The organism is Granulicatella balaenopterae (assembly GCF_900111135.1).
GTDB classification, from domain to species: Bacteria; Bacillota; Bacilli; order Lactobacillales; family Aerococcaceae; genus Granulicatella; species Granulicatella balaenopterae.
The window spans coordinates 1-57,671 of the sequence record NZ_FOGF01000005.1 but is presented as its reverse complement, the minus strand read 5'-3'; the positions used below and the strand labels follow the sequence as shown (position 1 = coordinate 57,671).

Sequence of the window (57,671 nt, the reverse complement as noted above, 5' to 3'; positions counted from 1 at the left end):
TGTTCATGTCTTTGCTCCAGGCGAACGTGAATTTTACAATTTAGAAAAATTATGGCGCGATGCACCAATCGTAAATGTAGCAACAGAAGCGTAGGGTAAAATCTTATGACTTTCAAAAAATTTGCGGAAGTATATGATGAAGTTATGGACCAGTCTGTGTATGCGGACTGGTTATCTTTTACTAAAAAGAATATTGATTCATATGCAAAACGTCCAATTAATAACTGTTTAGAGCTAGCGTGCGGTACTGGTGCCATCGCAAGAATGTTAGCCAAGGATGGTTTTAATGTTGTGGGATTAGATTTATCTGAGGATATGTTAGCAGTTGCTCGTGAAAAAGCAATGATTGATTCTTTAGAGGAATTAGAAGACTGGGAATTATTAGAGATTTTAAAAGGGGAAGATGGTGTAGATTTAGCGGAAGGATTTAAAGCGTTAGATGATTGGAACTTAGCTAGTTCAGCAAGTGAAGCACAAGGCTCTTCTAAGAAAAAATCTAAAAATAAATCAACTTCTGGTACATTAGAATGGCTACAAGGCGATATGTGTGATTTATCTAGCTTGAATAAGTGTGATATGGTGACATTATATTCGGATTCTTTATGTTATTTAACAGATTTTAATCAAACGAAACAAGTTTTTAAGACGGTATATGATTGCTTGGAAGAGGGCGGCTTATTCTTATTCGATGTACATTCATGGCATCAAATGACGGAAGTGTTCCCTGGTTATCAATATAATTATACAGTCGATGATTTAGCGTTTTTATGGCAAAGTTACGAATATGAATGGCCTGGTTCGGTTGAGCATGTGGTACAAATGTTTATAGAAGATGAAGATGGTAAGTTTAATCGTTTTGAAGAAGTTCACGTTGAGCGTACATTCCCAATGGATGATTATTTACGTGAATTAAAAGCGGTTGGATTTGATTTTATTGATGTACAAGAAAACTTTGGTGAAGGACCTGTTACGGCTGATGCGTCACGTTGGTTCTTTGTTTGTCGTAAATAATTGAGGTGATTGATGATGAGAGCTTGTGGTATTATTGCTGAATATAATCCTTTTCATCAAGGGCATCAGTATCAACTTGAATGTGCTAAGCGTGAGAGTGGTGCGGACGTCATTATTGTTGCGATGAGTGGTAATTTTGTTCAAAGAGGTGAACCGGCGATTTTTGATAAGTGGACAAGAGCGAAGATGGCTTTGAAGCAGGGAGCGGATATTATTTTAGAAGTTCCAACCATTGCTTGTGTTCAGTCGAGTGATTATTTTGCCAAAGCGGGTGTTTGTTTATTGGCGGATGCTGGATGTTTTGCGTTGTCATTTGGTAGTGAGGAAGCTGGTCGTAAAGAGTTTACTAGAGCTTTTGAGCAGTGGTGTTCAATTGAAGATAAACTGCATCAAAGTTTAAAAGAAGCAAAAGACTTAAAGCATCTATCTTATCCTAGACAAATAGCAGAACTGGTAGCTAGGCAATATCCAAAAGCTTGTGCATTGCAAGAAATTCTAAAAAATCCCAATCAGCAATTAGGTTTTTCTTATTTAAAAGCGATTCATAAGGAGAAACCTAAGATGGAGATTTTTCCAATTAAGCGTGTGGGAGCTAATCATAATGATGAAGAGGCTTATCTACAGCAATTTGCTAGTGGTACGGCGATTCGGCAAGTGTTGTGTCAATCTAGTAGTCAATTGCATGTAGATGATAGTTTTTTAGCTAAACAATTAGCTTTATCTAAGGAAGAATTAACTGAATTTTTGGATAAACAGGCTATTGTGTCGTGGGAATCCTATTGGTCTTTATTACAATACCGCTTGGTGACTTGGAGTGAAGAAGAATTGCGTCAGATTTATCAAATGAATGAAGGAATTGAAGTTCGTTTGAAAAAGTTTGCTAGTAGCGCTACTTCATTTGCTGACTTTTTGGCAGTGGTTAAGAATAAGCGTTGGACGCAGACTCGTTTACAAAGATTATTGATATATTGTTTATTAGGTATTACAAAAGAAGAAGTGGAGCGCTATTTTTCGGAAGGTAATCAAGCGATTCAAGTGTTAGGCTTTTCATCAAATGGTCGTGAATACTTAAAAGCATTAAAGAAATCAAGCGCTGTGCCATTTATTACGAATTATGCTAGTACAAAAGATATCTTTAAAAAGCAATATCAAATAGATCAAGTCTATCGTTTGGCGGATTCGGCTAAAATTTTAGAACAAAATATTAAAAGAATTCCGATTATCATCACATAAATTCACAAAACTTATACCAATTTAAGTTAGCGTGCGAATTGGTATAGGTTTTTTGTCTAAAGTAAGGTATACTGTGTAATGGAGATAACTCAAGTATAGGTAAAAGGTGGGAAGGTTTGATGATTAGTATTTTTTATGAGCTTAGTTTAATCTTGGCGTTAATTGGTTGTTATATAGCATTGAAGTTAGTAGTCGGTAAGCGATTATATTATTCCGAAGATAGTTATATTACAAGGCGTGAATTATTATTACCTTTAACATTAGTATGGGTCTTAACGACTAGTCGAATAGTATTGAATGTATCAGTTTTTCCCTATATATTATTCGTTGTTTCCTTAACTAGTTTATTAGTATTATTATTACGTCAGAAAGATTTTAATCCATGGGTGTTTGTTCATCGTTTCTTTTCACTGAGCTATTTATTATTAGTTTTGGTGGGAGTAGGATTGGAAGTGGCACGCATTTTTATTTAATTTTATCGTTTTAAAAACGAATTTTCGGCGGTTACTGTGTTGTACAGTGGCCGTCTTTTTTATAACGAAAAAACGTTTGGAAGCTATCTATCGAGTTAGAATAAGATTTTTTTTTACAAAAACAGCTGATTGTCTGATGGATAGTTTAGTTATAAGAAAACATGCCCCACCTTTCAATATAGGATATAGTACAATATCATGTATTTTATAAAAATGAACTGTCTATATATTGTGTATTAGTAGTGTGTTTATGAAAAAATATTAAATTTTCAATAAAAAGTGGTGAAAAGTGGGGGGATGTGGTAGAATATGGTTAAGTAGTGAAGATTGGGGGGACTGTATATGTTGATTGGTGAATATTCACACGCGATTGATGCCAAGGGACGTATGATTGTTCCTGCTAAATTTCGTGAGGATTTAGGTTTTTCCTTTATTATTACACGTGGTTTAGATGGCTGTCTTTATGGATATCCACAAGATCAATGGCGACAACTGCAAGATAAGTTGAAGCAGTTACCACAATCTAAGAAAGAATCGCGTGCATTTACAAGATTTTTCTATTCTGCTGCAACAGAAGTGGAATTTGATAAACAAGGTAGAATTAATATTCCGCAAACATTACGAACTCATGCCGACTTAGAGAAGAATTGCCGTATTATTGGTGTTTCTGACCGCATTGAGATATGGAGCGAAGAGCGTTGGCTAAGTTTCGCTGAAGAAGTAGAAGAGAATTTTGAAGATTTAGCTGAGAACATGATTGATTTCGGTTTTTAGATCAATAGGAGAAGAGAATGTTTAAACATATAACAGTATTATTAAATGAAACAGTAGATTATTTAGATATTAAACCAGACGGTATTTACGTTGATTGTACTTTAGGTGGTGCAGGTCATAGTAAGTATTTATTAAGTCAATTATCAGATAAAGGGCATTTATATTGCTTTGACCAAGATCAACAAGCAATTGACCATGCTAGTGAGTTTTTAAAAGAGGAATTAGAAGCGGGTAAGGTTACTTTTATCCATTCGAATTTCCGTCATATAAAAGAAGAATTAAATAAATTAGGTATCTATGAAGTGGATGGTATCCTATATGACTTAGGCGTATCATCACCACAATTGGATCAGATTGAGCGTGGCTTTAGTTACCACAAAGCAGCTAAGCTAGATATGCGTATGGATCAAACGGCTGAATTAACAGCTGAAACAATTATTAATGAATGGTCATATGAAGACTTGGTTCGTATTTTCTTCCGTTATGGTGAAGAAAAGTTCTCAAAACAAATTGCACGTCGAATTGAACGTATTCGTCAAGAGAAAAGAATCGAGACTACAGATGAATTAGTTGAGATTATTAAAGACTCAATTCCAGCGCCAGCTCGTCGAAAAGGTGGACATCCTGCTAAGCGTGTCTTCCAAGCGGTACGTATTGCTGTTAACGATGAATTAGCTGCTGTAGAAGATTCATTAGAGCAAGCCTTAGCATTAACAAAAGTCGGTGGACGTGTGAGTGTGATTTCATTCCATTCATTAGAAGACCGTATTGTTAAGACCATGTTCAAGCAAGCTTCGACAGTCGAAGCGCCATTATTAAATTTACCGATTTTACCATCGGAAGAAGAAAAAGCGCCATTTAAGTTAGTGAATAGAAAGCCAATTTTACCTTCGAAAGAAGAGTTAGAGCAAAATTCTCGTGCTCAAAGCGCAAAATTAAGAGTCATCGAACGTATTACAAAATAAAACCAAGTTAAGTAGTTGATAAGAGAGGGGGGATTGTATGGCTTTAGCAGAAGAATATTTTGATCATTTAACTACGAATACTAAAGCAAATACCACAACTCATCCGAATGTTGAAATTATCAGTCCTCCAAATGATGCAGTTATTCCGCAAGTTAAGGTGAAGACGAATTATGGCACATTTGCGATTGCGTCTATTATGTTTTTAGCTTTTCTAGCGGCGATTACAATTTTATCGACAATGGTTGTATCTAATAAAAATCATCAATTACAAGATATTAAAACCAATACAACAATTATCCAACAAGATAATGATGTATTACTTCAATCAGTCCAAGAATTATCACAGTATGACCGAGTAATGGAGATTGCTAAAGAAAAAGGATTTCAAATGAATGAAGAAAATGTAAGGAATGTTGAAAAATGATGAAAAATTCAAGTAAGCAACCTATAGAACGAGTGAGGAATAGAAAGATTGCGAGCCTAAGCTTGTTTGGTATCGCGGTCTTTCTATTTCTTATTTTTTCAATAAGATTTTATGTTGTAATGATTAATGGCGAAAGTAACGGCCATAATCTAAATACAGAAGTAGCACAACAGACAAAGAAAACAAAATTATTAACTGCCAATCGTGGTAATATTTTTGATATGGATGGTAAGCCAATTGCAGTCGATGCAACAAGTTATTCCTTATATGCTGTTTTAACAGATAAATGGTCACAAGAGCATAAGGAACAAGATCATGTAACCGATATTAATATGACAGCTGAAAAGTTAGCCAAACATATTAACTTATCTGCAGAAGATATTAAAAAGATTTTAATGCAAAAAGATGTAGATCAAGTTGAGTTTGGAAATGCGGGTTCGAATTTATCTGTTCAGACAAAGCAAGCTATTGATGCTGAAAAGTTACCGGGAATTAAGTTTAATCAATCACCGAGTCGTTTTTATCCAAATGGCATTTTTGCATCGCATTTAATTGGTTATACGGATGTGGATACTAAAGTTGATGAAGGAATAGAAACAAAAGTATTAGTAGGTCGTATGGGGATTGAAGCGATGTATGATAAAGAACTTTCTGGTGAAGATGGTCTAATGGAATATTTAGCAGATGGTAAAGGTTATCCCATCTATGGTAGTGAACGTGTTGTGAAAGAACCTGTTAGTGGTAATAATATCTACTTAACTTTAGATAAGCGTCTACAAACGTATCTAGAAACATTGGTAACAGAAGTCAATCAAGAATTTGACCCTGTATCAATGGGAGCGATGTTAGTTGAAGCAAAGACTGGCAATATTATTGCAGCTACACAACGGCCAACCTTCAATGCAACCACTAAAGAAGGAATTGACAATATGTGGAACAATCTATTATTAGATGAAGCCTATGAGCCCGGTTCGACATTAAAAGTTCTAACCTTAGCAGCGGCCATTAATGAAGGTGTCTTTGATCCTAATGAAAAGTTCAAATCTGGTAGTATTAAGATTTACGATGATGTTGTTAGTGACTATAATAAGGTTGGTTGGGGAGATATTACTTATTTAGAAGGGATTGCTCATTCAAGTAATGTGGCATTTGTTAATTTGGTTCAAAAGATAGGTATTCAAAAATGGAAAGAATATTTAGAAGATTTTGGCTTTGCGAAGTCAACGGATTCTGGCTTTAAAAATGAAGTGGCAGGGATTAATCCATATGAATCATATCTACAACAATTATCAACTGGCTTTGGTCAAGGGATTACTGTTACAGCTTTTCAAATGATGCAAGCTTTTACTGCGGTAGCGAATCAAGGAGAAATGATGAAGTTACGCTTTGTCGATCGTATTGAAAAGCCTGATGGTGAAGTAGTAAAAGAAATTAAAGAGACAAAATTAGCACACCCAATCTCACCAGAAACTGCTAAGAAAACATTAGAGTATCTAACTGCAGCAACTGAAATGGCGGGAAGTACAGGTCATAATTTAATGATTAAGGGTGAAAAGATTGCTACAAAAACTGGTACAGCAGAATTGATTAATCCTGAGACAGGTAAGTATTATGCATTTGGTAATAACTACATTTATTCTGTAGTTGGATTTACACCAGATAGTGATTCTGAGTATATTTTCTATATTTTCATTAAGCAACCACAAAATAATCCACGCGGTTTACCTGGTTCAAAAATTTTAGAGCATGTTTTTAATCCGTTTATGAAACGTGTATTAGATTCAGAAAAATTAAACAATAAAGAGTAAGAAGGGGATATTATGAACGGTTTAGAATTAGCAAATCAAATTGCTATCAAAAAAATAGTTGGTGATATTACGTCGGTTGAAGTCGTAAACCTACAACAAGACTCACGTAAAGTAACACCAGGAACAGCATTTTTCTGTGTAGATGGAGAATATGTTGATGGACATCATTATGCGGATAAAGCAGCTGAAAGTGGTGCGGTATTATTTATTGCCTCAAAAGATATTTCAAGTAAAGTCGGTGATATCCCTGTTATTTATGTAAATGATGTGAAGCATATTATGGCAAAATTAGCTAACCATTTTTATGATTATCCAAGTTCAAAATTAAATATGATCGGTGTAACAGGAACGAATGGTAAAACTACAGTAACGCATTTGATTGAATGGATTTATCGTAAAAATAATCAAGATACAGGAATTATTGGAACAATCTATCGTAAAGTAAAAGATCAAATCTATCCAACGATTAATACAACACCTGATCCATTAATTATGCACGAAACTTTAAATGAAATGGTAAAAGAACAAGTATCGATGTGTGCTTGCGAAGTCTCTTCTCATGCGCTATTCCAAGGTCGTATTTGGGGGGTGGACTTTAACACTGCAGTCTTTACTAATCTTACACCCGATCATTTAGAAACGCATAAAACAATGGAAGAATACGGTACGGTTAAGAGTTTATTATTTGCACAATTAGGCAATACTTTGAAGAATGGTAAAGCGCGTTTTGGTGTCATTAATCTAGATGATCCATTTGCTGAAAAGTTAATCTATCGTACTTCTGCAGAATTAATTACCTATAGTTTAGTTGACGAGTCAGCCCACTTTTTTGCTAAAAACATGAAATTCTTCACTGATAAGACTACTTTTGATTTAGTGGCGAATGGCGAAGTGTTTGCTGTTGAGTTACCTTTAGTGGGGGACTTCAATGTGGCGAATACTTTAGCGGCGATTGCAGCAAGTTTTGTGAATGGTATTCAGATTCAAGATGCGGTGACGGCTTTAGCAAGCTTTGAAGGTGTATCAGGACGTATGCAAGGGATTGAAAATGATTTAGGTATTCAAGCGATTGTTGACTATGCGCATACTCCAGATGGCTTAGAGAAATTAATTGGCACTTTGAAAAAATTAGACTACAAAAAATTAATGATTATGATTGGACATGATGGTGGTAATCGTGATAATTCAATCCGACCAGCTCTAGGTAAATTATCACTAGATAATGCAGATTATGTGGTCTTTACATCGGTTAATCCGCGTAATGAAGATCCAACTAAGATTATGACGGAGATGGTAGCTGATCATAAAGGTGAAAATTACGAATTCGTGATTGATCGCAAAGAAGCTATCTATCGTATGGTTGAATTAGCAGAAGCAGGTGATTTAATTGTCTTTTGTGGTAAAGGTCATGAATCATTGCAACATTTAGATGGTGTATCAATACCATTTAATGAAGCAGAATATGTACGTCAAGCATTAGCAGAAAAAAGTGAAACATTAAAGGGGATTAATCATGAATAGTTTATCAATGGGTATGATTGTCGTAGCTGTATTTTTAGCAACAGTAATCGCAATGCCTTACTTTATTAAATTTATGCGCAAGAAGCAATTAGGACAAGTCACACGTGAAGAAGGACCATTATGGCATGAAGCTAAAACGGGTACACCAACGATGGGAGGAGTCGTTTTCTTAGTGATGATCTTATTAAGTATGATTATTTTTGGTGCTATAACTGGTCATTTCACGATTAAATTAATTAACGGCATTTTTATTTTCCTATTCTTTGGCTTAATTGGTTTTATTGATGACTTTATTAAAGTGTTCAAAAAGCAAAATGAAGGTCTAACAAGCAAGCAAAAATTCTTAGCTCAATTATTTGGTTCAGCAGTTTTTGTGTGTTTATTTGTACAAAGTGGTCAATCTCCAATGATTATGGTACCATTTGTTGGTTCAGTAACAAGTATTGTATTATTTACTGCTTTTACCATGTTTTGGATTACAGGATTTTCAAATGCAGTTAACTTAACGGATGGCTTAGATGGATTAGCAGCGACAACCTCAGCAATTGCCTATGCCTTTTATGCGTATCTTGCTTTTAAAGAAGGTCAAATGGAAGTTTTAATCATGTGTTTATCAGTTATTGGCGCTTTATTAGGTTTCCTAGTTTATAATAAAAAACCAGCACAAATCTTTATGGGTGACGTTGGTTCATTAGCATTGGGTGCTGGCTTAGCGATTGTATCATTATTATTGCACCATGAATGGTCATTATTAGGTATTGGTATTGTCTTCGTCTGTGAAACAGCTAGTGTAATGTTACAAGTTGCTTCATTTAAAACAACAGGGAAACGTATCTTTAAAATGAGCCCAATTCATCATCATTTTGAAATGTGTGGTTGGAGTGAGAAAAAGGTAGTAACTGTCTTTAGCTTAGTAGGATTGCTAGGCGCAATAATGACAACAATTTTAATGTAAAAAATAAGTGAGGGATTTGAAACGATGAATGAACAAAATGAATATAATAATAAAAAAGTCTTAGTTTTAGGATTAGCAAAAAGTGGTTTAAGCGTGGCTCGATTATTAGTAAAAAAAGGCGCAAAGGTAATTGTTAATGACCAACAGCCACTAGAAACAAATCTACCAGCTCAAGAATTACTTGCAGAGGGTATTGATGTTATTACAGGTCACCATCCAGTTGATGTATTGGATGATTCATTTGATTTTGTCGTTAAAAATCCCGGTATTCCTTATTCAAATAGTATGCTTATAAAAGCAAAAGAATTAGGTTTACCAATCTATACAGAGGTAGAAGTGGCAACACGAATGTTAAAAGGATCAATTGCAGCTATTACAGGTTCAAATGGAAAAACTACTACAACAACTTTAGTTACAGAGATGTTGAAAGAAGAGTTTTCTAACCGTAAAGTGGCAGCAGTTGGTAACATTGGTGTACCATTATCTAGCTTGGTAGAAACTTCAGAAGATTCGGATATTTATGTCACTGAACTATCAAGTTTCCAATTAATGGGAATCGAACAATTTCATCCTAAAGTTGCATGTATCGTTAATATTTTTAGTGCTCATTTAGATTATCATGGCACAAGAGAAGAATACGTTAATGCAAAATTAGCGATTACTAAAAATCAAACGGCAGAAGATTATTTAATTTATAATGCTGATCATGAAGAATTAACGAACTTGGTGTACCAACATTCAAAAGCACAGTTAATTCCATTTAGTCGCATGAAAGAAGTTGAAGACGGTAGTTATGCTGATGAGAGCTATTTATATTACAATAAAGAAGTTGTCATGAGCAAAAAGTTAATCAAAGTTCCCGGTGAACAAAATGTAGAAAATATTCTAGCAGCGATTGCCATTGCTAAGTTATACAATGTAAGTAATCAATCAATCGAAAATGCTGTTAGTAAATTTTATGGTGTCAAACACCGCACCCAATATGTTACAGAAAAAAATGAGCGCAAGTTCTACAATGATTCAAAAGCAACAAATATTGTCGCAACGCAAACAGCTTTACGTAGCTTTAAAGACCAATCGCTCGTCTTAATTGCAGGTGGTCTGGATCGTGGGAATGGCTTTGATGAATTAATTCCAGACTTAACAAATGTGAAAGCAATGGTAACATACGGTGAAACAAAGGATAAACTAATGGTAAGTGCTCAAAAAGCAGCATTACCAACTATTGAAACGGTTGAGAACTTAAAAGAAGCTGTTCAAAAAGCATACCAAATTAGTCAACCGGGAGATATAATTTTATTTTCACCGGCTTGTGCTAGTTGGGATCAATACAAAAATTTTGAAATTCGTGGCGATGAATTTATTGAATCAGTCAATGAATTAAACTAAAAGGGAGGACCATTTAATGAAAATAATGGTATCTGGCGGAGGAACGGGTGGACATATCTATCCTGCTCTATCGTTAATGAAATATATTAAAGAAATTGAACCAACTGCAGAATTTTTATATGTTGGAACCAAAAAAGGACTAGAAAGTAAAATCGTACCTGAAGAGGGTTATGATTTTGCCTCAGTAAGAATCCAAGGACTGAAAAGATCACTATCATTTGAAAACTTTAAAACAGCATTCTTTATGTTGAAAAGTGTTCATGATTCAAAAAAAATAATGAAAGAATTCAAACCAGATGTCGTGATTGGTACAGGGGGATATGTTTGTGCACCAGTCTTATATGCAGCAGCAAAACAAGGCATTCCTACTATGATTCACGAACAAAATAGTGTGGCAGGTCTAACCAATAAATTCCTAGCAAGATACGTTACAAAAATTGCGATTTGCTTTGAAGACGTTAAAAAAGATTTTGCAAAATATAGCGATAAAGTAATTATGACAGGTAATCCTCGTGGACAAGAAGTAGTTAAAACAACCAAAAACCCACAACAACTGCAAGAATTAGGTCTAAATCCTGAAAAACCAATTCTCGTTATTTTTGGTGGAAGTCGTGGTGCCGAAAAAATTAACCAAACAATCGTGGATATCTATCAAGATTTCGCAGATAAACCTTACCAAGTTGTAGCAGTAACTGGTGCAGGACATTATGACAAAATCAACAAATTGATTACAGAACAAGAAAAGTTATTGCCACAAGTACATTTGTTTCCTTATATTAAAGATATGCCTAATTTATTCCAATTTTCAGATGTGGTGGTTTGTCGTAGTGGCGCAACAACTTTAACGGAATTAACAGCACTAGGTTTACCAAGTGTTTTAATTCCAAGTCCATATGTTACCAATAATCATCAACAGCGTAATGCGGAAAGCTTGGTAAATGGGGATGCAGCTTTAATGGTCTTAGAAAAAGATCTAACAAAAGAAAGCTTAATGACAGCAATTAACGAGGTAATGGATCATCCAGCCAAACGTCAAGAAATGACTGACAATGCAAAGAAACTTGGAATCATTGATGCAAATGATCGCTTATTTGGAATTATTCAATCAATTGTAAAAAAATAAACTAAGGAGGAAATGAGGATGTACAAAAATAATAACCAAGATAATCGCAAAAAAAATCCTCATATTGAAAAAACTCCTTGGCAGTTAGCACAAGAAAAAAATCATAAAAATCAACAAGAGACTGCCACAGAACAAATAAAATCACAAAAAACAAATAAAAATAATATCTTTTTCAAATATAATTCATTAAAAAAAGATAAACTAACTAACAATCAAAAAGAAAAACCAATTGAACAGACGAATAATGATCTAGCAAAATTAAAGAGACGCTTTATCCTATTGTTTATCATCTTATTCTTATGGGCAACTTATTTTATTTCGCCACTTGCAAAGGTAAAGGAATATCAATTTGTCGGGACTTGGCAAGTTGATCCAGTGGAGATTTTAAGTAAGGGTGGCTTAGATAATCGTCAAAGTATTTGGTCAGTATTAGCAAAAGAAGAGAAAATCAATCAATCAGTAACTGAGCGTATGCCAAAAGTAAAAGCATTAGAAGTTAGCTTAAAGCTGCCCAATACAATTGTTGTAACTGTTTTAGAGAATCCAGCGATTGCACATTATTTGGAAGATGATTTGCATTTTGAACTATTAGCAGATGGCACAAAGGTTGAGATTCCAGTTGATAATATGGATTTACAGTATCCATTATTAGAAGGCTTTACGGATAAAGACTTAGCAAAAATCGCTAGCCAATTTAGTACGCTATCAGCTGCATTAATCGCTGATATGAAAAAGATTGAACTTGTTAATGAGCCAGGCATTAAGGATCGTCTATTAATTCAAATGAAAGACGGCACACCGGTAATTGGCAATTTAAATACAATTGGTTCAAAAATAATTTATTATCCAAGAATTAAACAAGAAATTGGTCAACAAAAAGGAACCATCGATATGGAAGTGGGGGTATTCTTCACTCCTGAAGTCACAAAAATAAATTAGAAAAATATTTAGTTTTTCATATCTTTTTTACTTATAAACCACAAAATATGGTAATATAAAGAAGTATGGATTATAGTAGATAATCCTTTGAAACTGAATTTTAGCAGATAGTCAAAATAAGGAGGTTGCAATAAAAAAGATGAAAAATCAAGGTATATATGTAAGTTTAGATATTGGAACCACTTCAATTAAAGTAACAGTTGCAGAATATGTAAGAGGACAGTTAAATATTATTGGAGTTGGTAATGAAAAATCAGAAGGTCTAAGTCGAGGAGTGATCGTTGACATAGATGAAACCGTTGAGTCAATTAAAAAAGCGGTCAAACAAGCTGAACAAAAATCAAATATAGCAATTACTGATGTAGTAGTTGGTATTCCTAGTAATCAAATTGCTATCGAACCTTGCCATGGGATGATTGCAGTCTCTAGTGAAAATAATGAAATTACCGATGTAGATGTATATAATGTTATATCAGCAGCAAAAGTTCGTTCAGTAGCTCCTGAAAGAGAAATTATTTCAGTTATTCCTGAAGAGTTTATCGTCGATGGCTTTGATGGGATTAAGGACCCACGTGGAATGATTGGCGTTCGCCTAGAATTATATGCTAGTATGATTACAGGTCCGAAAACAATCGTACATAATATCAAACGTTGTGTCAGCCGTGCAGGTCTAAACATTGAAGAAATGGTGATTCAACCGCTTGCGATTTCGCAAGTTGCCATGACAAAAGGTGAACGTGAATTTGGTACGATTTTAATTGATATGGGAGGTGGCCAAACAAGCGCCTCAGTCATTCACGATGATCAACTAAAATTTTCATATGTTGACCAAGAAGGTGGCGATTTAGTTTCAAAAGATATTTCAGTAGTATTAAATACAAGTTTTGATAATGCTGAACGTATCAAACGTGAATACGGCTATGCTATCAGTGAGCATACTTCATCAGAAGAATTTTTCCCAGTTGAAACAATTGGCAAAAAAGATCCTGTTAAAGTAGATGAACATTACTTATCAGAAATAATTGAAGCTCGTTTAGTCCAAACTTTTGAAAATATTAAACGTGCTTTAGACCGAGTAGAAGCGTTACAATTACCTGGTGGGATAGTAATGACTGGTGGAGCCTCATCAATGGAAGGTGTCGTTGAGTTAGCTGAAGAAATCTTTGGGGTAAATATTAGAACGTATATTCCAGAACAAATTGGTATGCGCAATCCAGTATTTGCAACAAGCATGGGCTTAATCGAATACTCTGCTTCTTTAGATGATGTGGACCGTATCGCCTTACAAGGAAAATTAGCAATGGGACGCTCAAAAGAAGCCCAACAAGTAGTACGTCCAGCTAGTCAACCAACTTATCACTCATCAATCAAACATGTTGAAAAGGAAGTTAGTGAAGTAGCAGAAGCTGTTGAAGAACATATCGAGGAAGGCGCAGAAACGTTATGGGACAAGATTAAGAATTTTATTAAAATGTTTATTGACTAAGAAAAGAATAGAGAATACAAAATAGGAGGAAGTATCATGGATTTTGAATTAGATACAAATTTACAAGGAGCAGTAATTAAAGTAATTGGTGTTGGTGGTGCAGGTAATAATGCCGTAAACCGCATGATTGATGAAGGAGTACAAGGTGTAGAATTTATTGTAGCGAACACAGATACACAAGCATTACGTAGCTCACAAGCAGAAACAAAAATTCAATTAGGACCAAAATTAACAAAAGGTTTAGGAGCTGGCTCATTACCAGATATCGGCTTAAAAGCAGCTGAAGAAAGTGAAGAACAAATCGCAGAAGTATTACGTGGAGCTGATTTAATCTTTGTAACTGCTGGTATGGGTGGCGGAACAGGTACTGGTGCAGCGCCTGTAGTAGCACGTATCGCTAAAGATTTAGGAGCTTTAACAGTAGGTGTTGTAACTCGTCCATTTAGTTTTGAAGGACCAAAACGTGGCCGTTTCGCAGCTGAAGGAGTTGCGAATATGAAAGCTAATGTTGACACATTAGTAACCATCTCTAATAACCGTTTATTAGAAATCGTTGATAAGAAAACTCCAATGTTAGAAGCTTTCCGTGAAGCTGATAATGTATTACGTCAAGGGGTACAAGGTATTTCTGACTTAATTACAGCTCCAGGATATGTTAACTTAGACTTTGCTGACGTTCAAACAGTTATGAAAGATCAAGGTTCAGCATTAATGGGTATTGGTGTAGCTAGCGGTGAAAACCGTACAGTTGAAGCAACTAAGAAAGCTATTTCTTCTCCATTATTAGAAGTATCTATCGATGGCGCAGAACAAATCCTATTAAATATCACAGGTGGATCAGACTTAACATTATTTGAAGCACAAGATGCATCAGATATCGTAGCAGCAGCTTCAACTTCAGAAGTGAATATTATCTTTGGTACATCAATTAATGAAAACTTAGGCGATGAAGTAGTAGTAACAGTTATCGCTACAGGAATTGATGAAGAGAACAAAACCGAAAAAAAGCAAGTAACTAGAGCACCACGCCAAGCGTTCGCTGCTCCAGCTCAAAACCAACAAACAGTAACAACTCCAAGACAAGATTTTACTAACAATCCAACTGTCTTCCAAGAAAAACAACCGGTTAGTCAACCACAACCAGTTGAAGAAAAACGTGGAGAAAGAGATATCTTTGGCGATTGGGATATTAGACGTGATACATCAGTTCGTGAATCTGTAATGAATGAAGAAAGAACTTCTCCATTTGCTACAAAAGAATTCGTTGAAGCTCCAGTAGATTTCAATCAAGATGATGCTTCACTAGAAACACCTCCATTCTTCAGAAAAAGACAACGCTAAAGCGAATCATAATGATAATAACAAATGTGACAACTATCGAACAAACAATTGCCCAAGCTTGCCATGACGCAGCTCGTAGAAGAGAAGATGTTCAAGAAATAGTAGTTACTAAAAAAAGAACGCAAGGTGAAATCCAAGAGATGTATGATCTTGGATTTCGTCATTTTGCCGAAAATAGAGTAGATAAATTATTAATGCGCCAACAAGAATTCCCTCAAGAAGATATTGTATGGCATTTAATAGGACCGCTTCAAAGTCGTAAAGTGAAAGATATTATCAATAAGGTAGAATATTTTCATGCCTTAGATCGACTATCGATTGCAAAAGAAATCAATAAGCGTGCAGAACATTGTGTAAAGTGTTTTCTTGAGGTGAATATCTCAGGAGAAGTGACAAAACATGGCTTTAGCGCTGATGAAGTAGGAGATGTTTTAACGCAATTGCAACAATATGAACATATTGAAGTGATTGGTTTGATGACAATGGCACCATTTGAAGCAACCAAAGAAGAAATTGATTCATATTTTTCGCAATTAAAAGCATTGCGTGATAATATAATGAAAAGTCAAGCCAATTCAAGCTGTAAGTATCTAAGTATGGGGATGAGCAATGATTATCCACTAGCGATTAAAGCCGGCGCTACCCATATTAGAATTGGTACAGCATGGTTCAAATAAGCTGACAAAAGAAAGGGAAATATGATGACACAAGTATTAATGACAATTTATCGATTATGTAATTTAGGAATAGAAATCTATTCAATTATGTTAATGGCCTATGCTTTATTAAGCTGGTTCCCAGGAGCGTATTCATCTGCTCTAGGACAATGGCTAATTAAAATGTGCCAACCATATGTTGACTACTTTGAACGCTTAATTCCATCTTTTGGGGGAGTTAGTTTTTCAGTAGTATTTGCATTATTATTTTTACAATTAGTAGGTAGAGGAATTTATGTAATATTTAGCCTATTGATGTAATTTGAAAAGGTGTGTGAAAGTGTGTCAGAAGAAATATATCAGCATTTCAGAAAAGAAGAACGAGTATTTATTGATTTAGTAGAAAAATGGATGACGGATTGTTTTGAGCAATACTCACCGATTTTAACTAATTTTTTAGATCCAAGGCAACAATTTATTGCTGAATCCGTTCTAGGACAAAATGATGAAATAGCATTTCAATTTGAAGGTGGCTATTTAGCGGCCGAACGTAAAAGATGTCTTATCTATCCTAGTTATTACACTCCAAATTTTGACGATTTTGAGTGTCAGGTAGTAGAGATTTTATATCCGAAAAAGTTTGCGGAATTAGGTCATGGGCGTATTCTAGGAAGTTTAATGGGTCTAGGGCTAGAGCGTGATGTCTTTGGAGATATTATCTCAGATGGTGAACGTTGGCAAATTTTCTATGTAAAAGAGATAAATGATTACTTAAAACAACAATTTGATAAAGTTGGCAATATTAAAGTTCGTTTGGATGAAGCTGATTATACGGATATTATCACACCAAAAGATCAATGGACATTAACAGCTACTACAGTTAGTTCATTGCGCTTAGATACAGTCATTGCATCGATTTTTAATATATCTCGTCAACGTACCAAACAATTAATTGAAGCCAATAAAGTCAAAGTTAATTGGACACTGCAAGAGCGGAGTGATTTCACTTTGGATGTATTGGATATTATTTCCATTAGAGGATTTGGTCGTATTCAAATTAGAAATATTATCGGTAAGACAAAAAAAGATAAAATTAGGCTAGAAATTGGTCTATTAGATAAGAATAAACAATAGAAGGGTTGATGAATAATATGTTAACATCAGTAGACGTTCATAATAAAGATTTTCCAACAAAATTCAAAGGGTATGATCCTGAAGAAGTGAATGATTTCTTGGATGAAGTCATTATTGCAATGGAAGAATTAACAAGACAAAATAAAGACCTAGAAAAACGTGCTAAATTCAATGAAGAAAAGATTGAATATTTTAATTCAATTCAAGAAACATTAAACAAATCAATTATCGTTGCTCAAGAAGCGGCTGATCGTTTAAAAGAAAATGCTCGTAAAGATGCTGAAATTATTATTTTTGAAGCTGAGAAAGCGGCTGATCAAATGTTAAAAAATGCAGCAGATACAGCAACAGATATCAATCGTGAAACAGATAGCTTGAAGAAAGCTACTCGTGTATTCCGTCAAAGATTACAAATCATGGTTCAATCTCAATTAGAAATGATTAAAAATGAAGAATGGGATGAATTATTAAGCCCACAAAGCATTGAAGTTCAAGCTCCAACATTGGATGCTATCTTATCAAAACGTGCTAAAAAAACAGATGCTATTATCTCTGAAGCTGTATCGCCAGTTGTGGCATCAGAAGAATTTGTTGAAGAAATTGCCGATGAAGTAGCTGAAGCGATGGAAGATATTGAAAATGTTGAAGCAACAAGAGAATTGCCAGTAATTGAATTTGAACAAGAAGAAATTACTGAAGAATAAGCACAAATTTAGCTAAAGAAGGTGAAAGTTTTTGAATCCTTCTTGCAATTTTACAAAAAATGTCGTATGATTTTGATAATCGACGAAGAGAACAAGTGGAATTTACTATACATTAAGCGAGCTAACGAATGGTGAAAGGTTAGTATGTCCCTATAAATTCTATATCATCTCGGAGATACTTTTCTGAACAAATAATTAATTAAGATAAGTCGCTTAAATGGCGTTAACAATTTACTTAAGGTATCACCTTTTTTGTGATACGAATTTGGGTGGTACCACGATAACTCGTCCCTTTACCAGGGGAGGAGTTTTTTTATTTGTCAAAAAGTGAAGCAATGTTGTAGTTTATATATTTGAATGGAGGAAATAGTTAATGAAGATGAAAGAAACACTTCAACTAGGTAAAACAGCTTTCCCAATGCGAGGAAATTTACCAGTTAAAGAAATCGACTATCAAAAAGAATGGAATGAAGCTGATGTATATGGAAAACGTCAAGCGTTAAATAATGATAAACCGTCATTTATTTTACACGATGGCCCTCCATATGCGAATGGTGATGTTCACATGGGGCATGCCTTAAACAAAATTTCTAAAGACTTCATTATTCGTAGTAAATCAATGTCAGGATTCCGTGCGCCATATGTTCCTGGTTGGGATACTCATGGATTACCAATTGAACAAGCTTTAGCAAATTCAGAAGGTGTTGACCGCAAACAAATGTCAATTGCCGAGTTCCGTAAATTATGTGAAGAATACGCTTGGAAACAAGTTAAAAACCAACGTGAAGTATTTAAACGTTTAGGTGTAGGAGGAGATTGGGAACACCCATATGTAACATTAGACCCAACTTTTGAAGCAGAACAAATCCGTGTATTTGGTAAAATGGCTGAAAAAGGATTTATCTATAAAGGCTTAAAACCAATTTACTGGTCACCATCAAGTGAATCTTCATTAGCAGAAGCAGAAATCGAATATAAAGATGTTGAATCTCCATCTATTTATGTAGCATTTACTGTTCGTGATGGTAAAGGAATCTTAGATACAGATACAGAATTTGTTATTTGGACAACAACTCCTTGGACTTTACCTTCAAACTTAGGTATCTTCACTCACCCTGATTTTGAATATGTACAAGTACAAGTAGCCGACCGCAAATTTATTATCGCTAAAGAATTAGTAGCAAAAGTAGCAGCCGATTGTAAATGGGAAGACTACGAAATCATGAAAGAATTCCGTGGATCTGACTTTGAATACATGACAGCAACACACCCATTCTATGACCGTGAATCATTAGTCATGAATGCTGATTATGTAACGCTAGAATCAGGTACTGGGTTAGTTCATACTGCTCCAGGACATGGTGAAGATGACTTCTACTTCTCACGTAAATACAAATTAGGTGTACTATCACCAATCGACAATCAAGGACACTTTACTGATGAAGCTCCTGGTTTTGAAGGAATGTTCTATGCTAAAGCTAATAAAGTCGTTCCACAAATGCTAGAAGAAAATGGTAAATTATTAAGCCTATCTTACTTTACACATAGCTACCCACATGACTGGCGTACGAAGAAACCGGTTATTTTCCGTGCAACTCCACAATGGTTTGCCTCAATTGATGGTTTCCGTAAAGAAGCATTAGATATTATTGAAAATGACGTTAAATGGTATCATCCATCAGGCGAACGCCGTATTTACAATATGGTTCGTGACCGTGGTGACTGGGTAATCTCTCGTCAACGTGTATGGGGAGTTCCATTACCAGTATTTTATTCTGAAAAAGGTGAACCAATCATCACACCAGAAACGACTGAACACGTAGCACAATTATTTGCAGAGTTTGGATCAAATGTATGGTTCGAACGTGAAGCAAAAGATTTATTACCTGAAGGGTTCACTCACCCAGACAGCCCTAATGGTATCTTCACAAAAGAAACAGATATCATGGACGTATGGTTTGACTCAGGTAGCTCACATGCTGGTGTATTAGGAACTCGCAAAGATTTATCATTCCCAGCAGATATGTACTTAGAAGGTAGTGACCAATACCGTGGTTGGTTTAACTCAAGCTTAATGACAAGTGTGGCCGTTAATAACGCTGCACCTTATAAAGCAGTCTTATCTCAAGGTTTTGTAATGGACGGCGAAGGTAAGAAAATGAGTAAATCAGTTGGTAATGTCATCGCTCCAGCTAAAGAAATGAAATCAAAAGGTGCTGATATTATTCGTTTATGGGTAAGTTCAGTTGATTATGAATCAGACGTGCGTGTAAGTACTGAAATCCTAAACCAAGTATCTGAATCATACCGTAAAATCCGTAACACAATGCGTTTCATGTTAGCTAACACAACGGACTTTAACCCAGCAGTGAACGCTATTGCATTTGAAGACTTACGCAGTGTTGATCAATATATTTTAGTTAAATTTGACAAATTAGTTCAAACAATTTTAACAGCTTATGAAGAATATCAATTCTCAACAATTTACCAAGGGGTATTAAACTTCTTAACAGTTGACTTATCACAATTCTACCTAGACTTCGCTAAAGATGTCTTATACATTGAAGAAGCAGATGCTTATAATCGTCGTGCTATGCAAACAGTTATCTATGAAATCGTGGTTAAGTTAACAAAATTATTAAACCCAATCTTAGTTCACACAACTGAAGAAATTTGGAAACAACTAGACGAAGCTGAAGAATTTGCACAATTATCAGAATTCCCAACAGCAATGAACTATCCAGAAGCAGACGCTATCTTGGCTAAATGGGACCAATTCCATGAAGTTCGTGATGTAGTACTGAAAGCATTAGAAGAAGCTCGTAACGAAAAAATTATCGGTAAATCATTTGAAGCTAAAGTAACGCTTTACCCAACTCAAGAAGTAGCAGACTTATTTGCAACTATCCAATCAGATATTGCTCAATTATTAATCGTATCTGACTTAGAAGTAGCGCCAGTTGGAACAGCTCACCCTGAAAATGCCCTAGTTGAAAATGGTATTGCAGTAGTTGTTGAACACGCACAAGGCGAAACTTGTCAACGTTGCCGTGCTATTAAAGTTGAAGTAGGAACATTAGAAGATGCACCAACATTATGTAATCGTTGTGCAGCAATCGTACGTGAACACTTCCCAGAAGCATTATTACCAGAAGAAGCAGAATAAAAAATGATTTATCACTATCGATAATGACTTTTCAAACTGACACTTTTCAAGTAAAATAAATTGTACAGTTTTAAAGAGATTGTAGAAGGGAGAGAATGATATGTCTACAGGTTTATGGATTTTTATTGCAGTTCTTGCATTTATTGGTGGAATCGTTGCTGGATTTTTCATCGCTCGTAAATCAATGGTGAAATACTTTGAAGAAAACCCACCAATTGATGAAGATATGCTACGTATGATGATGGCTCAAATGGGTCAAAAACCATCAGAAGCAAAATTACGTCAAATTGCAGCGACTATGAAAGCTCAATCAGCAAAACGTAATAAAAAATAATGACTAATAGAAGGGCTAGGTTTTGCCAAAATTCCTAGCTCTTTTTTTATTTTTTAGACTAAATAGCAAATTTTCTATTGAAAAACTAAGCTTAATCCATCATACTAATATAGAATAAAAAAAGATTGGAGATAGAAATGGTTTATACTATTGTCATACATGTTATAAAATGGTTAATCGTCTTATTAAATGGCTTTGTCCTTGTTGAAGGTAAAGAGAATTTACCGAAAGATAAAGGTTTTGTAATGGTTGCACCACACCGCTCATGGCTTGATCCAGTTGTTATCGGAATTGCAGTCTATCCCTTAAAGATGATTACTATGGCCAAACAAGAATTATTTGAAAATAAAGTATTAGGTTGGTATTTACGCCAAATGGGGGGCTTCCCAGTTAATCGTGAAAAACCAGGACCAAGTGTGATTAAATATCCAGTTAAGCAAATTAAAGAAAATAATAAAGCCTTATTAATTTTCCCAACTGGAACTCGTTATAGCAATGATATGAAGGGTGGTGCTGTTACAATTGCTCGACTGTCAAAAGCACCGATTGTTCCAATTGTTTTCCAAGGACCATTTACCTTTAAAGATATCTTAAAACGCCAAAAAATTACGGTTAAAATTGGCGAGCCGATTGAATTGCCAAAGGGACGTCTATCAAAAGAACAAATTGCTGAGATTGATCACGAAATTGTTGAAACGTTTGACCGCATTGATAAAGAAATTAATCCAGATTTCGTCTATCATATCCCAGAACGCAAAAAGAAATAAAGTAGTTTGAGTTGGTATATACGCCAACTCAATTTTTTTATTATCAAACTGTGAAAATAACTACAAAATAAATGGAATTTCCAACAAAAAATTATAAAATTAGAATATTACAAGAATATCGCTTGCATTTCTCTTTAAAAGCGGTATAATAACTAATGAATTAAATACTTTAAATTAATGAGAAAGACATGAAACTTATTGATTGTTTGATAGAGAGAAGCGGGTTGGTGGAACGCTTTAGACAAGGTAAGATTTTACCACTTTCGAATGCTTCTTGGAAAGCCTTGCTAGCTGCTATGTGCGATTATAAGAAGCCGTTATACGCGTTATGTAACTTAAGTGCTTGAGCATACTTGGAAAAAGTTTTGTTCAAGTTAATTTGGGTGGAACCACGAATAGTATCGTCCCATATCTGGTCTAGTGAACTCTAGGCTAGATATGGGATTTTTTGTTTTTTTAAAGTATCATTTTGAGAGAAGAAAGGTGGAAAATATAATGTCAATGATTAAAGTGACATTTCCTGATGGAGCAGTAAAAGAATTTGAATCAGGAATTACAGTAAAAGAAATCGCAGAAGGTATCAGTAAAAGTCTTGCTAAAAAAGCTTTAGCAGGTAAATTCAATGGAGAATTAGTAGATTTAACAAAACCATTAACAGAAGATGGTGCAATTGAAATCGTAACCCCTGATCATGAAGATGGGTTAAGTGTATTACGTCACTCATCAGCTCACTTATTAGCTCATGCGTTAACTCGTTTATACCCAGAAATCAAATTCGGTGTAGGACCAGCAATCGAAACAGGCTTCTACTATGATACTGATATGCCTAACCAATTAACAGAAGAAGCATTACCAGCCGTTGAAGCAGAAATGATGAAAATCGTTAAAGAAAATCATCCAATCGTTCGTCGTGAAGTAACTCGTGCTGAGGCTTTAGAAATCTTTGCTAATGATCCATATAAAGTAGAATTAATCACAGATTTACCAGAAGACGAAATCATTACCGTATACCAACAAGATGAATTCATTGACTTATGTCGTGGCGTACACGTACCATCAACTGGACGTATCCAAGTATTCAAATTATTATCATTAGCTGGTGCTTACTGGAGAGGTAACTCAGACAACAAAATGATGCAACGTGTATACGGAACAGCATTCTTCAACAAAAAAGACTTAAAAGAATTCCTAAAAATGCGTGAAGAAGCTAAAGAACGTGACCACCGTAAATTAGGTAAAGAATTAGACTTATTCATGGTGAACCAAGAAGTAGGCTCAGGCTTACCATTCTGGTTACCAAAAGGTGCTACAATCCGTCGTACAATCGAACGTTATATTACCGATAAAGAAATTAGCTTAGGCTACCAACACGTTTACACACCAGTTATGGCTGATGTGAACCTATACAAAACTTCAGGACACTGGGCTCACTATAAAGACGATATGTTCCCACCAATGGATATGGGTGATGGCGAAATGTTAGTATTACGTCCAATGAACTGCCCACACCACATGAAAGTATATCAAAATGATGTACACAGTTACCGTGAATTACCAATCCGTATCGCAGAATTAGGTATGATGCACCGTTACGAAAAATCAGGTGCATTATCAGGTTTACAACGTGTACGTGAAATGACTCTTAACGATGCTCACGTATTTGTACGTCCTGACCAAATTAAAGATGAATTCAAACGTATCTTGGATTTAATCCAAGAAGTATACGCTGACTTCAACATTACTGACTACCGTTACCGTTTAAGCTATCGTGACCCAGAAGATACAGAAAAATACTTCGATGATGACGATATGTGGAACAAAGCTGAAACAATGCTTAAAGAAGCTATGGATGAAATGGGATTAGACTATTTTGAAGCAATTGGAGAAGCGGCCTTCTACGGTCCAAAATTAGATGTCCAATTCAAAACAGCAATGGGCTTAGAAGAAACAATGTCTACAATCCAATTAGACTTCTTATTACCAGAACGTTTTGACTTAACATATGTTGGTGAGGATGGCGAAAACAATCACCGTCCAGTTGTTATTCACCGTGGTGTTGTATCTACATCAGAACGTTTCACTGCTTACTTAATTGAAGAATACAAAGGAGCTTTCCCAACATGGTTAGCACCAGTACAAGCAACACTAATTCCAGTAAGTATTGAACATCACTATGAAAAAGCGAAAGAATTAAAAGAGCACTTACAACGTTTAGGCATGCGTATTGAATTAGATGATCGTAACGAAAAAATGGGTTATAAGATTCGTGCATCTCAAACACAAAAAATCCCTTATCAATTAGTAATTGGGGATAAAGAAGTTGAAGAAGGTACAGTAACCGTTCGTCGTTATGGTTCTAAAGAAATGGTAACAATGACAATTGACGAATATGTAGCACGCATCCAAAAAGAATTAGCAAACTTTAGCCGTCCAATTGAAGACTAATTTAGCTATATTTCTTCTAAATAACTAAAAGTAAAAAGTATCGTGGTAGAATAAATTTCTATCTCGATACTTTTTTGATTGCTAAAAGGCCATATATGTTGTATAATAATCTAGTTGAAATGTAAGTAACACGAAAGCCTTTCCAAAAAAAGAGCTTTCTTCTGTAATCAGATTTGGAGGAAAAAAATTATTATGAATAAAAGAAATGACATCCGTAACGTCGCTATCATCGCTCACGTTGACCACGGTAAAACAACTCTAGTAGATGAATTATTAAAACAATCTTCTACATTAGATGAGCGTACGGAATTAGATGAGCGTGCAATGGACTCAAATGATATTGAGCGTGAACGTGGAATCACTATCTTAGCTAAAAATACAGCCGTAAACTATAAAGGAACACATATTAATATTATGGACACACCAGGACACGCGGACTTCGGTGGAGAAGTAGAACGTATTATGAAAATGGTTGATGGTGTAGTATTAGTAGTTGATGCTTATGAAGGTACAATGCCACAAACACGTTTTGTATTGAAAAAAGCATTAGACCAAAAATTAACTCCAATCGTTGTAGTTAACAAAATTGACCGTGACGCTGCTCGTCCTGAAGAAGTAGTCGATGAAGTATTAGAATTATTCATCGAATTAGGTGCAGATGACGAACAATTAGAATTCCCAGTAGTATACGCATCAGCATTAAATGGTACATCAAGTAAATCTGATAACCCAGCTGATCAAGAAGAAACAATGGACCATATCTTAGATACAATTGTAGAGCATATTCCAGCTCCAGTAGATAACTCAGATGAACCTTTACAATTCCAAGTATCATTATTAGACTATAATGACTATGTAGGACGTATCGGTATTGGCCGTATCTTCCGTGGAACTATGAAAGTCGGCGACCAAGTAACATTAATGAAACTTGACGGCACTCAAAAGAATTTCCGTGTCACTAAATTATTCGGTTTCTTAGGATTGAACCGTATTGAAATTAATGAAGCTAAAGCGGGGGACTTAATTGCCGTATCTGGTATGGAAGATATCTTCGTTGGTGAAACAGTAGCACCAATCGAAAATCCAGAAGCGCTACCAGTATTACATATTGACGAACCAACTTTACAAATGACATTCTTAACAAATAACTCACCATTTGCAGGACGCGAAGGTAAATACGTAACAGCTCGTAAGATTGAAGAACGTTTATTACGTGAATTACAAACAGACGTATCATTAAAAGTAGAACCAACTGACTCACCTGATGCATGGACTGTATCTGGTCGTGGTGAATTACACTTATCTATCTTAATTGAAAATATGCGTCGTGAAGGTTATGAATTACAAGTATCACGTCCAGAAGTTATCATTCGTGAAATCGATGGCGTTAAATGCGAACCATTTGAACGTGTACAAATCGATACTCCTGAAGAATACATGGGATCAATCATTGAATCATTAAGTAACCGTAAAGGTGAAATGCAAGATATGATTCATACTGGTAATGGCCAAGTTCGTATTATCTTCTTAGCTCCAGCTCGCGGATTAATTGGATATACAACAGAATTCTTATCAATGACTCGTGGATACGGAATCATGAACCACACATTCGATCAATACATGCCATACGTAGCAGCAAACATTGGTGGCCGTCATAATGGGGCTTTAGTTTCAACTGAGACTGGTAAAGCAACTACATACGGTATCATGGGTGTTGAAGACCGTGGAACAATCTTTATTGAACCAGGTGTTGAAATTTATGAAGGTATGGTCGTAGGTGAAAACTCACGTGATAACGATATCGCTGTGAATATCACTAAAGCTAAACAACAAACTAACGTGCGTTCTTCTAACAAAGACCAAACAAACGTTATTAAAACACCAAGAAAATTATCATTAGAAGAATCATTAGAATTCTTATCAGATGATGAATACTGTGAAATCACGCCAGAAACAATTCGTTTAAGAAAACAAATCTTAAACAAAGGTGAACGTGAAAAAGCAGCAAAACGTAAACGTGTTGCAGAATAATTAATAGATACCATTTAAGCTAAGTAGTCCTCGTGATTACTTAGTTTTTTTGATGAATTGGTTCAAAAAAATCATTTACGAATTCTTTTTATGATATAATGTACATTAGATAGGTATGGCTAAAGGAGGAATTTTCGTGGATGATATAGCAATCGACATTTTAAATAATAATGCTGAAAAGATTTTTAAGTTAATTGATAGTCAGAAGACTCATTTATGCTTAGCGCAATGTCCGGCATTTGAAGAAATTATCGATACACAATTATTTGGTTTTTCAAAACAAGTAGAATTTGCGATTGAAATAGGCATTCTTCAAGAAAATGAGGGGCACCAAATGATGTCAAAATTAGAGCGTGCATTAAATGATGTATGCACTCAGGTATATAATGAAATGTATCAATCAAATAAAATAAAAACCCGCCCACTAAAAAAATAAGGGGGAATTTTCTTGATTAGTCAAGATATTAAAAAAAGAATAAAAAATTTATCATTCGCACAAATAGTAGAAGATATTAGAAGTTTAGATATGTGGATTTTGTGTTCGTATATTGCCTTATCATTATTTGGTTTGGTAATGGTATATAGTGCTAGTACGTATTATGCGCTAGCCCAAACAGGTTCTTCAGAAACCTATTTAATAAAGCAGATTATTTTTATTATCTTAGGAGTTAGCGCTTTAGGATTAGTAATTTATTTTGGTGATAGGATTTTAAAAAGTGAAAAATGGATGATTGGGTTTGGGATTATTCAATTGGCTCTATTAGTCATTGTATTATTTACTGAAGAAAGAAATGGAGCTAGAAGTTGGATTAATGTTGGAGGATTTAATATTCAACCATCAGAAATTGCTAAGTTGTATATTATTTGGATTAGTTCATATGTCTATTCTGAATTAAAAGAAGAACAAGATATTGTTCGTTATATAAGGATTCCAGTAGGGGTAACTTTAGTAGTATTAGCATTTGTTATGATGCAGCCAGATATGGGGACGGCAATGATTATCGCTTTAATTGCTTTAGGACTCTTTGTATCGACTGGTTTTTATAAATATGGTATGCCGGTATTAACGGGGGTATTAGCTTTAGGATATTTATTCACCTATTTACCAAAGTCCTTCTTAAGTAAATTACCAATTGCCGGTTATCAAATCAATCGTCTAGTATCATTTCATAATCCATGGGAAGATCGTACCGTTACTGGATGGCAGTCTATTCAAGGATTAATTGGCTTGGCTCGTGGTGGTTGGACGGGTAATGGGATTGGTAATTCCATTCAAAAGACAGGCTCTTTACCAGAAGCGCATACTGATTTTATTTTAGCGATTGTTGGTGAAGAATTAGGTTTTATTTGGATAATTGTGATTATAACGATTTTGTATGCTTTTATTTTAAGGATTTTTTATAAAGGGATGCAAGCTAAATCATTATTTTCAAAATATATTTGTATGGGTGTTGGGTTGATGTTTTTAATTCAATCTAGCATCAATATTGCCGCCTTATTAGGTTTAGCGCCTATTACAGGGGTACCACTGCCATTTATTAGTTATGGTGGTTCAAGTTATATTGTTTCAAGTGTGGCGGTTGCATTAGTCTTATATGCGATTGAATCAGATAAACGTATGAAAATACAATAAAAATAAGAGGAGTTTAGTCGGTTTATGAAAAAAATATTAGTTGCCAATCGTGGAGAGATTGCTATTAGGGTGTTCCGAGCTGCTTCAGAATTAGGAATGGAAACAGTTGGGATTTTTGCGAAAGAGGATGAACAATCACTACATCGTTATAAAGCCGATGAAGCTTATTTAGTTGGGGAAGGCAAAAAGCCGATTGATGCTTATTTAGACATTGATGATATTATCCGTATTGCCAAAATGTCAGGGGCGGATGCGATTCACCCAGGTTATGGATTTTTATCAGAGAACATTGAATTTGCCAAGAAATGTCTTGATAATGAGTTAACTTTTATTGGACCAGATTTAAAACATTTGGATATTTTGGGCGATAAGTTAAAAGCTAAGGATGCTGCCTTAAAAGCAGGTTTACAATCAATTCCAGGAACAGAAGATGTAGTAGCTTCAGTTGATGAGATTTATGCATTTGGGGAAGAATATGGCTATCCAATTATGATTAAAGCTGCTTTAGGTGGTGGCGGTCGTGGAATGCGTGTTGTTCGCTCTAAAGATGAAGTAGAAGAAAGTTACAAACGTGCATCCGGTGAAGCCATTAAAGCTTTTGGTGCGGGAGAATGTTATGTCGAGAAGTATATTGAAGACCCGCAACATATTGAAGTGCAAATCTTGGGTGATACACATGGGAATGTCGTCCATTTATTTGAGCGTGATTGTTCAGTACAAAGACGTCACCAGAAAGTTATTGAAGTGGCACCATGCGTTTCATTATCGGAAGACATGCGTCAAAAAATTTGTTTGGCAGCCCGTGACTTTATGCAAGAGATTGGTTATGTTAATGCCGGTACAGTAGAATTTTTATTAGATAAAGATAAATTTTATTTTATTGAGGTCAACCCTCGTATACAAGTTGAACATACCATTAGTGAATTAATTACAGGTATTGATATTGTGCAAGCTCAATTACAAATCGCACAAGGAATGGATTTACACAAAGATATTAATATTCCAAAACAAGTTGATTTAACGTATAGTGGGGCAGCCATTCAATGCCGTATTACGACAGAAGACCCATTAAATAACTTCTTGCCAGATACAGGAAAGATTAATACCTACCGCTCACCAGGTGGATTTGGGATTCGTTTGGATGCTGGGAATGCTTTCCAAGGTAATGTTGTAACGCCACACTTTGACTCATTATTAGTTAAGGTTTGTACTTATGGACGTGACTTTGAACAAGCAGTGGTGGTGATGCAACGTGCTTTACGTGAGTTCCGTATTCGTGGTGTTAAAACGAATATTCCATTTATGAAGAATGTGGTAAATCATCCATTATTCTTAACGGGTGAAGCAAAAACAACCTTTATTGATAATAGTCCGGAGTTATTTGAATTCCCACAAGAAAAAAATAGAGGTAATAAATTAATGCGTTACATTTCTGAGATTACGATTAATGGTTTCCCAGGAATTGATACAAACGAAAAGCACAAATACCAAACAATTGAAGTACCAAGCTTTAAAGAAAAAATACAAATACCAACCACTGCTAAAAACATTCTAGATACAAAAGGTGCATTGGGTGTTAATGATTGGGTAAAATCACAAGAAAAAGTATTGCTAACAGATACAACTTTTCGTGATGCCCATCAAAGTTTATTTGCAACTCGTATGCGATCTAATGATTTAATTACAGGAGCAAAACTATATGAACAAGCATTACCTGAATTATTTTCAGCAGAAGTCTGGGGTGGGGCAACATTTGATACAGCTTATCGCTTTTTAACTGAAGACCCATGGGAACGCTTGGAAGAAATGCGCAAAGCAATGCCAAATACTTTACTACAGATGTTATTACGTGGCTCAAATGCAGTCGGCTACCAAAACTATCCAGATAATGTGATTCGTGAATTTATTAAAGAATCAGCTAAGACAGGTGTGGATGTGTTCCGTATTTTTGATAGTTTGAACTGGTTACCACAAATGGAATTAAGTATTGATGCAGTTCGTGAAGCAGGTAAAATTGCAGAAGCAGCGATTTGTTATACGGGTGATATTCTAGATCCAATGCGTCAAAAATATAGCTTAAATTACTATAAAACCTTAGCGCAAGACTTAGAAAAAGCCGGTGCAACAATCATTGGCGTGAAAGATATGGCAGGCCTTTTAAAACCAGAAGCCGCTTATCAATTAATTTCTACATTAAAAGAAGCAGTGGACTTACCAATTCACTTACATACGCATGATACAAGTGGTAATGGCTTAATGACTTACAAACGTGCCATGGATGCTGGTGTTGATATTGTCGATTGCGCTATTAGCTCAATGGCAGGTGGTACATCACAACCTAGCATGGAATCATTCTATTATGCGACAAGTGGTTTAGAACGCCAACCATCCTTAACTATCGACCGTGTACGTAAAGTGAATCATTATTGGGCAGATGTCCGCAAACAATATGATATGTTCGATAAAGGCCAAAAATCTCCATCAACAGCTGTATATCAACATGAAATGCCTGGTGGACAATATACGAACTTACAACAACAAGCTAAAGCAGTTGGGTTAGGTGATTCATTTGAAGATGTTGAAGTAATGTATCATACCGTTAATAATTTATTCGGTGATATTATTAAAGTAACACCATCATCAAAAGTAGTTGGTGATATGACATTATTTATGTTACAAAATGGGTTAGATGAAAAATCTTTATTTGAAAAAGGAAAAGACTTAGACTTCCCACAATCAGTTATTAAGTTCTTCAAAGGTGATTTAGGACAACCAGTTGGCGGATTCCCAAAAGAATTACAACAACTAGTCTTAAAAGGTGAAGAGTTTATTACTGATCGCCCAGGCTTACATGCTGCACCAGTTAACTTTGATGAAGTAAGAGCTGAATTAGAAGAGATGATGGGGCATAAAGCTAGTGATAAAGATGTTTTAAGTTATATCTTATATCCAAAAGTGTTTACCGAATATTTAGAAAAATATAAAGAATTTGGTGTGGTTACTCAATTAGATACACCAACCTTCTTCCATGGTATGGAGACTGGCGAAAAGATTGAAATCGTCTATGCACCAGGAAAATCAATTGCAATTCGCCTAGTTCAAATTGGTGAACCAGATTCAGAAGGTAATCGCATTATGTTCTACCGCTTTAATGGCCAAGGACGAGAAATCGTTGTCAAAGACCGCAGCGTAAAAGTTAATACCGTCGAACATAAAAAAGCCGACCCAAGTAATGCAGGACATGTTGGCGCAACAATGCCAGGTTCAGTCTTACAATTGGCTGTTAAAGTTGGCGAAAAAGTTGAAAAAGGCCAAGCAATTATTGTTACTGAAGCCATGAAGATGGAAACAACCATCAATGCGCCAATCTCAGGTATTGTATCGCATATCTTAGTGGAAGAAGGCGACCAAATTCAAAGTAAAGATTTGTTAATAGAAATAAGCGAAGGATAGTATATAGTTTTTTAGGAGAGATTTAGGATGGATTTTCAACAAGAATTAGCAATAAGTGAGCAAACACATCGTTTAGCTACTACAATCAGAAATAGTCATTATTATGATGCATATGAAGAAGCTAAACAGCAGTATGATTCCGATCAACGTTTACAATCAGATATTGCTAGATTTGTTGATATGCGTGATTATGTGTTACGATTAGGACAATATGATAAGACATCTGATTTTTATCATAAAGAAAAGTTAAAATTAGTACGAGAAAAGCGCCGTATTGATGTTCAAAAGACGGTTTATGAATTTCATGTAGCTGAAACTAATTTACAAACATTACTTGATTTAGTAGCTACAAAGGTTGCTAATGAAGTATCAGAATCAATAAAAGTAGACATGGGCAATCCATTATTACATACAGGTTGCGAATGCCCATCACATAGGAGTTAACAATATGGAGCAAACAGAAAGACAAGCAATCATTATTTGGCTATATACGTTAAAACAATTAAAGCAATTACGCAAATTTGGTAATGTAACGTATGTATCTAAAAAGATGAAGTATGTTTACTTATATGTCGATAAAGCCGATGCTGAAGATATTATGGCAAAGCTAGATCGTTTACATTTTGTGCGTTCAGTAGAATTATCACAACGTCCAAGTGTACGCATGGATTTCACAAAAATTTTACCAGAATTACGTGAAGAATATGCTTTAGAAAAAAGTAAACAAAAACAACTAATAGCCTCAAATAATGAACAAGCAACACAAGAAGTAACCAAAGAGCAAGACTAACAATGAGGCTGGATTCGTCCGGCCTTATTTTGTTGAAAAGAATAAATCAAAAGAACGCCAGCTTTTTAAAGTCAGTTCGTTCAGTAAGGGGAATAATATGCGAGTAGTATCAGGAGAATACAGAGGAAGAAATCTAAGAGCAGTACCAGGGAATAATACAAGACCTACAACCGATAAAATTAAGGAATCATTATTTAATATCATTGGACCTTATTTTGATGGTGGAGTGATGCTTGATATGTATGCAGGATCAGGTGGTATTGCGATTGAAGCCGTATCACGTGGAATGGACCATGCCTTTCTATGCGAAAAAAATCGCCAAGCACTACAAACAATTAAACAAAATATTGACATCACAAAAGAAGAAGAGCGCTTTACAGTGATACCTGGGAATGTTAAAGCCAATCTAGCACGATTAAGTACCATGAAAGATTTTGAACCGATCTCATTAGTCTTTTTAGATCCACCATATCGTTTACAAGAGATTTCAAAAGACATTGAAAAGTTACTATCACTGAACTTATTAGCTGAAGATTGTATTATCGTAGCTGAAGTTGATAAAGAAATGGAACTACCATCAGAAATTGGTGAATTTATCTTACAACGACGCGTCGAATACGGCATTACAGCCATTCACGTATACGAAAAGGAGTAGAGAATGATGAAGCAAGTAGCTTTATATGCTGGCAGTTTTGACCCAATTACAAATGGTCATATTGATATTATTGAAAGAACTGCGACATTATTTGATGAAGTGATTATTGCGATTTCTTATAATACAACAAAGAATAATTTGTTTAACCAACAAGAACGTATGCAACTAGCGAAAGATTGCCTAGCTCATTTAGATAATGTTTGTGTGATTGAACATACAGGTGGATTGACGGTTGATTTAGCAGAACAATTAGGCGCTACCGTCTTAGTTCGTGGTATCCGCAATACGGTAGATTTTGAATATGAATCAAATATCGCCACGTTAAATAAGACGCAAAACGATAAAATTGAAACCATTATCTTCCTAGCAAATGAACAATACCGCTTTGTTAGTTCTAGTATGATTAAAGAAATTGCCCAATTTGGTGGTGTGATAACGCAATTTGTACCGGAACTTGTTGAACAAGCCATAAAAGCCAAATTCCAACTATAAATGAGGTGAGTCAATTATGCCGCATAAAAAACTAAAAATAATCGTAATAACTATCTTAATCGCCATAGCAATCTCAGGAATTCCTTTGCCGTATATCTTAGTAAGTCCGGGATCAGCGGATAATGTGAGTGAATTAATGACGATTGAAGACCAAACATTAAATGATACAGTCGATGGAAGCTATCGCTATACGACCGTCTTACACCAAGATGCCTTTTTAGGTTCAGCTTTGTTCGCCTTATCACCACACCGAGAATTAGTACCAAAGAGTCAAATGTATCAAGACTACTCTAAAGAACAATATAATTTAATTCAAACAGCTTATATGAATAATGCGAAAAATGCAGCGATTGAAGTAGCCTTTCAAGCAGCTGACTATCCTTACAACGAAAAAACGTTGGCAATCTATGTTTTAAGCGTTGTAGAAGAATCTAACTTTTACCAACAAATCCAACCAGAAGATCAGATCGTGGCCATTAACGATACTAAAGTCACATCGACAGAAGAATTATTAGATATCGTGCAACAAGTACCAGAAGATGAAGCCGTTACGGTTACCGTCAAACGTCATGAAGAAGAATTAAGCTTCAGTGGGACACTAATGACAAATGAAGCTAGCGGTGAAAAAATATTAGGTGTAACACTCCTCCCGGAAATCGAAATAGAGTCAACACCAAAAGTTGAATTTGATGCAAATGGTATTACTGGTCCATCAGCTGGTTTGATGTTCAGCTTGTATTTGTATGATAGTATCTCGCCAATAGATGTAGCTAAAGGACGCAATATTGCCGGAACTGGTACAATTGAAAAGTCAGGAGCAGTCGGCCCAATCGGTGGTATCGATAAAAAAGTTGTGGCCGCTGATAAAGCAGGAGCGGAAATATTCTTCGCTCCAGATAACGAAAAAACAAAATATGATGGTGAAGATTTTAAGTCAAATTACCAAGTTGCTAAAGCGACCGCCGAACAATTAGGAACCGAGATGATGATTGTACCGGTTAAAACCTTCCAAGATGCCCTAGATTACTTAGAAAATAACTAATGCAAACCCTTCCGTTTGTGGTATAATTAACGTAATAAATACCAATCAATAAAAGGAGTGGGTTAGATGATTATTACAACAACGCCTTCCATTGAAGGTAAACAAATTCTTGAGTATAAAGGAATTGTCTTTGGAGAAGTTGTCTCAGGGATTAATATATTAAAAGATATTGGCGCAAGTTTCCGCAATGTTTTTGGCGGACGTTCACAAGGATATGAAGAAGAATTAATCAAAGCCAGAAAAGATGTTTTACGTGAATTAGAACAACGCGCTGTTGAAGCCGGCGCTAATGCAGTAGTCGGCATGAAGTTCGATTATGAAGTATTAGGTGCAGATGGTACAATGCTTTTAGTAACCGCTAGTGGTACAGCCGTCATTGTTAAATAATAAATACTATTGAAAAATCCTCTTAAAGTTAGCATGGTGCTAGCTTTAAGAGGATTTTTTTTAAATTAATAAATCTTTATTATTTTTGACCAAAAAGTACAAAATGATAACATTTTTTGAAAACTATGTATCCAACATGTATAATTAATGAGAAATATCAATGAATTATTAAAATGAAATTTGTATTTTTTGTACTAATTTAATACGAATTTAACATTGATATGATATCTTTTAATTAACATGGGATGAAAAAATGATTGGGTGATTTTGATTGGAGGATGAATAGAATTAATTAAAGTAAATTTAAGAAAATAAAAGGAGACTTGTAAAATGAGGTTATTGGTCATTGAAAACGACTTGGATTTACTACAAACAATAATTAAAGGAATAAAAAATAATGGACATTATGTAGAATATGTTACTGATGGTAAGAAAGCTATTAATTTAATCAGTACAGAAGTATATGATTTAATTATTTTAGATTTAGATTTACCAATAATATCTGGATTTGATATCCTAAATAAAATTATATCAAAAGATAAAAATGCAAAAGTATTAGTAATTATTAAAAATGAAGCAACTGAATTAAAAGTAAAATGTTTAGATTTAGGGGCAAGTGATTGTGTAGTAAAACCATTTTGTTTTAAAGAATTAGAAGCAAGAATACGAGCATTACTTCGAAGAAATGTTATTGTAACTCAACCTATGCTAGTATTTGGAGATTTAATGTTTAATACGGTAAAAAGAGAATTATATGTAAAAAAAGAACTTGTAATTTTAACTAAAAAAGAAACAGCTATTATTGAGTATTTATTATTAAATCAGGATAGAATAGTAAAAGTAGATGAGTTATTGATTCATGCTTGGAATTCATATGCCGATTATTTTGGTAATTCAGTACGAGTACATATTACCACCTTAAGAAAGAAAATAAAATTATTGTTAGGTTACAATCCGATACAGAATAAAGTAGGAGAAGGATACTATTTAGTTAAGAAATAATTTATAAAATTATAGAGAACGTAGGATTAGTTTGGGAACTAGTTCTACGTTTTTTTATTTTAATAACTAATAATCCGACATATAAAAATATTATTATTGATTATCTTCATCTTAAAATTGTTATCGTAGTTCAACAAGCAAAAGCTATTGTCTGTTATAAATCTTTAATTTGGTAAAAATATGAATAAAATATAAAAATTAACAACTATTTAACAATAAAATGATAGATTATCTATACAGATTAGATGGAATAAAGCGGTTTACATTTATTCTCTATCTCAAAAAAAATAATAAATTGAAAGGGGTTAAATCTCGATGGTAAAAAAGAAGATGGTAAGAAAACTAGTTAATGTAATACTTATGCTAGCGGTAATGGTAGGAATATGTTTTCCGAATTTAGCATTAGCAGTAGGAGGAATAATTCCTCAAAGTACAGATACTGGAGAAATTCATATTACAAATATCAATGGTGAAAATGCAAAGGTATCATTATACCAAATTGTTAAGGCAGAATATGGAAATAATGGCGGGCTTTTAAGATATTCATTAGTAGATACAATTCATGATGAAGATTTAAAGCAAATTAATATTGAAGAACCAACAACAAATCAAATTAATAAAGCAGCACAGCATTTGACTGAATTGAAAGAAATTTCAACTAGCGAAACGGTTTCGAATCAAGAATTTTCAAAAGCAGGTTTAGCTGCGGGGGCATATATTGCTATCATTACATCAGAAGATTATGTATATAACCCAATGTATTTAGCAGTTGGCTATGATGAAAATAATAAATTAACAGTAAAAGAATTGGATGCACAATCCAATTATCTATATGGTGACAGAGGTGTTGCAAAAGCAAAAAAACCAGGTGTTGTAAAACAAATTACAGATGGTACTGTTCTAGATGGTGAAAAAAATACGGTAGGAGTAGGTGATATTGTTGATTATAAAGTAACTCCAACAATTCCTAGTTACCCTAAAAATGCTATTAATAAAACATTTTTTATTTCAGATACAATGGATTCAGGACTAGAGTTTCTGCCAAGTCTTAAAGTAACAGTAGGAGAAGAAAAAGTAACGGTTGCTGTTGCAGATTCAGATACTGAAATACAAATTAATAATCAAACTGTTGCAAAAGTTAAAAAAGTTGGAAATGGATTTAATCTTAATTTTATTTATGACAAGGTAATTAATGAAAATGGTTCAGTAAAAGAGATTACAGTTGAATATAGTGCTCGCATTACAGAAAATGCAGTCGTTGGCTCAACAGGAAATAAAAATACTGTAGAATTTATTTATGCAAATGATCCAAATAAAGGAGCAACACATGATAGTACTGATAAACCGCAAGATGGTGCAGAAGGAAATAAAAAAACTACTGATGAAAAAATAGTATATACCTATCAAATTGCTTTCCACAAAATTGGAGAAGGTCAAGATAATGAAGCTTTAGCTGGAGCAATCTTTGGAGTTTATACAGATGAACAGTGTGAACATAAAATTGATCAAATTGTAACAAATGCTGAAGGCTATGGTGTTTCAAATAAAGTATCAAAAGGTAAATACTGGCTTAAAGAAATCCAAGCACCTAAAGGATATACGTTAAATACTAATATATATTCAGTTGAAGCAACATGGACTAGTGCGACAACAACAGCAACTACGACTGTTGATACAAGCGTATATACTACAACAGAATCTGAATCAACTGATAAAAAACAAGTTGGTTGGATTAAAGCTGGAAAATTTTATGCAATGGATGAATTTGAACAAGCAACAGAAAGTATCTTACCAGCATATCTAAAAGATGGTGGATCAACAACAACTACTACTCAGGTCACAAAAGAAAATCCATCAGAAGGTCATGGTACAACACTTATTTCTGAAAGTATTCCAAATACAAAAACAAGTAAACTGCCATCTACTGGTGGTATGGGAACATACGCCTTTACAATCTTTGGTGTAGCAGCAATTGCCTTAGCAGGAAATTTATATATGAAAAAGAAAAAGAGAAATAAAAATTTAAAGGCCTAGTCAAGTTAAAATTTAAAATAAGCATCAAATCCGCTTTGGAGATAGACAGGTCTCCTTAGCGGTTTTGTTGTCTGATGTATACAGGAGTTGAAAATGAAAGATAATAAATCACATGAATTTGAAACCTTAATAATTAGCATACTATTAATAGGTGGGATATTTATTCTCTTTTATCCTACAATTAGTCAGACTTGGAATAGCTATCGTGAAAGTAAATTAGCCCAAAATACTTCATTACTATATACAAAGCTATCTATTGGTGAAAAAGAATCAGATTTAAATAAAGCGACTAAATATAATCAAAGTTTAGTAGGAGGAATTGTACCGAATGTATTCGCGATTCGAGAAGGACAAAAAGATGAAACGTATGAATCGACACTTAATCCTAGTGGTAGTGGCATTATGGGGAGTATTAGTATTCCTAAAATTAATGTGGAAATACCAATCTATCATTATACATCAGAAGAAGTTCTAGAAAAGGGATGTGGACACATTTTTGGTAGTAGTTTACCTGTGGGGGGTGAGAATACGCATACTGTTTTGTCGGCGCATCGAGGATTACCTTCTGCTAAATTATTTACAGATTTAGATTTGATTAAGGAGTTGGACCATTTCTATATTAAAACGCTTGGTGAGACTTTAGCGTATCAAGTGGACCATATTGAAACAGTTGATCCTACTGATACAAAATCATTAGCTATTGAAGCTGGAAAAGATTATGCGACATTAGTGACATGTACTCCTTATGGTATTAATACTAAAAGATTATTAGTCCGTGGGCATCGTGTCCAATATAGTGAAAAAGTTGCTAAAAAAGAAACTAATAAAATTACTCCCAAATGGACAAGAATTCTTAGTCGGATTGTAAGTGTATTAATGGGACTATTATTAGCTTATATCATCAAAAAGATGGGTAAGCAATTTTCAAAAGAGAAACATAAAAAATCAAAGAGAAAGTATAGATGAGATAAAAATGAGTAAAAAAAAGAATAAAAAAAATCAAGAATCATATTTATCAATTGTTATGTTACTCTGGATTGGTTTTGGATTATTACTTTATCCATATGCAACTAATTTATGGAATGAGTATCTAAACAATCAATATGCCGATATCTATACGGTTAATTTAGTAAAACTAAGTGAACAACAAAAAGAAGAGATGTACGAAGAAGCATTGAAATATAACCAAGATCATAAACAAAATCAAGTTATTTATGAAGAAGATGCAATAATAAACTCAAAAGAGCATCAAAAATATAAAAGTCAATTAAATATGGGGAAAAATAATGGTGTGATGGGGACTGTGATTATTCCTAAGATTAAGCAAAAAATGATTATTTATCATGGATTTACAGATGAAACTTTAGAGCAAGGCTGTGGGCATATTGAAGGTACGTCATTACCAGTAGGTGGAAATAGTACTCATTCTGTCTATGTAGCGCACCGAGGATTACCAGATGCAAAGTTATTTACTGATTTGGATCAATTAGAAGAAGGAGATTTATTTTATTTTTATGTATTGGGTAATTATTTGGCTTATGAAGTAGATCAAATGAAAACAGTATTACCAAATGAGGTTAATAATATTCAGATTGAAGAAGGACAAGATTTAGCCACGTTAGTTACTTGTACTCCATACGCGGTTAATAGTCATCGTTTATTAGTAAGAGGACATCGAGTTACTTGCGATAAAGAGCAAATTGAAGAAGATAATAACCAAATTAAAAAAAGTTTAATAGAAAAAATGGTTTTAGCATGTGTAATATTTTTTGTAAATATTTTACTCTTTATAGCATTATTTATCCGAAATATTAAAAAAAGGAGAATCTAAGATGAGAAAGATAGTTAGCATATTAGGTGTAATAGTCTTATTTATAAATGGTATGGCATCTAAGGTGTTTGCGGATACAGCACCAAAAATGAATCAATATAGTAATTTAACGATTGATATGAGCGGTTTAGATGTAGAATCTGTTGGGAAAGTCGAATTATATCGTATTGCAAACATGGTGAAAAAAGACAATGAGAAAATTGATTTTGAAGCAATAGATGAATATAAAACTGTTTATAAAAATTTAGAGGAGTTAACAGCTACACAACAGCATGACTATGCCTTAGAAATAGCAAATAATAAAATAACTAATCCAATTAGCACATCAATTGAAGTAAATGATAAAGGAAAATATGTATTTTTGAATAAAAATTTAACTCCAGGAATCTATTTAGTAACTGTAAAAAATATGAAAAATTATACTATTGATCCTTTTTTAATCACATTACCTCAATATAATTATTCGACTGAAAAAGAAGAATCTTATTGGAATTACCAGGTTGTTTGTCATCCTAAGTTTGTAAGAAAATCACTATTACAACTCCCAAAAACTGGACTGCAAACAGAATATACTAGTCAAATAGGAGGAGTATTATTAATATTAATGTTTATTTCATTAGAAACTAGAAAAAAATATTAAGGTAATAGTCGTATAAAATTTGAAAGGGATGAAGTGTTAATATGAATAAAACAATTTATAAATGTAATAAAAAAGAAATAAATTGGTTTCTTATGATCATGACGTTTATTATACTGATTTTTAATTTAGATACGGCACCATTTAGCAAAGTTTATGGTACTCCTTTAGTAGATGATCTTCAAAAAGTAGAGATTAGTATGTTAGAAAAAGGAAATCAAGTTATTTTAATTGAAAAAAATAGTCAAATAACTGATAAAAAAGCATTAACTCATCAAAATCAAATAGAAACAATTGATTTAACACAAATTGATCAACGATTTTTATTTACATTTGAAGAAATAATAGATAACGATAGAGTGGTATTTTCACCAGAGGACTTCGAATTAACTAAAAACGATTTAGATAAATTTGACATCTATTTAATTCATAAAAGAGAAATAGGTAAGGATAAGCAGGGAGAAAATAATATTCCAAGATTAAGATCTAGAAATATACAACCAAACAATTACGTAAATTATTCTAGTATTAATTCAAATACAGAAGATTTTGTAAAAATTACAGTTGAAAAACAATGGCAAAATGGTTCGCCAGATATGGAAGGGATTGTTTTAGTATTAAAAAATCATGATTGGGAAGATATTCAAGTGCTTCATGGTGCTATAAATGAATCAACATGGACATCTACAATTCAAATTCCAAAAAAATATAATGATTCTAACCTACAAATTGAAGAATTAGCATCAAAAAAATGGGAGAATACAGAACTTAAAATTAGTAGAAAAAATGAATGGCAACCAGTAACAGAAATTAAAGAAAATCATCGATATGTTATAGGTACAAAAAATGGAAACTATTTTTATGCTTTAAATGGCGTAAAAACAGATATTGAAGAGGCTTCAGAATGGACTGCCTTATATCCAGATACAAATAAACAGTACTATTCATTATGTATGACTGATAGTAATAATCAATATTTGGGTAAGTTGGCATTCGTCAATCGATCACCAGTATATGAAGAAAATTATAATCAATATGAATATCGTTTTCAAATAGATAATAATTATTTAAAAGGCTGGAAATATATAAATAATAAGTGGCAAACAGAGCGTATTGATTACTATTATGGAGGAGAATCTTTTGGTTGGAATTTCTATGGATATGATTCTAACAGTAATAACTTACCAGAAAATAATCGTGCAGTACTTTATGAAAAAGTAGAACCAATTGATAAAATTACTATTACAAATCAAAAGAAACAAACGGAAGATGCAGTAGAAGAAAAATTTGAATACCATAAAACTATTGACGCATTTCGTGATAATGAAGAAAATCCAGATACTGATTTGGATAATAAAGCACTTGATAAAACTGATTTATATAGATTATATCTTACGGCAAAAGCACGCATTCAAGAACCTGTGCCAACTGATTTTTTATTTGTAGTGGACCAATCTTATAGTATGGCGAGTGATGATATTTTATTAGAAGGACAAAACAAGACCATTCCAAGAGACAGAGCTATATCAGATATTTTAAATGGTAGTGATGGTATTATTGCTCAGGCACTAAGCTTGCATCAAGAGAATAGCATTGCGGTAATAGGATTTGCAGGCGATGCTTTTTTAACAAATTATCAAGATTATACATATCATAAAGATGCTAATATCATTGTACCATGGACGCAACAGTTACCCATGACAGTAGATGTAAAGGCAAAATATCATCAAGGAACAAATTATGAAGCAGGATTAAAATTAGCTAATGAAATGTTTAATCAAAAAAATAATCATCATAAAAAGATAATGATTTTTTTAGGAGATGGAATACCAACCTTCTTTATTATTGATCAATATGACAAAGAGCATATAACAACAATTAAAAATAGTGGATATGGATATGGGTATAACTTTAAAGATAATTACTTAAAAAGATGGGGAACAGGTATTGACGATAAAACTAATTATCCATTTTGTATATTGGCATCTGAATGGGCTTTTAATGATTTTTTAGCCAATAATCCGAATGTAACAACATATACAATAGGGATATTGAAAGATGTCGATGAATCAAAAAGCATCTATAGTATTAATTCTGAAGTACTAGAATATTATGCTTATAAAGGAAGTGGACGATACTTTTCTGTTGGCGATAGAAAAAATATATATGACACATTTGATTCAATTATTAAAGCTGATGATTATACGCATCTTGTTATTACGGATCAATTAAGTGAATATGTTGATTTTCATGAGCAAAAAGATATTAAAATCACAAAAAAAATTAATGGAATAGAAACTATATTATATGAGAATGAACAATCAATTCAAGATGATAATGGTAATGACATTGTACAAAGTGTAGAAACGAATGGAAAGGAAATCATTGTTACATTTTCACCAATGATGAGAATGGAAAATGAAGCAGAATATAGTGTATCTTTTAATATTAAAACTACTCCATACGCTTATAAAGAATATGAAACGAATGGCTATGGAGATAGTAAAGGTGACTTAATGACTGACTATGGAACCAATAAGACAAGTTCAGATAAGGAAGGTTTCTATTCTAATGATATGGCAACTGTTTCTTATAAGCATAACGCAACTTCTAAGACCCATCAATATGATAAACCAGTAATTCAAGTTGATACAAATCAATTGGATAAAACTACAATAGAGGTTGTGAAAAGATGGATTGATGATGATATTAACCGCCCGAATGAAATCCAAGTTGATTTACAGATAAAAAAGGACCAGCAATGGGTTAGCCAAACAAAAAATATTTATCAAGAAAATATTGAAAATCCAGTTATTTTACATTCAGAAAATGATTGGCATTATATATGGAATAATGTACCAGCTGGAGAATATCGTGTTGTAGAACAAAATATTCCGGAAGGTTATGAGGTTAATATCAGCAATGAAAATGGGAATTTCATTATCACAAACATAAAAAAATTAGACTACGAATTACCGAATACTGGAAAATTTTTAGGAGAATATATTTATTGGGTATTAGGATCAGCAATGGTTTTTGTAGCAATAAGTTTATTAAAAAAGAGTAAGTAGTTAGTTTATTTTGGTTATTTTGATAATAAGAATAAGGCGATATATGCTTGTAGTCTAGTAAAAAGACTGTTATAGCATAAAAAAATAAAAATTTAACATGGATTTTATTTTAAAATGATAGACTAAAAAATATATGTAAAAGGATAAGATGTGTACTGATTTTGGATTATAACTAATTGTAATATATATGGAAAGTGAATTTCTAAAATATATTCTATAATGTCATTGTTTTTAATTTCAAAAAAATTGTTAGTGTATCTACTATTTGACAGTAAATCTAATTCTTAAAATTGAAAGGAGATTTTTATGTTAAAAAATAATAAAAAAGGGAATCAATTCTTAGTAATGATGTTAACCTTTAATGCTATAGCGCCAAATGCACCATTTGTTTATGCCGATACAGCAAATCCAAACATTCAATTATCGTTGAATAGTTTAGCACCAGAAATTCAAGCGGGTGAGAGTGCTGTTTATCAGATGGATTTTAAAGTATCTGGAGCGATGGAAGAGGTAAATGAACAACTGAATACAGCCGAAAAACGTGAAGTAGTTATTCAATTACCAAAAGATACAACATTTTATGAAATGCCAAGTGATTTTGAGAATGTAGCAATTACTAGCTTTGATAAAGATGGTAATTTAGTGAAAACAGTTCCGACTTATGATGCGAATCAACATCAATTAATATATGAATTTTCTAGCTTGCAAGCTGGAACAAGTTCAAGAGTCTTTTTAAAATTAAATACCAAAAACGGAATTACACCGAATAATACTCAAATGGCTTTATCAGCTAAGTTTGCTGCAGGTAAATTTGAAACAAATACAAATGCAAATGTAACTATTAACAGTCAAACAGAAATTACTGCAAGTAAAGCATTTGTAGGTATTCAAAATAAAGAAAATGCTGTATCAGCTATGCCAGGAGAAAATGTTATTTGGACGATAAAAGTAGCTGTCCCTAAAAAACAGGTAGGCCAACGAAATATTAAAGGCAATGTTACGGTAAGAGATGTGTTGCCTCAATATTTAGAATATAAAGGTTTAGTAAATCAAGAGCAATCAGATATTACGGTTAAAGAATCCAAAAGTAATAATGCTACCACATTAGATTTTACAATTCCGGTTAATGATGATAACGATGATGATAATAATTTATTCTATAAAGAAATTCAATTCTATACAAAAGTACCAGAGTGGTTGAGTCAAAATACAGATTATGAAAATACCGTAACAGCTAGTGTGGAAAATGAAGATAATCTAACAGTAGATGTAACTTCTAATAAAGCAATGGTTCCAGTAGTAATAAATGGTAATCCAGTCAAACCTACATATGGGAATTATTTATATCCGGCTAATAGAGGACCAAAAGACGGCAAAGGAGATTATGCTTCTGAACAGATTCCAAATCCAAATCCACAAGTAGATGATATGGCGATGCTAGCTTTTGATACGCAATATCATATTGTACCAGGAAGAAAATGGCAAATAGGCTATTCAATGTATACATCAGGAAATGATGAAGTTCTAGAAATCACACCAAGTAATAAAAGATATAATATTGATGATATTCTTCGTAATGGATATAAAAAGTTAGAATTAATTCAAAATGTGGATTCAAAATTCAATTTTGAATATGCTTTTATTCGTAATCCATTTGAGAGATATCATATTAATATAGATGAAGCAGCCTTAAAAACAAAGGTAAAAGTAACATTTGTTGCCACACTTGATGATAATTCTACTCGTGAAAAAATATTATCTGATATACCATTTTGGAGGGATTACGCTCCAGATGAAAAATACTGGTTATTAGAAGTTGGGGATTTAGGCTTAACGGAAGATAATCATATTAAAACTTATAAAATAGTTGTTGAACCATTAGAACCTAATGGTGTTATTGATGGTAGAGTAGGTTTAAATCTACAGTCACGATACACTATTGTACCTGGATCAACAGGAACTGGACAAGTTGAAACAGAATATCATTTAGTCTTACATGATGGCACAAAAGTTATTCGTAAAGCTAATCCGGCTTTAGGAACTAGCTCTTTAATTGGTCCAAGACAAGCAACTATTGTACAAAAAGAAGCATATGCCCCAATTGTAGATGTTCAAACACAGTTCACCCATGTAGATGGGAACCGTGTTAAAGTAGGAGATAATAAAGTTAAATTGACTATTAAAAATACTACAAGTTCTACTGGAAAAATACCTGAAAATATTAAAGGTTATATTACTTTACCAAAAGGTGTAACTATAAAAGAAAATGAAGCAGGAATTTTTAATTTAATTAATCATTTCGGAAGTAGTACAACTCCTCAAAAAAATGGCCGCTATTCTACAAGTTTTAATGATAATGGCCAACAAGTAATTGAAGTTATATGGAATCAAAAAAGTTTAAATCCACAAAAAGATTTAGAATTTGAAATTCCCGTAGCAATATCGAACAGTGCAGCAGTCAATCTACAGCTACAGGCAAGAATGGAATCTGGAACAGAACAATATGGTACAGGTTCAAATATTACAAATGAAAAAGATTATGTTTTAGTATCTAAAAAAGACTTACAAACCATTAAATTGGTAAAAGGAGAATTAGATAAAGGATACAGTCACTTAGCTAAAACCTCACTAGGTGGCGATATTAATTATCAAATTACTTTAACTAATACAACAGGTAATGATATTACTAAATTAGGTTTTATTGATATTTTACCGTCAGTTGATGACAAGACTGTTTTAGATAATGTCGCTCGTGGAAGTCACTTTACTCCAACATTACAAGGAGCTATTATAGTACCAGAAAAATGGGCGGATAAAGTTGAAATCTTCTACAGTACAGAAACAAATCCAAGTCGTGAAACAGTTTTAACTAAAGTAGACTATCCAACAGGGGTAGATGAGATTGCTAATGCATCAACTACTGATCCAGCATGGAAAACAAAAGCTGAAGTAACAGATTGGTCAAGTATTCATAGCTTCAAAATTGAATTAAAACCAGGAACAGTGATGATTCCAGGACAAGATATTACATTAGAATTTAAAATGAAAGCACCCGAAGAATTATCTGAAGAATTATTAGATGTAAATACAGAAGGTAAGGATCGAGCAGCATGGAATTCATTTGCTGTAACTATAAATGGATTATTACCAACAGAACCACAGCGTGTTGGAGTATATGTTGAAGCATCTGGCAGTGTAACAGCTGAATACTATATCGAAGGAACAGATACAAAATTACCAGGAGAAAATGGTGAAACAATTAAAGTTGTAAAACCAGAAGGAACACCAGCAGGCGAAGCGTATGAAGATCAAGCGCCAGCTAAATTAACAGATGCAGATGGTAAAACATATGTTTTAGTTGAAGCAGAAGGCAAGCCAACATTGAAAGACGGTTCAGCAGCAACAACTGGTACAGTTGCCAAAGAAGAACAAGTTATTAAATACCAATATAAAGAAGTATTAGGTGATGTAGTCGTAAACTATGTGGATGAAGAAGGAAATGTTATTAAAACACCAGTAACAGACACACCAGAAACATCAACAGGAACAGATTACGACACAACTGACAACAAACCAAAAACTATCACAAAAGATGGTAAAACTTATGAATTAGTGCCAGAGAAAACAAAAGGTACTGAACAAGGAAAAGTAGTTGAAGGAACAACAGAAGTCACATACGTTTATAAAGAAGTAGTCGGCAGTATAACCGCTGAATACTATATCGAAGGAACTGATACAAAATTACCAGGAGAAAATGGTGAAACAATTAAAGTTGTAAAACCAGAAGGAACACCAGCAGGCGAAGCGTATGAAGATCAAGCGCCAGCTAAATTAACAGATGCAGATGGTAAAACATATGTTTTAGTTGAAGCAGAAGGTGAACCAACACTGAAAGACGGTTCAGCAGCAACAACTGGTACAGTTGCCAAAGAAGAACAAGTTATTAAATACCAATATAAAGAAGTATTAGGTGATGTAGTTGTTCATTATGTAGATGAAGAAGGCAACACAATTAAAGTTGACGTAACAGATACAGAACTATCATCAACAGGAACAGATTACGATACAACCGACAACAAACCAAAAACTATCATAAAAGATGGTAAAACTTATGAGTTAGTACCAGAGAAAACAAAAGGTACTGAACAAGGTAAAGTTGTTGAAGGCACAACCGAAGTAACATATGTTTATAAAGAAGTAAAAACACCAGTAGTACCAGAAGAGAAAACAGGAAAAGTAATCGTTCATTATGTAGATGAAGACGGCAATGTTATTAAAACACCAGTAACAGATACACCAGAAACATCAACAGGAACAGATTATGACACAACCGACAACAAACTAACAACTATCACAAAAGATGGTAAAACATATGAATTAGTGCCAGAGAAAACAAAAGGTACTGAAAAAGGAACAATAGTTGAAGGAACAACAGAAGTCACATACGTTTATAAAGAAGTAAAAACACTAGTAAAATCACTGTTACCAAAAACGGGTACAACCAAAGTAACTATTTTTTCAGAAATTGCAAGTTTATTTATCGGATTAGGTATAGTTACAATATTTAGACGTAAAAAACAGTAGAAGTACTTTTATAAACTCATAATTTATGGTTCTATAATTTATAAGGTTAATAATTTTATTTATCATCCCTTGTTTATAAAATAGAAGCGAAATTTTTAAAAGAATTATTAACACCACTCCTAAATTTGAGCTTTTTGTGTAGTTTATTAAATTAAAAAAGAATAGTAAAAAAGCACTTGATATCAATTATTATCAAGTGCTTTTATTTATATCACTATGGTTTGTTAATCTATTAATAAATCTTTTTCTGATTATTTTTTAGCACATATAATAGAATACAACAGAAAGTCATAACAATCGAAGATAAAATAGTTCCTTCTAAACCAAATTCTACATTATAAGCAAAGCTATTATGAACTGAATTAGTATCTAATGAAAAAACAGTATATGGGAAGCTAGTTCCACTATTTGGTAATCCTAGTAAAATACTTTGAGTGAAATTCCATGTTGTATGAATTGCCATCGCCATCCATAAACTATCAAAATAAAAAACAATCAATGAAAAGAATACACCTGTAATAAATAGATCATAAAATGCTAAAAATGAAATACCATCATTAGATAAATGAAGGACACCAAAAAAAGCGGCATTGATGACGACAGCGTACAATGGTTTGAAATTTGCATGCAATAATCGCTGATACATAAAACCTCTACAAAGAACTTCTTCTGCTGATGATTGAATAAATACTGCAAAGAATAAAACTAAAACCGGTAAAATTTCAAAATGGGTAAATTTTAGTGCTATGTCTCCATGAGTATAGGCTACAAAGGCACTAAAAATATTTAATAAAAACCCAATAATGAATCCCATTAATAAAAATTTAACAGTATTTCCTTCTTTATTCATAAGAATAGACTCTTTAATGTAGTGATTCTTTTTGAAAACAGTAACTGCCAATATAACTGATATCCACATTGTAATAAAACTAAAGTATGCTATGAAAGTGTACAAAAATTGATTACTTTCAGCTACTTTAGGGATAATAAAAAGTCCAATGACATCACCTGCAATCATTACTAAAAAACTGACTAGTAAAATCCATATAAGATTATCATATAATTTTTCTGAATTAATGAACTTTTTCAATATAATTCCTCCTCTTTTTATGAAATAAATTTTAATTTAATAGTATTTTATCACTTTAAGCATTAAATTAACATTAAGCTAAAATAGTTTTTTGATATATTGATTGAGTTTGCTAACTGTTAAGAAAATTTCAGATTTTAGTTTTGTATATAGTTGATTAGGTCATTTGGAATAGACTTCCTTAACACCAATTTAACATCATTTGTAATATACTGTAATTATTGAAATGAAATTGAAACATTTATAGGAAGTGGTGTAGTGATGAGAAAAAATAAATCTCAAAAAAGATTAGTCTATCTAGTTGCTAGCATCTTATTATGTATGACTTTAATAGCTGCTAGTGTAATCGTTAAAAATAATATTGATAGAAAAAATCAACAAATTAAATTGAATGAACTGGTAACAAATGAAGAAAATGATGTGAAATTATCCTTCCCAAATAGTCAAAAGCAAGAATCAACTATTGGCACAAACAAGGTAATTGTCTTTCTTCCAGATTCACCAGATAATGTGATTACTAAAAAAATCGTAACTAATGAAGAAATAGTAAAACAACAATTAAACAATACAAAAGATGCAGTAGTTATTCTAAAAGCCAAAAAAAATCAAGTAGATGAGCAAATTGATGCTGTAGAAGTAATGGCTGATTATTATAGCTTTGTTGATAAAGAATATACAAAAAAAGATAGCCAAACAATAAACCAATTTTATGTTAATCATCAAGAACAAAAAATCCTTACATTAAAAGATATTTTTCCTAATGAAGAAGCAGTTAAAAAGTTAATGATAAATGAAGTTGAACAAACAATAGATAATCAGGAACAAAAAGATAAGCTGGTAGAATTTTTAACAGCAACTAATATTAATGATTTGGATTATCATATAACAACAGATAAAATAGAGATTCATATGATAGATGATAAGAAGGAAACTCTTACTATTCCAATACCATTAGATAATTTAATGCCTTTAATCAATCCTAAATTTGCACAAGGAGTTTTTTTAACAAGCTATACAAATTATCAAGATAAATTAGTAAAACAAAAAAATCGTAAAATGATTGCACTAACTTTTGATGATGGTCCAAATGCAAAAACAACTCCACAGGCTTTAGACATCTTAAAAAAATTCCATGCTAAAGCTACTTTCTTTATTTTAGGGAAAAATGTAGCTGGAAATGAGGAACTTTTAAAACGCATGGTAGAAGAAGGTCATCAATTAGGAAACCATTCCTACTCACATCCAGAATTAACTAAGATTACAGATGATGAATTATATAAACAAATTTACGATACACAAGCAATTATTAAAGCAGCTAGTGGAGGCGTGGAACCTCATGTGTTAAGACCTCCGTACGGTTCATATAATCATCAAGTAGCATCTATTGCTAAGATTCCAGCAATTAATTGGTCGATTGATACATTGGATTGGCAGAGTCATGATCCTATTAAAATTAATGAAATAATTAAAAAACAAGCATATAGTGGTGCGATAGTCTTAATGCATGATGTTCATCAAACGACAATTAATTCGTTAAATAATATGCTAGAATTTTTAAGCAAAGAAGGGTATGAATTTGTGACAATTGATGAATTAATGCAAGGACAAACATTAGATCCAATGACTTTATATTTTGATAGAACAGATGCTAAATCTTATCAATAAGCTATTTTTATAACATTTTTATCAAAAAAAGATATAATATAGTTAATGTAAGAGAAAAAGCGAGGGATGTTCGATGTTAAAAAAATATGGATTAAGGATACAATTAACAGTTTATGCAGCAGTGTTATTAGTAACTAGTAATTTATTATTACTGGCATTACTATATTATAATTTTTATGTTTCATTATTTGGTTTTGATATAAGGATTAATGGTGAAGTAGTTAATTATTATAATATTGATGGTTTTGAGAGTCGTTTATTTTATTTAGGAATTATCATCATGCTTATCACAACAGTAACTGGTACGATTAAAACATATTTTATATTAGGAAAACTATTAAATCCATTACAAGAATTATCACATCATATGGAAAGAGTTGATCAAGAAAATTTAGTCCAACAAATTGAAATAAATTCCAATGTAAAAGAATTTGATAGTTTAATTTGTTCTTTTAATTCAATGATGGCTAAAATCAAAGAGGCTTTTGATGTACAAAAACAATTTTCTGCTTATATTGCACATGAATTGCGTACGCCATTAGCAGTAATACAAACAAAAATGGATATTTATCAAAAAGAACAAAATTTGAAAGAATGTGATAAATTAATTATCCCAATTGAACAACAAATCAATAAATTAAACCAATTAGTTAATAAAATATTAGAATTATCAGAAATTCAACAATCAACATTAAAAGAATTAATCCCAATCGATCTTTTATTAGAAGAGATAATAGAAGATTTAGAACAAAAAGCACATTCAAAAAATATTACTCTTCAATTAAATATTGCTGATGATCATCAATTGGAGCAACATTTTGAAGTGATTGGTGACCATACTCTATTGTATCAAGCTTTATTTAATATTGTTGAAAATGGTATTAAATACAGTTATGAAGGAGGAGTCGTACACATTTATTTAACAAAACAAAAGGGTTCTATAAAAATAATGATTAGCGATACTGGTTGTGGGATTAAAAAGGAAGATTGTGCTAAAATTTTCCAAGCTTTTTATCGAGGTGAAAATAAATTAACACAAACGAATAAAGGGTATGGAATCGGCTTAGCTTTTTCAAAAAAAGTAATTGAGCATCATCGAGGTGATATACAAATAAAAAGTCAAGAGTCTGGAAGTACATTTGAAATAGTTTTAAAAGAGGTGTAGATGATGAGGATATTAGTAATAGAAGATGAATTAGAGTTATTACAATCAATTGGTAAAGGGTTAGAATTAGGTGGTTATTATGTCGATTTAGCTGACTCTGGTGAGAAAGGTCTAGAATTATTTGATACGGAAAGTTATGACGTGATCATTTTAGATTTGAATTTACCCAAAATATCTGGATTTGACGTATTACAAACGATTATGGAGAAAGATAATAATGCTAAAGTCTTGATTTTGACAGCTAATTCAAGTGTTGATATTAAAATTAAAGGGTTAGACTTAGGAGCAAGTGATTATATTGTCAAACCGTTTCACTTTAAAGAGTTAGAAGCTAGAATTCGCGTTCTTTTAAGACGAAACTTTTTAATTAATACACCAATTCTTACTTGTGGAGATTTATCTTTTAATACCGTTAAACGAGAACTATATGCAGCTGATGAATTAGTTACATTAACAAAAAAAGAAACAGCTATTATAGAATATTTATTATTAAATCAAGAAAGAATGGTCACAGCAGAAGACTTATTAGCTCATGCTTGGGATGCAGACGTGGATTATTTTAGTAATTCAGTTCGTGTACATTTAACAACTTTACGCAAAAAAATTAAGACAGTCTTAGGTTATAATCCAATTGCTAATAAAATTGGAGAAGGCTATTACTTACTAACTCATTCAGAAAATAAATAGTCTATATGCGCTTTGTTAATCATTATAACAAGGCGTTTTTTTGTGAAACAAGACAAGAATTCAACTAACAATACGGTGAAACAACTTCACAAAGTCTTTTGAACAGAATTAGCTTAATCTCAAATTAACAACCTCTTTGCTATACTATAAAAATAGTAATGAATATAAAGGAGGGTGTATAAATGACTGAACAAAAAATGAAATACTTAAAATCTTTTGATATTGTCTTCATTACATTAATTATGTTTGGCGTTGCAATAAAAGGTTCTACTATTGGGTATTTAGATTTGATAAATGGAGTAGCAAATATTGATGAAAATTTAACTTTTTCATCTATGGATGATTGGATAACAATTGGGACAGAATTAGTTGAGTTGGCAATTGTATTCGGCTATTTATACTTTAGAAAGTTTGATTTTTCAGTTTGGAAATTCAAGTTTAATTGGCAATCGGTTGCTAAAGGTTTATTGATATATATTTTAGCATCGTTATTGATGGATATATCTTCTATTATTTTTGGCTTTAATACATTTCCATTAACTTTTACGGGTGAATTTAATATGATTCGTGATTTACTTAGTCAAATTCATTTCACGACAATTCCCTTTTCTTTTTTGAATGGTTTTTTTGAGGAAATTTTCTTTTTAGGGATTTGTTTAAGTGTAAAAGAAGAACATATTCATAAGGCATTGATTTATTCTTTATTAGTTCGAATTTCTTTCCACACATATCAAGGTATTGCCTCAGCCTCAACAATAGGCATTGGTATTGGACTATTATTTTATGTGGCATACCGAAAATATTCTAAAGATAATTTGACACCAATTATTGTGGCTCATATTTTATCAGATATTTTTGGAGCAGGATTATTAGGGTTTATTTTATATTAAGAGTAAGCAATGCTGATGATTGAAAAATGTAAGGAAGTGATCAATTGGAAAATAAAAAGGAAGTAGCTATCGCATTAGGGTATACTGCTTTGATGGCAATTGGGATGTATGTTGCTTATCATGTTTTTGGATATAAATATGAAGATAAGGGAATTGTAAATGTGTTAATATATTTTGAGATGATAATGTCTATCTATGCTCTGACTATTTATCTTAAAAAATATAGAGGAAGTTCTTTCAAAAAGATAGAGATTTTCCCGATTTTTATCATATATAGTGTATTAATTATTTTGAATACAGTATTATTTATTTTTCATAAGGCCTATTTAGCTTATGGGGATACTTTAGTTACGATGTTTATTACAACAATTTTGATAGGATTTTCTGAAGAATTAATCTATCGAGGAATTGTTTTATCGGGTTTATTAAAGAATCATTCAAAAATAAAAGCTATTGTTTATAGTGCAATACTATTTTCATTATTGCATGCTGTGAATATTTTTGCCGCATTCCCACTATCTTCAGTCGCTTTTCAAATGGTTAATACATTTATACATGGTGTAGTAGCTGCTTATTTTGCGATAAAATTAAAAAACATTGGACCATTAATTGTTTATCATTGTCTATGGGATTTAATGATGCTTTCGCCGGTATTTGTAGCAAAAAATGTATATATCGTATTGCCGGTATTAATTTTTGAATTTGTAATTTTTATAGCAATTTTATGGAAATTTGGTATTCAAAAAAAGATAGCTTAACAAGGATTTAATGTTTTGGTTGTTATAATTAATTCAAGTCATCAAAGACAATTTGAAAAAGGTTTGCCCCCTGCATCCTACTCAAATTGTCTTTTTTTAAAGTATAATTGCATAATAGGGAGGAAAAATGGAATCAATAAAAATTCTAAAAATTAAGTATAAAAAAAGCAAATTAATTGATAATTGAAGAATAAAAAATATAAAATAATTTATAGAATTTTAATTAAAACAACGGCAGAAATCTTGTTGTTTTAACTGTTGACTAGTTAGTAAATTTATATTTTTGAATTAGTGAGGTATAGATAATGAGAATATTAGTGATTGAAGATGAAGTTAAGTTATTACGTTCGATTGGAAAAGGCTTAAAGTCAGTAGGATATTATGTTGATTTAGCTGACTCTGGGGAAAAAGGTTTAGAACTTTTTGAGGTAGAAGAATATGATTTAATTATTTTAGATTTAAATTTACCTAGTATGTCAGGTTTTGAAGTTTTAAAAACAATTATTTGCAATGATGAACATGCAAAAGTACTTATATTAACAGCTATTTCATGTATTGAATCTAAAATACAAGGCTTGGATTTGGGAGCAAGTGATTATTTGGTTAAGCCATTTCATTTTAAAGAATTGGAAGCACGTATCAGAGTATTATTACGAAATAATTCCTTAGGTAATAAGCCTATACTTACTTACGGAGATTTATCGTTTAATACAATAAAAAGAGAATTGTATGCTAGAGAACAAAAGGTGATTTTAACTAGAAAAGAAACAGCAATTATTGAATATTTATTTTTAAATCAAGAACGTATGGTAACGACAGAAGATTTATTAGCACATGCCTGGGATTCTAGAGTAGATTATTTTAGCAATTCTGTTCGTGTACATTTAACGACTTTACGCAAAAAAATAAAAAATGTATTGGGATATAATCCAATTGCAAATAAAATTGGTGAAGGATACTACTTATTACATAGTGAAGATGATGAATAAATCACTTAAATAGAAATAAAGGAGTAAAAAAGAAATGTTTAAAAAATATGGCATAAAGATACAATTAACAATTTATACTGCAATACTTTTACTTACCAGTAATATCTTATTATTAGTAAGTTTTTATTTTTTTATAAATAATTTCGATCAATTTCAATTTATAAATATGAATTCATTTATTTTTCAAAGTATCGGTATTTTACTAGTAGAAAGTCTGATTAGTATTTGGATTACTTATGTTGTATTAAGCGATTTATTTATTTGTTTAAACTCATTATCTAGTCATATGAATAAAGTTAATAAACAAAATATTGTGCAAAAAATTGAAATTAATTCAAAAATCAGAGAAGTAGAAAGTTTGATCAATTCTTTTAATTCTATGATGAATAAAATAGAAGAGGCTTTTAATACACAAAAAAATTTTTCGAATTATATTGCTCATGAACTGAGAACACCATTAGCAGCCATCCAAATGGACATAGGTGTTTATAAACATCAACAAAAAACTCCGCTACCAATAATTGATGATATTGAATTCCAGATAGATAAAATGACTAATTTAGTTAATAAAATTTTAGAATTAACTAAAATTCAACAAACAAAGCTATATGATATTGTTTTATTGGACTTATTATTTGAAGAATTATTTGATGATTTAGAGAGAACAATCAAAAAAAAGAAAATCCTATTTGATATTCAATATGAAAATTATCATAATAAGCATAATTTAAAAGTATTAGGCGATCATACATTGTTATACCAAGCATTCCTTAATATGTTGGAAAATAGTATTAAATACAATCAAGAATCTGGAAAGATATTTATTTATATTTCTGACAAAAACAATTTAATAAAAATCAAAATAAAAGATAGTGGCTATGGAATAAAAAAAGAAGATAGTGATTGGATATTTGAACCTTTTTATAGAGAAAAGCATATAGGAACAAGTAAAAAAGGTTATGGAATTGGCTTAGCGATTACTAAAAAAGTAATCGAACATCATGGTGGAAATATTTATTGTAATCCACAAGAAAAGGGGAGTGAATTTGATATTTTCTTACCAAAATATTCGTAAGCTAAGAAAATAGATAGTAATTAGATTTTTAACATAAAATTTGAACAAAAAAATAGACATGCCTTTTTTTTAACAAGAATTTAACAAGTTGGGCGATATAATAACATAAAATTCAGATAAAGGGGGGACAATCGTAATTTAAAAATTTAAAAATATTATTGGAGGGAATATTATGTTAATCGGAACAACAATTGGAAATTTCAATGCAAAAGCTTATAAACAAGGTGAATTTATAGATATCTCAAATGAAGATTTCAAAGGGAAATGGAGCGTAATTTGTTTTTATCCAGCAGATTTTTCACCAGTTTGCAATAGTGAGTTAATTGATTTACAAGACCAATATGAAGAATTGAAAGGTTTAGATGTAGAAGTTTACTCATGTTCAACAGATACACACTATTGTCATAAAGCATGGCATGAAAATGATGAAGAAATTTCACAAATTAAATATGTTATGATTGGTGACCCAGCTCATCAATTGGCACGTGTATTTGATGTATTGAATGAAGAATTTGGATATGCACACCGCGGAACATTTATTATCGATCCAGATGGTGTTATCCAAACAATGGAAGTTAATGCAAAAGGTATCGGACGTGATGCAAGTGTATTAGTTGATAAGATAAAAGCAGCTCAATTTATTCGTACACATCCAGGTGAAGTCTGTCCAGCTAAATGGAAAGAGTTACAAGAAAGCATCAAAACTTCAATTGATTTAGTTGGAAAAATTTAAGGAGTATCGAAATGTTAGATAATGAGACAAAACAACAATTGCAACAATATCTAGAATTACTAGAAGCGCCAATTATTTTAGCTACTAGCTTATCTAAAGATGAATCATCACAAAAAATGCGTACCTTTTTAAATGAAGTAATTGAGTTATCAGATAAAGTAACTTTAGAAGAAGAATCCCTACAATATACACCAAGTTTTGAAATTAGACAAACAAGTTCTTCAAGTGGTGTTGTTTTCGCTGGAATTCCTTTAGGTCATGAATTTTCTTCATTTGTATTAGCACTATTACAAGTTAGTGGACGCGCTCCAAAAATCGATGAGGCATTA

At 32.8% G+C, this 57,671-nt stretch carries 49 protein-coding genes, 1 pseudogene and 2 other annotated features (1 of these 52 running past the window's edge); of the genes and pseudogenes, 49 read left to right on the top strand and 1 reads right to left on the bottom strand.

Translation table 11 applies throughout. The features are described 5' to 3' along the window. From rsfS to BMX09_RS01830, 40 genes are all read left to right on the top strand, one after another. Positions 1 to 94, top strand: partial view of a ribosome silencing factor gene (gene rsfS / locus BMX09_RS02025; protein WP_089746033.1) — the final stretch only. It extends 263 nt beyond the left edge of the window; the window shows 94 of its 357 coding nt (coding positions 264-357); the start codon falls outside the window, past its left edge; the stop codon is at positions 92 to 94. An 11-nt stretch (positions 95 to 105) separates the two neighbouring features. Continuing rightward, entirely contained in the window at positions 106 to 1,011 is a 906-nt protein-coding gene (locus BMX09_RS02020) for a class I SAM-dependent DNA methyltransferase (RefSeq protein WP_089746032.1), read from the top strand. Positions 1,012 to 1,023: 12 nt separating this feature from the next. Beyond that, positions 1,024 to 2,244 (top strand): nucleotidyltransferase, encoded by a 1,221-nt coding sequence (locus BMX09_RS02015; RefSeq protein WP_089746031.1) that lies wholly within the window; start codon positions 1,024 to 1,026, stop codon positions 2,242 to 2,244. 119 nt (positions 2,245 to 2,363) lie between these two features. Continuing rightward, positions 2,364 to 2,717: a hypothetical protein gene (locus BMX09_RS02010; RefSeq protein ID WP_089746030.1), complete on the top strand. Its 354-nt coding sequence runs from the start codon at positions 2,364 to 2,366 to the stop codon at positions 2,715 to 2,717. A gap of 342 nt (positions 2,718 to 3,059) precedes the next feature. Then, entirely contained in the window at positions 3,060 to 3,491 is a 432-nt protein-coding gene (mraZ, locus tag BMX09_RS02005) for a division/cell wall cluster transcriptional repressor MraZ (protein ID WP_089746029.1), read from the top strand. A gap of 17 nt (positions 3,492 to 3,508) precedes the next feature. Continuing rightward, entirely contained in the window at positions 3,509 to 4,456 is a 948-nt protein-coding gene (gene rsmH / locus BMX09_RS02000) for a 16S rRNA (cytosine(1402)-N(4))-methyltransferase RsmH (protein ID WP_089746028.1), read from the top strand. Between the two features lie 37 nt (positions 4,457 to 4,493). Next, positions 4,494 to 4,880 carry a hypothetical protein gene (locus BMX09_RS01995; RefSeq protein WP_089746027.1) on the top strand — a complete coding sequence of 129 codons (387 nt, stop codon included), beginning with the start codon at positions 4,494 to 4,496 and terminating at the stop codon, positions 4,878 to 4,880. 119 nt (positions 4,881 to 4,999) lie between these two features. Then, positions 5,000 to 6,688: a peptidoglycan D,D-transpeptidase FtsI family protein gene (locus BMX09_RS01990; protein ID WP_245711108.1), complete on the top strand. Its 1,689-nt coding sequence runs from the start codon at positions 5,000 to 5,002 to the stop codon at positions 6,686 to 6,688. Positions 6,689 to 6,700: 12 nt separating this feature from the next. Then, a complete protein-coding gene (locus BMX09_RS01985) occupies positions 6,701 to 8,209 on the top strand; it encodes a UDP-N-acetylmuramoyl-L-alanyl-D-glutamate--2,6-diaminopimelate ligase (protein ID WP_089746025.1) in 1,509 nt (502 codons plus the stop codon). Continuing rightward, a complete protein-coding gene (gene mraY, locus BMX09_RS01980; RefSeq protein WP_089746024.1) occupies positions 8,202 to 9,164 on the top strand; it encodes a phospho-N-acetylmuramoyl-pentapeptide-transferase in 963 nt (320 codons plus the stop codon). The genes BMX09_RS01985 and mraY overlap by 8 nt, the downstream gene beginning before the upstream one ends. 24 nt (positions 9,165 to 9,188) lie before the next feature. Then, entirely contained in the window at positions 9,189 to 10,553 is a 1,365-nt protein-coding gene (gene murD / locus BMX09_RS01975) for a UDP-N-acetylmuramoyl-L-alanine--D-glutamate ligase (RefSeq protein ID WP_089746023.1), read from the top strand. A 16-nt stretch (positions 10,554 to 10,569) separates the two neighbouring features. Further along, a complete protein-coding gene (gene murG, locus BMX09_RS01970; protein ID WP_089746022.1) occupies positions 10,570 to 11,676 on the top strand; it encodes an undecaprenyldiphospho-muramoylpentapeptide beta-N-acetylglucosaminyltransferase in 1,107 nt (368 codons plus the stop codon). An 18-nt stretch (positions 11,677 to 11,694) separates the two neighbouring features. Next, positions 11,695 to 12,615 carry a cell division protein FtsQ/DivIB gene (locus BMX09_RS01965; RefSeq protein ID WP_177159493.1) on the top strand — a complete coding sequence of 307 codons (921 nt, stop codon included), beginning with the start codon at positions 11,695 to 11,697 and terminating at the stop codon, positions 12,613 to 12,615. Between the two features lie 139 nt (positions 12,616 to 12,754). Continuing rightward, on the top strand, positions 12,755 to 14,101 hold the full coding sequence (gene ftsA / locus BMX09_RS01960; protein WP_089746020.1) for a cell division protein FtsA: 1,347 nt from the start codon (positions 12,755 to 12,757) through the stop codon (positions 14,099 to 14,101). Positions 14,102 to 14,137: 36 nt separating this feature from the next. Further along, complete coding sequence (ftsZ, locus tag BMX09_RS01955; protein WP_089746019.1) at positions 14,138 to 15,442, top strand: cell division protein FtsZ; 1,305 nt, start codon at positions 14,138 to 14,140, stop codon at positions 15,440 to 15,442. An 11-nt stretch (positions 15,443 to 15,453) separates the two neighbouring features. Beyond that, entirely contained in the window at positions 15,454 to 16,119 is a 666-nt protein-coding gene (locus BMX09_RS01950) for a YggS family pyridoxal phosphate-dependent enzyme (RefSeq protein WP_089746018.1), read from the top strand. Positions 16,120 to 16,140: 21 nt separating this feature from the next. Next, on the top strand, positions 16,141 to 16,419 hold the full coding sequence (locus tag BMX09_RS01945) for a YggT family protein (protein ID WP_245711107.1): 279 nt from the start codon (positions 16,141 to 16,143) through the stop codon (positions 16,417 to 16,419). 21 nt (positions 16,420 to 16,440) lie between these two features. Continuing rightward, positions 16,441 to 17,232 carry a YlmH family RNA-binding protein gene (locus BMX09_RS01940; protein WP_089746017.1) on the top strand — a complete coding sequence of 264 codons (792 nt, stop codon included), beginning with the start codon at positions 16,441 to 16,443 and terminating at the stop codon, positions 17,230 to 17,232. Between the two features lie 8 nt (positions 17,233 to 17,240). Beyond that, entirely contained in the window at positions 17,241 to 17,936 is a 696-nt protein-coding gene (locus BMX09_RS01935) for a DivIVA domain-containing protein (RefSeq protein WP_245711106.1), read from the top strand. Between the two features lie 73 nt (positions 17,937 to 18,009). Then, positions 18,010 to 18,232, top strand: a binding site (T-box leader). 77 nt (positions 18,233 to 18,309) lie between these two features. Further along, positions 18,310 to 21,102, top strand: a complete 2,793-nt coding sequence (ileS, locus tag BMX09_RS01930) for an isoleucine--tRNA ligase (protein ID WP_089746016.1) — start codon at positions 18,310 to 18,312, stop codon at positions 21,100 to 21,102. 100 nt (positions 21,103 to 21,202) lie between these two features. Continuing rightward, positions 21,203 to 21,436 (top strand): YneF family protein, encoded by a 234-nt coding sequence (locus tag BMX09_RS01925; RefSeq protein WP_089746015.1) that lies wholly within the window; start codon positions 21,203 to 21,205, stop codon positions 21,434 to 21,436. A 137-nt stretch (positions 21,437 to 21,573) separates the two neighbouring features. Beyond that, positions 21,574 to 22,203 carry a lysophospholipid acyltransferase family protein gene (locus tag BMX09_RS01920; RefSeq protein WP_089746014.1) on the top strand — a complete coding sequence of 210 codons (630 nt, stop codon included), beginning with the start codon at positions 21,574 to 21,576 and terminating at the stop codon, positions 22,201 to 22,203. Positions 22,204 to 22,371: 168 nt separating this feature from the next. After that, positions 22,372 to 22,615 (top strand) — a binding site (T-box leader). Positions 22,616 to 22,704: 89 nt separating this feature from the next. After that, the gene (thrS, locus tag BMX09_RS01915; protein ID WP_089746054.1) at positions 22,705 to 24,648 is read left to right on the top strand and encodes a threonine--tRNA ligase; all 1,944 of its coding nucleotides are present in this window, start codon (positions 22,705 to 22,707) and stop codon (positions 24,646 to 24,648) included. Positions 24,649 to 24,840: 192 nt separating this feature from the next. Continuing rightward, positions 24,841 to 26,679: a translational GTPase TypA gene (gene typA / locus BMX09_RS01910; protein ID WP_089746013.1), complete on the top strand. Its 1,839-nt coding sequence runs from the start codon at positions 24,841 to 24,843 to the stop codon at positions 26,677 to 26,679. 136 nt (positions 26,680 to 26,815) lie between these two features. Continuing rightward, complete coding sequence (locus BMX09_RS01905) at positions 26,816 to 27,115, top strand: DUF1507 family protein (protein ID WP_245711105.1); 300 nt, start codon at positions 26,816 to 26,818, stop codon at positions 27,113 to 27,115. Between the two features lie 12 nt (positions 27,116 to 27,127). Continuing rightward, a complete protein-coding gene (locus tag BMX09_RS01900; RefSeq protein WP_089746011.1) occupies positions 27,128 to 28,312 on the top strand; it encodes an FtsW/RodA/SpoVE family cell cycle protein in 1,185 nt (394 codons plus the stop codon). 24 nt (positions 28,313 to 28,336) lie between these two features. Further along, positions 28,337 to 31,765, top strand: coding sequence for a pyruvate carboxylase (locus BMX09_RS01895; RefSeq protein ID WP_089746010.1), 3,429 nt, complete (start codon positions 28,337 to 28,339; stop codon positions 31,763 to 31,765). A gap of 27 nt (positions 31,766 to 31,792) precedes the next feature. Continuing rightward, the gene (locus BMX09_RS01890) at positions 31,793 to 32,209 is read left to right on the top strand and encodes a YlbF family regulator (RefSeq protein ID WP_089746009.1); all 417 of its coding nucleotides are present in this window, start codon (positions 31,793 to 31,795) and stop codon (positions 32,207 to 32,209) included. Between the two features lie 4 nt (positions 32,210 to 32,213). Continuing rightward, positions 32,214 to 32,555, top strand: a complete 342-nt coding sequence (locus tag BMX09_RS01885; RefSeq protein ID WP_089746008.1) for a YlbG family protein — start codon at positions 32,214 to 32,216, stop codon at positions 32,553 to 32,555. Between the two features lie 97 nt (positions 32,556 to 32,652). Continuing rightward, the gene (gene rsmD, locus BMX09_RS01880) at positions 32,653 to 33,210 is read left to right on the top strand and encodes a 16S rRNA (guanine(966)-N(2))-methyltransferase RsmD (RefSeq protein WP_089746007.1); all 558 of its coding nucleotides are present in this window, start codon (positions 32,653 to 32,655) and stop codon (positions 33,208 to 33,210) included. Between the two features lie 3 nt (positions 33,211 to 33,213). Continuing rightward, complete coding sequence (gene coaD / locus BMX09_RS01875) at positions 33,214 to 33,702, top strand: pantetheine-phosphate adenylyltransferase (RefSeq protein WP_322787574.1); 489 nt, start codon at positions 33,214 to 33,216, stop codon at positions 33,700 to 33,702. Between the two features lie 16 nt (positions 33,703 to 33,718). Next, a complete protein-coding gene (locus tag BMX09_RS01870) occupies positions 33,719 to 34,744 on the top strand; it encodes a SepM family pheromone-processing serine protease (protein ID WP_089746005.1) in 1,026 nt (341 codons plus the stop codon). A 66-nt stretch (positions 34,745 to 34,810) separates the two neighbouring features. Beyond that, a complete protein-coding gene (locus BMX09_RS01865) occupies positions 34,811 to 35,131 on the top strand; it encodes a putative heavy metal-binding protein (protein ID WP_089746004.1) in 321 nt (106 codons plus the stop codon). Positions 35,132 to 35,461: 330 nt separating this feature from the next. Then, on the top strand, positions 35,462 to 36,133 hold the full coding sequence (locus tag BMX09_RS01860; protein ID WP_089746003.1) for a response regulator transcription factor: 672 nt from the start codon (positions 35,462 to 35,464) through the stop codon (positions 36,131 to 36,133). 315 nt (positions 36,134 to 36,448) lie between these two features. Beyond that, positions 36,449 to 38,167 (top strand): isopeptide-forming domain-containing fimbrial protein, encoded by a 1,719-nt coding sequence (locus tag BMX09_RS01855; protein WP_089746002.1) that lies wholly within the window; start codon positions 36,449 to 36,451, stop codon positions 38,165 to 38,167. A gap of 93 nt (positions 38,168 to 38,260) precedes the next feature. After that, the gene (locus BMX09_RS01850; RefSeq protein ID WP_089746001.1) at positions 38,261 to 39,133 is read left to right on the top strand and encodes a class C sortase; all 873 of its coding nucleotides are present in this window, start codon (positions 38,261 to 38,263) and stop codon (positions 39,131 to 39,133) included. Between the two features lie 7 nt (positions 39,134 to 39,140). Next, positions 39,141 to 39,998, top strand: coding sequence for a class C sortase (locus BMX09_RS01845; protein ID WP_089746000.1), 858 nt, complete (start codon positions 39,141 to 39,143; stop codon positions 39,996 to 39,998). A gap of 1 nt (position 39,999) precedes the next feature. Next, the gene (locus tag BMX09_RS01840; protein WP_089745999.1) at positions 40,000 to 40,638 is read left to right on the top strand and encodes a hypothetical protein; all 639 of its coding nucleotides are present in this window, start codon (positions 40,000 to 40,002) and stop codon (positions 40,636 to 40,638) included. A 41-nt stretch (positions 40,639 to 40,679) separates the two neighbouring features. Next, on the top strand, positions 40,680 to 43,706 hold the full coding sequence (locus BMX09_RS01835; protein ID WP_089745998.1) for a DUF7604 domain-containing protein: 3,027 nt from the start codon (positions 40,680 to 40,682) through the stop codon (positions 43,704 to 43,706). Between the two features lie 306 nt (positions 43,707 to 44,012). After that, positions 44,013 to 48,290 (top strand): MucBP domain-containing protein, encoded by a 4,278-nt coding sequence (locus tag BMX09_RS01830; RefSeq protein ID WP_089745997.1) that lies wholly within the window; start codon positions 44,013 to 44,015, stop codon positions 48,288 to 48,290. 232 nt (positions 48,291 to 48,522) lie between these two features. Here the strand turns inward: BMX09_RS01830 and BMX09_RS01825 are convergent, their stop codons facing one another. Beyond that, entirely contained in the window at positions 48,523 to 49,380 is an 858-nt protein-coding gene (locus tag BMX09_RS01825; RefSeq protein ID WP_245711104.1) for a CPBP family intramembrane glutamic endopeptidase, read from the bottom strand. A 261-nt stretch (positions 49,381 to 49,641) separates the two neighbouring features. On the opposite strand from BMX09_RS01825, the gene BMX09_RS01820 reads away from it, so the two are divergent. From BMX09_RS01820 to BMX09_RS01780, 9 genes and pseudogenes are all read left to right on the top strand, one after another. After that, positions 49,642 to 51,045: a polysaccharide deacetylase family protein gene (locus BMX09_RS01820; protein WP_089745996.1), complete on the top strand. Its 1,404-nt coding sequence runs from the start codon at positions 49,642 to 49,644 to the stop codon at positions 51,043 to 51,045. A gap of 73 nt (positions 51,046 to 51,118) precedes the next feature. After that, entirely contained in the window at positions 51,119 to 52,210 is a 1,092-nt protein-coding gene (locus BMX09_RS01815) for a sensor histidine kinase (RefSeq protein ID WP_089745995.1), read from the top strand. A gap of 3 nt (positions 52,211 to 52,213) precedes the next feature. Then, on the top strand, positions 52,214 to 52,897 hold the full coding sequence (locus BMX09_RS01810) for a response regulator transcription factor (protein WP_089746052.1): 684 nt from the start codon (positions 52,214 to 52,216) through the stop codon (positions 52,895 to 52,897). Between the two features lie 182 nt (positions 52,898 to 53,079). Then, a complete protein-coding gene (locus BMX09_RS01805; protein WP_089745994.1) occupies positions 53,080 to 53,787 on the top strand; it encodes a CPBP family intramembrane glutamic endopeptidase in 708 nt (235 codons plus the stop codon). Positions 53,788 to 53,831: 44 nt separating this feature from the next. Then, positions 53,832 to 54,545, top strand: coding sequence for a CPBP family intramembrane glutamic endopeptidase (locus BMX09_RS01800; protein WP_089745993.1), 714 nt, complete (start codon positions 53,832 to 53,834; stop codon positions 54,543 to 54,545). 305 nt (positions 54,546 to 54,850) lie between these two features. Beyond that, positions 54,851 to 55,534 (top strand): response regulator transcription factor, encoded by a 684-nt coding sequence (locus tag BMX09_RS01795; protein WP_089745992.1) that lies wholly within the window; start codon positions 54,851 to 54,853, stop codon positions 55,532 to 55,534. A gap of 34 nt (positions 55,535 to 55,568) precedes the next feature. Continuing rightward, the gene (locus BMX09_RS01790) at positions 55,569 to 56,609 is read left to right on the top strand and encodes a sensor histidine kinase (RefSeq protein ID WP_089745991.1); all 1,041 of its coding nucleotides are present in this window, start codon (positions 55,569 to 55,571) and stop codon (positions 56,607 to 56,609) included. A gap of 169 nt (positions 56,610 to 56,778) precedes the next feature. After that, a complete protein-coding gene (gene ahpC, locus BMX09_RS01785) occupies positions 56,779 to 57,342 on the top strand; it encodes an alkyl hydroperoxide reductase subunit C (RefSeq protein ID WP_089745990.1) in 564 nt (187 codons plus the stop codon). A gap of 11 nt (positions 57,343 to 57,353) precedes the next feature. Beyond that, positions 57,354 to 57,671, top strand: a pseudogene (locus BMX09_RS01780) (alkyl hydroperoxide reductase subunit F); the annotation flags it as partial.

What these genes read in the sequence shown, in the direction of transcription:
- BMX09_RS02020 (WP_089746032.1), top strand. Translation starts at nt 106, where the DNA reads ATGACTTTCAAAAAATTTGCGGAAGTATATGATGAAGTTATGGACCAG.
- BMX09_RS02015 (WP_089746031.1), top strand. Translation starts at nt 1,024, where the DNA reads ATGATGAGAGCTTGTGGTATTATTGCTGAATATAATCCTTTTCATCAA.
- BMX09_RS02010 (WP_089746030.1), top strand. Translation starts at nt 2,364, where the DNA reads ATGATTAGTATTTTTTATGAGCTTAGTTTAATCTTGGCGTTAATTGGT.
- mraZ (WP_089746029.1), top strand. Translation starts at nt 3,060, where the DNA reads ATGTTGATTGGTGAATATTCACACGCGATTGATGCCAAGGGACGTATG.
- rsmH (WP_089746028.1), top strand. Translation starts at nt 3,509, where the DNA reads ATGTTTAAACATATAACAGTATTATTAAATGAAACAGTAGATTATTTA.
- BMX09_RS01995 (WP_089746027.1), top strand. Translation starts at nt 4,494, where the DNA reads ATGGCTTTAGCAGAAGAATATTTTGATCATTTAACTACGAATACTAAA.
- BMX09_RS01990 (WP_245711108.1), top strand. Translation starts at nt 5,000, where the DNA reads ATGATTAATGGCGAAAGTAACGGCCATAATCTAAATACAGAAGTAGCA.
- BMX09_RS01985 (WP_089746025.1), top strand. Translation starts at nt 6,701, where the DNA reads ATGAACGGTTTAGAATTAGCAAATCAAATTGCTATCAAAAAAATAGTT.
- mraY (WP_089746024.1), top strand. Translation starts at nt 8,202, where the DNA reads ATGAATAGTTTATCAATGGGTATGATTGTCGTAGCTGTATTTTTAGCA.
- murD (WP_089746023.1), top strand. Translation starts at nt 9,189, where the DNA reads ATGAATGAACAAAATGAATATAATAATAAAAAAGTCTTAGTTTTAGGA.
- murG (WP_089746022.1), top strand. Translation starts at nt 10,570, where the DNA reads ATGAAAATAATGGTATCTGGCGGAGGAACGGGTGGACATATCTATCCT.
- BMX09_RS01965 (WP_177159493.1), top strand. Translation starts at nt 11,695, where the DNA reads ATGTACAAAAATAATAACCAAGATAATCGCAAAAAAAATCCTCATATT.
- ftsA (WP_089746020.1), top strand. Translation starts at nt 12,755, where the DNA reads ATGAAAAATCAAGGTATATATGTAAGTTTAGATATTGGAACCACTTCA.
- ftsZ (WP_089746019.1), top strand. Translation starts at nt 14,138, where the DNA reads ATGGATTTTGAATTAGATACAAATTTACAAGGAGCAGTAATTAAAGTA.
- BMX09_RS01950 (WP_089746018.1), top strand. Translation starts at nt 15,454, where the DNA reads ATGATAATAACAAATGTGACAACTATCGAACAAACAATTGCCCAAGCT.
- BMX09_RS01945 (WP_245711107.1), top strand. Translation starts at nt 16,141, where the DNA reads ATGATGACACAAGTATTAATGACAATTTATCGATTATGTAATTTAGGA.
- BMX09_RS01935 (WP_245711106.1), top strand. Translation starts at nt 17,241, where the DNA reads ATGAATAATATGTTAACATCAGTAGACGTTCATAATAAAGATTTTCCA.
- ileS (WP_089746016.1), top strand. Translation starts at nt 18,310, where the DNA reads ATGAAGATGAAAGAAACACTTCAACTAGGTAAAACAGCTTTCCCAATG.
- BMX09_RS01925 (WP_089746015.1), top strand. Translation starts at nt 21,203, where the DNA reads ATGTCTACAGGTTTATGGATTTTTATTGCAGTTCTTGCATTTATTGGT.
- BMX09_RS01920 (WP_089746014.1), top strand. Translation starts at nt 21,574, where the DNA reads ATGGTTTATACTATTGTCATACATGTTATAAAATGGTTAATCGTCTTA.
- thrS (WP_089746054.1), top strand. Translation starts at nt 22,705, where the DNA reads ATGATTAAAGTGACATTTCCTGATGGAGCAGTAAAAGAATTTGAATCA.
- typA (WP_089746013.1), top strand. Translation starts at nt 24,841, where the DNA reads ATGAATAAAAGAAATGACATCCGTAACGTCGCTATCATCGCTCACGTT.
- BMX09_RS01895 (WP_089746010.1), top strand. Translation starts at nt 28,337, where the DNA reads ATGAAAAAAATATTAGTTGCCAATCGTGGAGAGATTGCTATTAGGGTG.
- BMX09_RS01890 (WP_089746009.1), top strand. Translation starts at nt 31,793, where the DNA reads ATGGATTTTCAACAAGAATTAGCAATAAGTGAGCAAACACATCGTTTA.
- BMX09_RS01885 (WP_089746008.1), top strand. Translation starts at nt 32,214, where the DNA reads ATGGAGCAAACAGAAAGACAAGCAATCATTATTTGGCTATATACGTTA.
- rsmD (WP_089746007.1), top strand. Translation starts at nt 32,653, where the DNA reads ATGCGAGTAGTATCAGGAGAATACAGAGGAAGAAATCTAAGAGCAGTA.
- coaD (WP_322787574.1), top strand. Translation starts at nt 33,214, where the DNA reads ATGATGAAGCAAGTAGCTTTATATGCTGGCAGTTTTGACCCAATTACA.
- BMX09_RS01870 (WP_089746005.1), top strand. Translation starts at nt 33,719, where the DNA reads ATGCCGCATAAAAAACTAAAAATAATCGTAATAACTATCTTAATCGCC.
- BMX09_RS01865 (WP_089746004.1), top strand. Translation starts at nt 34,811, where the DNA reads ATGATTATTACAACAACGCCTTCCATTGAAGGTAAACAAATTCTTGAG.
- BMX09_RS01860 (WP_089746003.1), top strand. Translation starts at nt 35,462, where the DNA reads ATGAGGTTATTGGTCATTGAAAACGACTTGGATTTACTACAAACAATA.
- BMX09_RS01855 (WP_089746002.1), top strand. Translation starts at nt 36,449, where the DNA reads ATGGTAAAAAAGAAGATGGTAAGAAAACTAGTTAATGTAATACTTATG.
- BMX09_RS01850 (WP_089746001.1), top strand. Translation starts at nt 38,261, where the DNA reads ATGAAAGATAATAAATCACATGAATTTGAAACCTTAATAATTAGCATA.
- BMX09_RS01845 (WP_089746000.1), top strand. Translation starts at nt 39,141, where the DNA reads ATGAGTAAAAAAAAGAATAAAAAAAATCAAGAATCATATTTATCAATT.
- BMX09_RS01840 (WP_089745999.1), top strand. Translation starts at nt 40,000, where the DNA reads ATGAGAAAGATAGTTAGCATATTAGGTGTAATAGTCTTATTTATAAAT.
- BMX09_RS01835 (WP_089745998.1), top strand. Translation starts at nt 40,680, where the DNA reads ATGAATAAAACAATTTATAAATGTAATAAAAAAGAAATAAATTGGTTT.
- BMX09_RS01830 (WP_089745997.1), top strand. Translation starts at nt 44,013, where the DNA reads ATGTTAAAAAATAATAAAAAAGGGAATCAATTCTTAGTAATGATGTTA.
- BMX09_RS01820 (WP_089745996.1), top strand. Translation starts at nt 49,642, where the DNA reads ATGAGAAAAAATAAATCTCAAAAAAGATTAGTCTATCTAGTTGCTAGC.
- BMX09_RS01815 (WP_089745995.1), top strand. Translation starts at nt 51,119, where the DNA reads ATGTTAAAAAAATATGGATTAAGGATACAATTAACAGTTTATGCAGCA.
- BMX09_RS01810 (WP_089746052.1), top strand. Translation starts at nt 52,214, where the DNA reads ATGAGGATATTAGTAATAGAAGATGAATTAGAGTTATTACAATCAATT.
- BMX09_RS01805 (WP_089745994.1), top strand. Translation starts at nt 53,080, where the DNA reads ATGACTGAACAAAAAATGAAATACTTAAAATCTTTTGATATTGTCTTC.
- BMX09_RS01795 (WP_089745992.1), top strand. Translation starts at nt 54,851, where the DNA reads ATGAGAATATTAGTGATTGAAGATGAAGTTAAGTTATTACGTTCGATT.
- BMX09_RS01790 (WP_089745991.1), top strand. Translation starts at nt 55,569, where the DNA reads ATGTTTAAAAAATATGGCATAAAGATACAATTAACAATTTATACTGCA.